Annotated in this window: 55 protein-coding genes and 1 tRNA gene (2 of these 56 cut by a window edge); 24 read left to right on the top strand and 32 right to left on the bottom strand. The window is 61.4% G+C overall.

Translation table 11 applies throughout. From position 1 onward, the window contains the following. Window positions 1–721 carry the start of a methyl-accepting chemotaxis protein gene (locus GGQ66_RS01050; protein ID WP_183788515.1) on the bottom strand. It extends 1016 nt beyond the left edge of the window, so 721 of the gene's 1737 nt are visible here — the first part of the coding sequence; it begins with the start codon at window positions 719–721; the stop codon falls past the left edge of the window. 359 nt (window positions 722–1080) lie between these two features. On the opposite strand from GGQ66_RS01050, the gene GGQ66_RS01045 reads away from it, so the two are divergent. The 9 genes from GGQ66_RS01045 to GGQ66_RS01005 all read left to right on the top strand — a co-directional run bounded on the left by GGQ66_RS01045 (window position 1081) and on the right by GGQ66_RS01005 (window position 10501). Further along, the gene (locus GGQ66_RS01045; protein WP_183788513.1) at window positions 1081–1398 is read left to right on the top strand and encodes an STAS domain-containing protein; all 318 of its coding nucleotides are present in this window, start codon (window positions 1081–1083) and stop codon (window positions 1396–1398) included. Window position 1399: 1 nt separating this feature from the next. Continuing rightward, on the top strand, window positions 1400–1768 hold the full coding sequence (locus GGQ66_RS01040; protein ID WP_183788512.1) for a response regulator: 369 nt from the start codon (window positions 1400–1402) through the stop codon (window positions 1766–1768). Further along, on the top strand, window positions 1765–3789 hold the full coding sequence (locus GGQ66_RS01035) for a chemotaxis protein CheA (protein ID WP_183788510.1): 2025 nt from the start codon (window positions 1765–1767) through the stop codon (window positions 3787–3789). The genes GGQ66_RS01040 and GGQ66_RS01035 overlap by 4 nt, the downstream gene beginning before the upstream one ends. Continuing rightward, entirely contained in the window at window positions 3786–4280 is a 495-nt protein-coding gene (locus GGQ66_RS01030; RefSeq protein WP_183788508.1) for a chemotaxis protein CheW, read from the top strand. The genes GGQ66_RS01035 and GGQ66_RS01030 overlap by 4 nt, the downstream gene beginning before the upstream one ends. Window positions 4281–4319: 39 nt before the next feature. After that, the gene (locus GGQ66_RS01025) at window positions 4320–6008 is read left to right on the top strand and encodes a methyl-accepting chemotaxis protein (RefSeq protein WP_183788506.1); all 1689 of its coding nucleotides are present in this window, start codon (window positions 4320–4322) and stop codon (window positions 6006–6008) included. Between the two features lie 215 nt (window positions 6009–6223). After that, window positions 6224–8026 carry a methyl-accepting chemotaxis protein gene (locus tag GGQ66_RS01020; protein WP_183788504.1) on the top strand — a complete coding sequence of 601 codons (1803 nt, stop codon included), beginning with the start codon at window positions 6224–6226 and terminating at the stop codon, window positions 8024–8026. Window position 8027: 1 nt separating this feature from the next. Further along, window positions 8028–8516 (top strand): chemotaxis protein CheW, encoded by a 489-nt coding sequence (locus GGQ66_RS01015; RefSeq protein ID WP_183788502.1) that lies wholly within the window; start codon window positions 8028–8030, stop codon window positions 8514–8516. Window positions 8517–8527: 11 nt separating this feature from the next. Beyond that, a complete protein-coding gene (locus tag GGQ66_RS01010; RefSeq protein ID WP_183788500.1) occupies window positions 8528–9400 on the top strand; it encodes a CheR family methyltransferase in 873 nt (290 codons plus the stop codon). A 6-nt stretch (window positions 9401–9406) separates the two neighbouring features. Beyond that, entirely contained in the window at window positions 9407–10501 is a 1095-nt protein-coding gene (locus tag GGQ66_RS01005) for a protein-glutamate methylesterase/protein-glutamine glutaminase (RefSeq protein WP_183788498.1), read from the top strand. Window positions 10502–10676: 175 nt separating this feature from the next. Here GGQ66_RS01005 and GGQ66_RS01000 read toward each other — a convergent pair. From GGQ66_RS01000 to GGQ66_RS00920, 17 genes are all read right to left on the bottom strand, one after another. Next, a tRNA-Leu gene (locus GGQ66_RS01000) sits at window positions 10677–10763 on the bottom strand. 186 nt (window positions 10764–10949) lie between these two features. After that, the gene (locus GGQ66_RS00995; RefSeq protein WP_183788496.1) at window positions 10950–11300 is read right to left on the bottom strand and encodes an ArsC family reductase; all 351 of its coding nucleotides are present in this window, start codon (window positions 11298–11300) and stop codon (window positions 10950–10952) included. Then, complete coding sequence (locus GGQ66_RS00990; RefSeq protein ID WP_183788494.1) at window positions 11297–12277, bottom strand: GGDEF domain-containing protein; 981 nt, start codon at window positions 12275–12277, stop codon at window positions 11297–11299. Before GGQ66_RS00990 ends, GGQ66_RS00995 begins: the two co-directional genes overlap by 4 nt. Window positions 12278–12416: 139 nt before the next feature. Continuing rightward, window positions 12417–15887, bottom strand: a complete 3471-nt coding sequence (locus GGQ66_RS00985; protein WP_183788492.1) for an autotransporter domain-containing protein — start codon at window positions 15885–15887, stop codon at window positions 12417–12419. Between the two features lie 97 nt (window positions 15888–15984). Next, window positions 15985–17040: a M14 family zinc carboxypeptidase gene (locus GGQ66_RS00980; RefSeq protein WP_183788883.1), complete on the bottom strand. Its 1056-nt coding sequence runs from the start codon at window positions 17038–17040 to the stop codon at window positions 15985–15987. Window positions 17041–17232: 192 nt separating this feature from the next. Beyond that, window positions 17233–17421: a hypothetical protein gene (locus tag GGQ66_RS00975; RefSeq protein ID WP_183788490.1), complete on the bottom strand. Its 189-nt coding sequence runs from the start codon at window positions 17419–17421 to the stop codon at window positions 17233–17235. Between the two features lie 445 nt (window positions 17422–17866). Continuing rightward, window positions 17867–18562: a L,D-transpeptidase gene (locus GGQ66_RS00970; protein WP_183788488.1), complete on the bottom strand. Its 696-nt coding sequence runs from the start codon at window positions 18560–18562 to the stop codon at window positions 17867–17869. Between the two features lie 36 nt (window positions 18563–18598). Continuing rightward, a complete protein-coding gene (locus GGQ66_RS00965) occupies window positions 18599–19678 on the bottom strand; it encodes a L,D-transpeptidase family protein (protein WP_237358750.1) in 1080 nt (359 codons plus the stop codon). Between the two features lie 146 nt (window positions 19679–19824). Continuing rightward, window positions 19825–21402: a glutamine-hydrolyzing GMP synthase gene (guaA, locus tag GGQ66_RS00960; RefSeq protein WP_183788486.1), complete on the bottom strand. Its 1578-nt coding sequence runs from the start codon at window positions 21400–21402 to the stop codon at window positions 19825–19827. Window positions 21403–21558: 156 nt separating this feature from the next. Next, window positions 21559–22197, bottom strand: a complete 639-nt coding sequence (locus tag GGQ66_RS00955) for a 5'-methylthioadenosine/S-adenosylhomocysteine nucleosidase (RefSeq protein WP_183788484.1) — start codon at window positions 22195–22197, stop codon at window positions 21559–21561. Beyond that, a complete protein-coding gene (locus GGQ66_RS00950) occupies window positions 22194–22643 on the bottom strand; it encodes a PaaI family thioesterase (protein ID WP_183788482.1) in 450 nt (149 codons plus the stop codon). Before GGQ66_RS00950 ends, GGQ66_RS00955 begins: the two co-directional genes overlap by 4 nt. Before the next feature lie 65 nt (window positions 22644–22708). Further along, the gene (locus tag GGQ66_RS00945) at window positions 22709–23161 is read right to left on the bottom strand and encodes a TspO/MBR family protein (protein WP_183788481.1); all 453 of its coding nucleotides are present in this window, start codon (window positions 23159–23161) and stop codon (window positions 22709–22711) included. 39 nt (window positions 23162–23200) lie between these two features. Next, entirely contained in the window at window positions 23201–24490 is a 1290-nt protein-coding gene (locus tag GGQ66_RS00940) for an RsmB/NOP family class I SAM-dependent RNA methyltransferase (protein ID WP_183788480.1), read from the bottom strand. 146 nt (window positions 24491–24636) lie between these two features. Next, entirely contained in the window at window positions 24637–24960 is a 324-nt protein-coding gene (locus GGQ66_RS00935) for a septal ring lytic transglycosylase RlpA family protein (RefSeq protein ID WP_183788879.1), read from the bottom strand. Between the two features lie 430 nt (window positions 24961–25390). Continuing rightward, a complete protein-coding gene (locus tag GGQ66_RS00930; protein ID WP_183788479.1) occupies window positions 25391–26254 on the bottom strand; it encodes an SDR family oxidoreductase in 864 nt (287 codons plus the stop codon). Next, the gene (queG, locus tag GGQ66_RS00925; RefSeq protein WP_183788877.1) at window positions 26245–27405 is read right to left on the bottom strand and encodes a tRNA epoxyqueuosine(34) reductase QueG; all 1161 of its coding nucleotides are present in this window, start codon (window positions 27403–27405) and stop codon (window positions 26245–26247) included. The genes GGQ66_RS00930 and queG overlap by 10 nt, the downstream gene beginning before the upstream one ends. 18 nt (window positions 27406–27423) lie before the next feature. Then, window positions 27424–28116: a glutathione S-transferase family protein gene (locus GGQ66_RS00920; RefSeq protein ID WP_183788478.1), complete on the bottom strand. Its 693-nt coding sequence runs from the start codon at window positions 28114–28116 to the stop codon at window positions 27424–27426. Window positions 28117–28268: 152 nt separating this feature from the next. Between GGQ66_RS00920 and GGQ66_RS00915 the strand changes: the two genes are divergently transcribed. Further along, window positions 28269–29075, top strand: a complete 807-nt coding sequence (locus GGQ66_RS00915; protein WP_183788476.1) for an undecaprenyl-diphosphate phosphatase — start codon at window positions 28269–28271, stop codon at window positions 29073–29075. A gap of 89 nt (window positions 29076–29164) precedes the next feature. Here GGQ66_RS00915 and GGQ66_RS00910 read toward each other — a convergent pair whose 3' ends face one another. The 7 genes from GGQ66_RS00910 to dnaN all read right to left on the bottom strand — a co-directional run bounded on the left by GGQ66_RS00910 (window position 29165) and on the right by dnaN (window position 34122). Continuing rightward, window positions 29165–29305: a hypothetical protein gene (locus tag GGQ66_RS00910; protein WP_183788474.1), complete on the bottom strand. Its 141-nt coding sequence runs from the start codon at window positions 29303–29305 to the stop codon at window positions 29165–29167. Between the two features lie 241 nt (window positions 29306–29546). Then, window positions 29547–30527 carry a complex I NDUFA9 subunit family protein gene (locus GGQ66_RS00905; RefSeq protein WP_183788472.1) on the bottom strand — a complete coding sequence of 327 codons (981 nt, stop codon included), beginning with the start codon at window positions 30525–30527 and terminating at the stop codon, window positions 29547–29549. Between the two features lie 160 nt (window positions 30528–30687). Further along, window positions 30688–30975, bottom strand: a complete 288-nt coding sequence (locus GGQ66_RS00900; protein WP_183788470.1) for a DUF1330 domain-containing protein — start codon at window positions 30973–30975, stop codon at window positions 30688–30690. Window positions 30976–30986: 11 nt separating this feature from the next. Continuing rightward, window positions 30987–31679: an orotidine-5'-phosphate decarboxylase gene (pyrF, locus tag GGQ66_RS00895; RefSeq protein WP_183788468.1), complete on the bottom strand. Its 693-nt coding sequence runs from the start codon at window positions 31677–31679 to the stop codon at window positions 30987–30989. Window positions 31680–31682: 3 nt separating this feature from the next. Then, the gene (locus tag GGQ66_RS00890) at window positions 31683–32267 is read right to left on the bottom strand and encodes a histidine phosphatase family protein (RefSeq protein ID WP_183788467.1); all 585 of its coding nucleotides are present in this window, start codon (window positions 32265–32267) and stop codon (window positions 31683–31685) included. An 18-nt stretch (window positions 32268–32285) separates the two neighbouring features. Next, complete coding sequence (gene pmtA / locus GGQ66_RS00885) at window positions 32286–32882, bottom strand: phospholipid N-methyltransferase PmtA (RefSeq protein ID WP_183788465.1); 597 nt, start codon at window positions 32880–32882, stop codon at window positions 32286–32288. Window positions 32883–33003: 121 nt separating this feature from the next. Continuing rightward, window positions 33004–34122: a DNA polymerase III subunit beta gene (gene dnaN / locus GGQ66_RS00880; RefSeq protein ID WP_183788463.1), complete on the bottom strand. Its 1119-nt coding sequence runs from the start codon at window positions 34120–34122 to the stop codon at window positions 33004–33006. A 239-nt stretch (window positions 34123–34361) separates the two neighbouring features. Between dnaN and rsmI the strand changes: the two genes are divergently transcribed. From rsmI to GGQ66_RS00855, 5 genes are all read left to right on the top strand, one after another. Beyond that, a complete protein-coding gene (gene rsmI, locus GGQ66_RS00875; protein ID WP_183788461.1) occupies window positions 34362–35282 on the top strand; it encodes a 16S rRNA (cytidine(1402)-2'-O)-methyltransferase in 921 nt (306 codons plus the stop codon). Continuing rightward, entirely contained in the window at window positions 35279–35641 is a 363-nt protein-coding gene (locus GGQ66_RS00870; protein ID WP_183788459.1) for a YraN family protein, read from the top strand. The genes rsmI and GGQ66_RS00870 overlap by 4 nt, the downstream gene beginning before the upstream one ends. Window positions 35642–35738: 97 nt before the next feature. After that, window positions 35739–36248, top strand: a complete 510-nt coding sequence (locus GGQ66_RS00865) for a cupin domain-containing protein (RefSeq protein ID WP_183788457.1) — start codon at window positions 35739–35741, stop codon at window positions 36246–36248. Between the two features lie 87 nt (window positions 36249–36335). After that, window positions 36336–37283 (top strand): glutathione synthase, encoded by a 948-nt coding sequence (gene gshB / locus GGQ66_RS00860; protein ID WP_183788455.1) that lies wholly within the window; start codon window positions 36336–36338, stop codon window positions 37281–37283. A 208-nt stretch (window positions 37284–37491) separates the two neighbouring features. Further along, a complete protein-coding gene (locus tag GGQ66_RS00855) occupies window positions 37492–39024 on the top strand; it encodes a YifB family Mg chelatase-like AAA ATPase (protein WP_183788453.1) in 1533 nt (510 codons plus the stop codon). A 5-nt stretch (window positions 39025–39029) separates the two neighbouring features. On the opposite strand, the gene GGQ66_RS00850 is transcribed toward GGQ66_RS00855, so the two are convergent. Beyond that, window positions 39030–40100, bottom strand: a complete 1071-nt coding sequence (locus tag GGQ66_RS00850) for a sensor histidine kinase (protein ID WP_183788451.1) — start codon at window positions 40098–40100, stop codon at window positions 39030–39032. Window positions 40101–40241: 141 nt separating this feature from the next. Further along, the gene (gene cysK / locus GGQ66_RS00845) at window positions 40242–41210 is read right to left on the bottom strand and encodes a cysteine synthase A (RefSeq protein ID WP_183788449.1); all 969 of its coding nucleotides are present in this window, start codon (window positions 41208–41210) and stop codon (window positions 40242–40244) included. Between the two features lie 429 nt (window positions 41211–41639). Between cysK and GGQ66_RS00840 the strand changes: the two genes are divergently transcribed. Then, window positions 41640–42728: a diguanylate cyclase gene (locus GGQ66_RS00840; RefSeq protein ID WP_183788447.1), complete on the top strand. Its 1089-nt coding sequence runs from the start codon at window positions 41640–41642 to the stop codon at window positions 42726–42728. Window positions 42729–42740: 12 nt separating this feature from the next. Here the strand turns inward: GGQ66_RS00840 and dut are convergent, their stop codons facing one another. Further along, complete coding sequence (gene dut, locus GGQ66_RS00835; protein WP_183788445.1) at window positions 42741–43211, bottom strand: dUTP diphosphatase; 471 nt, start codon at window positions 43209–43211, stop codon at window positions 42741–42743. 91 nt (window positions 43212–43302) lie between these two features. Between dut and GGQ66_RS00830 the strand changes: the two genes are divergently transcribed. Together GGQ66_RS00830 and GGQ66_RS00825 are read left to right on the top strand one after the other, a co-directional pair. After that, the gene (locus GGQ66_RS00830) at window positions 43303–44886 is read left to right on the top strand and encodes a peptide chain release factor 3 (protein WP_183788443.1); all 1584 of its coding nucleotides are present in this window, start codon (window positions 43303–43305) and stop codon (window positions 44884–44886) included. 253 nt (window positions 44887–45139) lie between these two features. Then, complete coding sequence (locus tag GGQ66_RS00825; protein WP_183788441.1) at window positions 45140–45949, top strand: class II glutamine amidotransferase; 810 nt, start codon at window positions 45140–45142, stop codon at window positions 45947–45949. Here the strand turns inward: GGQ66_RS00825 and coaBC are convergent. The 3 genes from coaBC to ubiE are packed head-to-tail and all read right to left on the bottom strand — an operon-like array spanning window position 45946 to window position 49609. Further along, the gene (gene coaBC, locus GGQ66_RS00820) at window positions 45946–47175 is read right to left on the bottom strand and encodes a bifunctional phosphopantothenoylcysteine decarboxylase/phosphopantothenate--cysteine ligase CoaBC (protein WP_183788439.1); all 1230 of its coding nucleotides are present in this window, start codon (window positions 47173–47175) and stop codon (window positions 45946–45948) included. The two genes, GGQ66_RS00825 and coaBC, sit on opposite strands and share 4 nt — an antisense overlap. 54 nt (window positions 47176–47229) lie before the next feature. Beyond that, on the bottom strand, window positions 47230–48804 hold the full coding sequence (gene ubiB, locus GGQ66_RS00815) for a 2-polyprenylphenol 6-hydroxylase (protein WP_183788437.1): 1575 nt from the start codon (window positions 48802–48804) through the stop codon (window positions 47230–47232). Between the two features lie 28 nt (window positions 48805–48832). Beyond that, window positions 48833–49609 (bottom strand): bifunctional demethylmenaquinone methyltransferase/2-methoxy-6-polyprenyl-1,4-benzoquinol methylase UbiE, encoded by a 777-nt coding sequence (gene ubiE / locus GGQ66_RS00810; protein WP_183788435.1) that lies wholly within the window; start codon window positions 49607–49609, stop codon window positions 48833–48835. 140 nt (window positions 49610–49749) lie between these two features. Here ubiE and mutM point away from each other — a divergent pair, with 140 nt between their 5' ends. The 5 genes from mutM (at window position 49750) to GGQ66_RS00785 (ending at window position 54834) form a co-directional block, all read left to right on the top strand. After that, window positions 49750–50628, top strand: coding sequence for a bifunctional DNA-formamidopyrimidine glycosylase/DNA-(apurinic or apyrimidinic site) lyase (gene mutM, locus GGQ66_RS00805; protein ID WP_183788433.1), 879 nt, complete (start codon window positions 49750–49752; stop codon window positions 50626–50628). Between the two features lie 27 nt (window positions 50629–50655). After that, window positions 50656–51429: an enoyl-CoA hydratase gene (locus GGQ66_RS00800; RefSeq protein WP_183788431.1), complete on the top strand. Its 774-nt coding sequence runs from the start codon at window positions 50656–50658 to the stop codon at window positions 51427–51429. 198 nt (window positions 51430–51627) lie between these two features. After that, window positions 51628–51894, top strand: a complete 267-nt coding sequence (gene rpsT / locus GGQ66_RS00795; protein WP_183788429.1) for a 30S ribosomal protein S20 — start codon at window positions 51628–51630, stop codon at window positions 51892–51894. A gap of 758 nt (window positions 51895–52652) precedes the next feature. Then, complete coding sequence (dnaA, locus tag GGQ66_RS00790) at window positions 52653–54206, top strand: chromosomal replication initiator protein DnaA (RefSeq protein WP_183788427.1); 1554 nt, start codon at window positions 52653–52655, stop codon at window positions 54204–54206. A gap of 43 nt (window positions 54207–54249) precedes the next feature. Next, window positions 54250–54834, top strand: a complete 585-nt coding sequence (locus GGQ66_RS00785) for a class I SAM-dependent methyltransferase (protein WP_183788425.1) — start codon at window positions 54250–54252, stop codon at window positions 54832–54834. On the opposite strand, the gene gcvA is transcribed toward GGQ66_RS00785, so the two are convergent. Further along, window positions 54831–55721: a transcriptional regulator GcvA gene (gene gcvA, locus GGQ66_RS00780; RefSeq protein WP_183788424.1), complete on the bottom strand. Its 891-nt coding sequence runs from the start codon at window positions 55719–55721 to the stop codon at window positions 54831–54833. The two genes, GGQ66_RS00785 and gcvA, sit on opposite strands and share 4 nt — an antisense overlap. Before the next feature lie 223 nt (window positions 55722–55944). Between gcvA and GGQ66_RS00775 the strand changes: the two genes are divergently transcribed. Beyond that, window positions 55945–55957: the start of a DMT family transporter gene (locus GGQ66_RS00775; RefSeq protein WP_183788422.1), read on the top strand. The gene runs 908 nt beyond the window's last position; the window shows 13 of its 921 coding nt (coding positions 1–13); it begins with the start codon at window positions 55945–55947; its stop codon lies off the right edge, out of view.

The following is a 55957-nucleotide window of genomic DNA, read 5'->3' as shown; positions in this document are numbered from 1 at the left end:
GGGTAATGTCGCCGATCTGCAACGCGGAAAGCACGGCGGCAATCTTCATCTGGACGCCGCGCGCGAGGTTGCCGACCTGTTTGGCCATGCTTGCCATCGACTTCTGGTGATCGCCGACATTCGCGGCATTGCGGCTCAGATCCTCAACGATTGCCGGCACCGTCTGGGCATATTCCAGCGCGGTTTCCGCCGAAAAATCCTTCGCTTCCGTCAGTTTCGCGTACATCGCTTCCAGTTGCGTGGCGAAACGCGAAACTTCCTGGGTTCCGGATTGAATACGTTCGAGAATTTCCTCGGCGAAGGCGGAAAAGCCCGGCAGGCCCGCCCCGGTGATCTTCACCGTGACGGCGAAAGTACGCAGGTAGCGCATGGTTTCCTGCATGTCGCAGACATGCTCGCGCATCGAAAAACAGACTTCGGCCAGGCGATCCAGCGACAGGCGCCGCGCTTCTTCCTTCACAGGCAGATGGGAGAGGTGCCCGACGGTTTCCAGAATGCTGGCAGTCGTGCCTTCGGTGGTCTTCTCGTCGAGCGCGCTGCTCAGAAGGTCGAGCGATCCGATCAATCGCTTGAGAACCTCCATGACGGACATCAGCACGGCGCCGCCATTGAGAAAGCGCGTTTCAAGCTGGCTATGGGCCTGATCCAGCGCCGAGAGCAGCTCAGGGTTGCGGCGACTGGGGTTTACGAGGCCATTATCCTGCTTGATCGATGTTTTCACGATTTCACCCTCTACTTGGCCTGAACTGAAAATCGACTACACTGATAAGGGAAAAAATTCGTAAACTCGTCATCATCAACAACTCAATACTATATATATTAATCGATGAGAAACTGTACCATTAGTGCCAGTTGCTTCGAAAAGCCACCAATTTTGGCCCATAGTCGTTCTAAGCCGCTGTATTTAAAATTTAATGAGTTTTTTGACGGATATCATTAATTTCTTGTCGATGAGATTTTGCGTCGCAATGGCGTCAAATCGGCTAAACTTGAGGTTTTGTATTAGTCCTTTGTTTACCAATACGCTCGACTATTTCGAGGTATACAATGTATTGTCATAATATAAATTAGGGAAATAAAATGCAGGCAGGTGTGAAAGCGCACTGTATTGGGCCGACAGCCAATATCAGGAACATCGCCGAAGTCTATAAAGAGCTTCGCGCTGCAATAGAAAACTCTGCTGCGGTTGAACTTGACCTCAGCACCTGCACCGACGCCGATCTCAGCCTTGTTCAGATGGTTGAAGCCGCGCGGCTTCAGGCCGCTTCTGCCGGCATGTCTCTCACGTTGTCGCTGCCCGTCAGCGACGCCGTTGCCGCCACGCTTCATCGCGGCGGGTTTGTGGAAGGAGCTGCGGAAGACGCGCTTCGTTTCTGGTTTAAAGAAGGAGTAGCTTGAGGTGAGCGCAAGAATTCTAACGGTTGACGACAGCGCCAGCATTCGGCTGACAACGAATGTTGCCCTATCGACCGCTGGCTATGCGGTGAGCGAAGCGGTCAACGGCGCGGACGGTCTTGCCAAGGCGCAGGCCGAGCGTTTCGACCTGATCGTGACGGACCTGAACATGCCGATCATGGACGGCCTGACGATGATCGAGGAACTTCGCAAGATTCCGAGCCAGACCGGCATCCCGATCATCTTTCTCACCACCGAGTCCGATGCAGCACTGAAGACGCGGGCCAAGAATGCCGGCGCCACCGGCTGGCTGACCAAGCCGTTCGACCCGGAAAACCTCGTCAAGATCGTTCGCAAGGTGCTCGGCAAATGAGTTTTCCCGATCCGATCACGGTATTCCGTCTTGAAGCCGGTGAACTGCTCGAGCAGATCGAAGCCGGCCTGCTCGATCTCGGTCGCAATCTCGACGACCGTGATCTGGTCGATGCCGTTTTTCGCGGCCTTCACACTCTCAAGGGCTCAGGCGCGATGTTCGGCTTCGACGCGCTGGCCGCCTTTACCCATCACTGCGAAACCGCCTTCGATCAGGTGCGCAAGGGCGAGGTTCCGGCGACACAGGAACTGGTGGCCGCGGTGCTTGAGGCCCGCGACCAGATGCGTCTTCTCGTGGAAACGCCGAACGGCGAACATGGCGCTGAAAGCGAGCGGCTTCTGGCTGTTCTGCACCAGGCCGTGAAGGCCGCCGGCGGCGGTGAGGCAGCCGCACCGGTCGACACACCGGTCAAGGCCGGCGAACAGAAGAAGCCAGCGGGCCGCAAGCGCTATACGCTGCTCTTCCGCCTTCCCGTCAACGCCATGGCCAACGGCACCAATCCGCTCGGCCTGCTCGATGAACTGCGCGAACTCGGCGACTGCAAGGTCATTGCCGACCGTGCTTCCATTCCCCCCCTCGAAAAGCTCGTGCCCACCAACCTTCATGTCGGCTGGCGTGTCGAACTGGTAACAGAACGCCCGCGTTCGGATATCGATGACGTCTTCATCTTCGTCATGGACGATATGGAGCTTTCGGTTTCCGAGGAGGATCTGGACACCGCCCCCGTTGTCGAGGTGAAGCCCCAGGTACAACCTGTGGCTCCGGCCATTGCCGCAGCGCCTGCAGCGGCCCCGGTTTCCAAAGCGGAGAAGGCGCCGGTTCAGGACGTCCGCGCCAATGCCCGCGGTCAGGAAAACGTGCGTGTTCCCGCCGAGCGTCTCGACGAGTTGATGGATCGCGTCGGTGAACTCGTGATCGCCCAGTCCCGCCTCTACCAGCTTGCCACGTCAAGCGTCGATATCGGGTTGCGCGCCGTATCGGAAGACATCGAGCGTCTCTCCGGTGAGCTGCGCGATACGATGATGGTTCTGCGCATGGTGCCGATCACCCAGCTTTTCGGCCGTTTCCGCCGCCTCATCCACGATCTCGCCCGCGAAACCGGCAAGCAGATCGAACTCGTCACGGAAGGCGAAAGCACAGAGGTCGACAAGGGTGTCATCGAACGGCTGGCCGATCCGCTGGTCCATCTCGTGCGCAATTCCTGCGATCACGGCCTGGAAACGGCGGAGGAACGTATCGCTGCCGGCAAGTCGCCCGTTGGCCGCATCACGCTCGCCGCCCGCCAGTCCGGTGGCGAAGTGACAATCACCATCGTCGATGATGGCCGCGGTATCGACCGGAGCCGGGTGCGCGCCAAGGCGGAATCCTCCGGTATCATCACGCCCAACACCCAGCTTTCCGACCAGGAGCTGCTGCAACTCATCTTCCAGCCGGGCTTTTCGACGGCGGCGCAGGTCACCAATCTTTCGGGGCGCGGCGTCGGCATGGATGTGGTGAAGAAGTCGGTCGAGGCGTTGCGCGGCACGATCAACGTCGTGAGCAATCCGGGCGCGGGTTCGGAAGTGTCGCTCGCCATTCCGCTCACGCTTGCCATCATCGATGGCCTGCTGGTGCGTGTCGGTTCCGGGCGCTACGTCATTCCGCTCGCGGCAGTCGAGGAATGCCTGGAACTGTCGATCGAAGAAGATCTGCGTTCCAGAGGCCGCTCTTTCATCTCGCTCAGGGACAGCCTCGTGCCGTTCATCCGCCTGCGCGATCTCTTCCTGACCGGCACCAAACCCGATCCCTTCCAGAAGGTCGTCGTCATCTCCACCGGCTCGGAGCGTGTCGGCCTCGTGGTGGACCAGATCATCGGCGATCACCAGACCGTCATCAAGTCCATGTCCAAGCTTCATCAGGACGTCGCCACCTTCTCGGGTGCAACCATTCTCGGCGACGGCAATGTCGCCCTCATTCTCGATGTCGCCCATCTCGTGGCGGCCGGGCAGCATCAGGAGGCGCATATGCGGGCGGCAGGATGAACAGCGCGGCTTTGAAGCACAATGAGGAATTCTGGGAAAACCGTGAGGAGATCGAGGTCCTGATCTTCGACATCGCCGGCGAGACCTTCGCACTTGGCGCCGTTATGGTCCAGGAAATTCTCGACATGGTGCCGGAAACGCCGGTGCCGGGCAGCCAGCCTTTCGTCGGCTCCGTCATCAACTTCCGCGGCAAGGTCATCCCGCTTGCCGATATCCGTCTTGCTTTCGGCATGGAACCGACCCGGATCACTATCGACAGCCGCATCATCGTCATCGCCATCGACATCGACGGCGAAGATACGCTGGTCGGCATCCGGACGGACAAGGTCAATGAAGTGACCACGCTTGCAAAGGCCAACAGCGAGCCGCCGCCCAGCGTCGGTATGCGCTGGCGCCCGGACTATATTGAGTGCCTCGTCAAGCGCGGAACCGATTTCATCATCGTTCCCAACCTGACAGCAATCTTCTCGACAAACCGCGAGCGCCGATAAACGCCGCGAACCGCCACATTATTTGAAGAAAGAACCCTAATGCGTATGACCATAAAATTCAGGCTTGGAGCCGCGTTTGCAACGGTCGTTCTGCTCCTTATCGGCGTTGCCGTTTATGCAATCATGAGCTTGTCGGGATTGAATGACACGCTTGCAAACGTCATCAACGGCCCGGCGAAGCAGTTGCAATATGCGATGCAGGTAAACGTCGAGCAGGCTGAACAGATTCGTGCGCAGCGCAATGCGTTGCTCCGGGCTACCGACCAGGAAACTGAAGCCGACTACCGGAATGCCGAACAGCGGACCAAGAATCTTCAGGCGGCTATTGCCGCAGGCCTGCCGAATGCCAGTGAAGTCGGTCGCCCAATGTGGATGGAGCTGCAGAAGTCGGCAGAAGCCCTTGGTGTTGTGACCAAGAAAATCGAAGAGATTCATGACACGCAGGGCCGCGATGCCGCGCTCGCCTATGCCACGGCAGAACTGGGCCCGATTTCGCTTCCCTTGCGCGATCTGGCTGTGAAGTTGCAAAATCAGGCCGTTGAAAACATGGATGCCGCTCAGGTTGAAGCATCGCACTTCTACGTTCAGACACGGACCTTGCTCATCGTGATCGCCGGCGTTGCCTTTGCCATTGCCGTTGTTGCAGCCATTTGGCTTTCACTGATCATCAGCCGCGGTCTCGGTCGTGCCGTAGAGGCCGTGCGCACGGTGGCTGAGGGTGACCTGACCAGCAACGCGCAGGTCACGAGCCGTGACGAAATCGGCGAACTGCTGACCTACGTCAACACCATGATCGAGCGTCTGCGTGGCATCATCGGCGATGCGGTTTCGGCTTCCGACAATGTGTCTTCCGCCTCGCAGCAGCTTTCCGCCGCCGCCGAACAGGTCAGTCAGGGCGCGACCGAACAGGCTGCCGCTGCCGAAGAAGCCTCCGCCTCGATGGAGGAAATGGCGGCCAACATCAAGCAGAACGCCGACAACGCCGCGCAGACCGAAAAGATCGCTCGTCAGTCCGCCAAGGATGCCGAAGCTTCCGGCGAGGCTGTGCGCAGTGCGGTGGACGCGATGCGCATCATTGCCGACAAGATCTCCATCGTTCAAGAAATCGCCCGTCAGACCGATCTGCTGGCTCTCAACGCCGCCGTGGAAGCCGCCCGCGCCGGTGAACATGGCAAGGGCTTTGCGGTGGTCGCCTCGGAAGTGCGCAAGCTGGCCGAACGTTCGCAGCTTGCCGCCGCGGAAATCGGCGCCATGTCCGGCAGCACGGTGAAGGCCGCGCAGGAAGCCGGCGAAATGCTCGCGCGCCTCGTGCCGGATATCCGCAAGACGGCGGAACTCGTGTCCGAGATCACCGCCGCCTGTCGCGAGCAGGATATCGGTGCCTCCCAGATCAACGAGGCGATCCAGCAGCTCGATCAGGTGACGCAGCAGAACGCCGGCGCATCGGAAGAGTCCTCCGCCACGGCGGAAGAGCTTGCCTCCCAGGCTGAGGAACTGCAGACCTCGATCGCTTACTTCAAGGTGGACAGCGGCGCCGCCTCTGCTCCGGCGCGGCATGCCCCGGCTCCGGTTGCCCATCGTCCGGCTCCGGCCAAAGGCAAGGCTCCGGTCCGTTCTGGCGCTGCCAATCCCGTCCGTGCCCAGCAGGAGCGCGTCAAGGGCTTTGCCCTCGATCTCTCCCAGGGTGGCCCGGACGCCTATGATGCCGACTTCAAGGAGAGCGCCTGAACGCGTCTCTCCGGAGGAACCGGTGTGACCATGATACGGGAGAACCGACCATAAACATATTGACCCGCGCATGAAGGCGCAGGTGTCACGAAGGCCGAATGCATCTGTGAGGGTGGGCGTGAATGCCTCACTCACCCACCTCAACAGTCGGCCGTCAACGTTACATCACGAACCGAGCGTGCTTTGGCGCTCCTTCAGGAAAGCGGGTTACGAAAATGCGATTTACGATCAAACTGAAACTGGCACTGGCCTTCGGCTTCTTGATCCTCATGCTGGTTGGCACGGCCGCCTACGGCATCGTCAGCCTCGGTGCTTCAAAGGATGCCATGGATGAAGTCGTCGATGGAACCGTTGTGCGCCTCGACAAGATGCATCAGTTGAACGCTTTGTCGCTGGCGACGGTTCGTTCCCAGAAGAACCTGATCCTGGCTTCTTCGCCGGAAGAGGTGCAGCGCCACAGGGCAGCCGGCGATGACACTCGCAAGCAGTTCGACACGCTCCTGAATGACATGGCCTCGACCGCCAGCGAAGCGACACGCGGATTCTGGAACGAGCTGAAGTCCGCCAGCAAGGCGTTTGAGGTGAGCGACGACAAGGTTCGTCAGCTTGTGACAGGAGGTAGCGTCACACAGGCTGCGGAATATTCTTCCGGTGAGGGGCGTGTTGCTGCGACCGCGCTGACGGACAAGCTGCTGGAAGGCGTGAAGATGAACCAGGATCGTCTGGAGGCCGCGCAGAGCGAAGCCGACAGCACCTACCTGCAGACGCGCACGCTTCTCATTACTCTGTCGGCCATTGCAGTTCTCGTCGCGACGGTAACCGCGACCTGGATTGCGCTCGGCATCAGCAGTGGTCTGCGCAAGATCATGACGGTTGCGGATGCGGTTTCTATCGGTGACCTCAACCAGAAAGTCGAAATCCGTACGAATGACGAAATCAAGGATCTCGTCGATCGTATCAATGTCATGACGTCCAACCTGCGTGACATGGCCACCATTGCCGAGCGTATTGCCGCTGGCGACCTGACGGCAACGCCGAAACCGCTTTCCGACAAGGATACGCTGGGCCTTGCGCTGGAAAGCATGGTCGAGCGCCTGCGCTCCATCGTCGCCGATGCGCTTTCGGCCTCCGACAATGTTTCGGCCGGCAGCCAGCAGCTCTCATCGGCTTCCGAGCAGGTAAGCCAGGGCGCAACCGAACAGGCTGCCGCTGCCGAGGAAGCGTCCGCCTCGATGGAGCAGATGGCCGCCAACATCAAGCAGAATGCCGATAACGCTGCCCAGACGGAAAAGATCGCGCGCCAGTCCGCCAAGGATGCCGAAGCATCCGGCGACGCCGTTGGCCGTGCTGTCAGCGCCATGCGGACCATTGCGGCGAAGATTTCCATCGTTCAGGAAATCGCCCGCCAGACCGACCTTCTGGCCCTCAATGCTGCGGTGGAAGCCGCCCGCGCCGGCGAACACGGCAAGGGCTTTGCCGTTGTCGCCTCGGAAGTGCGCAAGCTTGCCGAGCGTTCGCAGGCTGCGGCTGCCGAAATCAGCGGCCTTTCCGGCGAAACGGTTCAGGTTGCGACGGAAGCCGGCGATATGCTGAACCGTCTCGTGCCGGATATCCGCAAGACGGCGGAACTCGTCTCTGAAATCTCTGCCGCCTGCCGCGAGCAGGATATCGGCGCTTCGCAGATCAACGAGGCGATTCAGCAACTCGATCAGGTGACGCAGCAGAATGCGGGTGCGTCCGAGGAAATGTCCGCGACTTCCGAGGAACTGGCTGCCCAGTCCGAGGAACTTCAGACCTCTATCGCCTTCTTCAAGGTCGATACGGCGGCGCCGGCTCCGAAGAGCGTTGCCCAGTCGCAGCCGGCGCACCGCTTCGCCCCGGCCGCGAAAGCCAAGGCACCGATGCACCCTGCCGCCCATCCCGTCCGTGCCCAGCAGGAGCGTGCCAAGGGCTTTGCACTTGATCTCTCCCAGGGTGGGCCGGATGCCTACGACGCCGACTTCAAGGAGAGCGCCTGATATGTCGAACATCTCGTCAGAAGCCCAGTTCGTCACTTTCAGTCTCGGCGAGGAAGTCTTTGCCGTTCCGGTGGAAGTGGTCCGGGAAATCCTGGACCACGAGGAAGCCTTCAAGATCCCGAACGGCCCCGATTATCTGATGGGGCTGCGCGATGTGCGCGGCAGCGGCGTACCGGTCATTGATCTGCGTCTGCGGCTCGGCCTTTCCAAGACCGTACCGACCGAGCACACGCGTGTTCTCGTGCTCGACGTGCCGATCGTCGACCGGACGCTCAGCCTTGGCCTCGTTGCCGACCGGGTCTATGAGGTCACGCCCTTCCGGCGCGACCAGATCGAAACTGCGCCTGATATCGGTATTCGCTGGCGTTCGGATTATATTGCAGGCGTCGTGCGCCGCGATACCGGCTTTGTCGTCATCATCGACCTCGCCCGGCTTCTGTCGCATCAGGAGGCCACTGCCCTTGCATCCACGCCGCGTTCAGCCGCGTGAGAGGTATCGCCATGAGCAATACCGCTTTCGCCAAGGCGAATCCGCCGCCGGTTGTCTATACCAGCGACCACCTCAGCCGCCGGGACTTCGACCGTCTGGCCCGCTACATCTTCGATTACAGTGGCATCAAGATGCCGCCGACCAAGATGACCATGCTGGAAGGTCGCCTGCGTCGACGGGTCAAGGCCTGCGGGCTGTCCTCGTTCGATGAATACTGTGCCTTCCTGTTCGATCATGACGGCCTGGAGCACGAGTCGATTTATCTGATCGACGCGGTCACGACCAACAAGACCGACTTCTATCGGGAGCCGAACCACTTCCAGCATATGTTGGATCACGCCTTGCCCCACTATGCCAATGCTGGCGTCAACCGGTTGCGTATCTGGAGTTCTGCCTGCTCCACCGGTGCCGAACCCTACACCATCGCCATGGTGATGGAGACGTTCGCCAAGACAGGCAAGCGCATGGATTACCAGATCCTCGCGACGGATCTTTCCACCGAGGTTCTCGACATGGCGCGCACCGGCATCTATCCGAGCGACCAGCTTGTCCCGGTGCCGCCCGAACAACGGGCCCGTTTTGTGATGCAACCCCGCGACAAGACGCGAAATGAGGTGCGTATTCATCCAAAGCTGCGCAGCCGCGTTTCCTTCGCCCGGCTGAACCTGATGGATGCCCGTTATCCCGTCGGCGACAAGATGCACATAATCTTCTGCCGCAACGTACTGATCTATTTCGACAAGCCGACACAGGAGAAGGTGCTGTCCAGGCTTTGCGAATGCCTGCTGCCCGGCGGTTTCCTCTATATCGGCCATTCCGAATCCGCGGCCGGCATGAACTTGCCGATCACCCAGGTGGCAAACACCGTCTTTCGAAAGCTCTGAGGTTTCATGGAAAAAAAGATCCGCGTCCTTATTGTCGATGATTCCGCCAGTGTCCGTCAGGCGCTGACCCAGGTTCTCAAGGAGGACCCGGAAATCGAGATCATCGGTGTCGCGACCGATCCGTTCATGGCAGCCCGCAAGCTGCGCGACGAGGTGCCGGATGTCATCACGCTCGATGTGGAAATGCCGCAGATGGACGGCATCACCTTCCTGCGCAAGATCATGTCGCAGCATCCCATTCCCGTCGTCATGTGCTCGTCGCTGACCGAGGAAGGGTCGCAGACGCTGATGCAGGCGCTGGAGGCCGGTGCGGTGGATGTGATCCTGAAGCCGAAGATTGGCGCCGCCGATTATCTCGCCGAGTCCGGCGAGCGTATCCGCAATGCCGTCAAGGGCGCCGCCAAGGCGCGGCTTGGCAACCTGCGGCGCAACCGTGTTTCGGCGTCTGCTTCCGGGCCGCAGCAGAAGCTGACGGCGGATGCCGTACTGCCGCCACCCACTGCCGGTCGCGCCATGGCCAAGACGACGGAAATGGTGGTCTGCGTCGGCGCCTCCACCGGAGGGACCGAAGCGCTGCGCGAAATGCTGGAAGCCCTGCCGGCCAATGCGCCGGGCATGGTCATAGTCCAGCACATGCCGGAAAAGTTCACCGCCGCCTTTGCCAACCGGCTGAACGGCCTGTGCGAGGTCGAGGTGAAGGAAGCCGCAGACGGAGACCCCGTGCTGCGCGGGCATGTGCTGATTGCGCCCGGCGACCGTCACACCCTGCTGGAGCGACGCGGCGCCCGCTATCATGTCTCGGTGCGCACGGGGCCGCTGGTGTCTCGTCACCGGCCATCGGTCGACGTTCTCTTTCGCTCTGCTGCCCGCGCGGCCGGTGCGAACGCCATGGGCGTCATCATGACCGGCATGGGTGACGACGGTGCCCGCGGCATGGAGGAAATGAAGCAGGCCGGCGCATTCATGACCGTTGCGCAGGACGAGGCGACCTCCGTCGTCTTCGGCATGCCGAAGGAAGCGATCGCCCGTGGCGGCGTCGACAAGGTCGTTCCGCTGGAGCGCATTGCTCACGAGATCATGAGCGCCCAGTCGCGTTTCTGAGAGGGTCGGTCTGGCAGGCTTCCTCTGCCGGATCGGGGGCACGCAATGTGGCGTAACGATTATATCGCCAGCCGGTGAAAGCGCCCGGAGTAGACTGGACCCCCAAAAGCAAAAAAGCCCGGCGAACCGGGCTTTTTTGTTTGTTTAGAACCACTTGCGTGATCCTAAGGGAATTTGGTGCCCAGAAGAGGACTCGAACCTCCACACCCTTTCGAGTACCAGCACCTGAAGCTGGCGCGTCTACCAATTCCGCCATCTGGGCGACGAGGAGCGATGTAAAAGGCGGGGCCTTTTCTGTCAACGGGGTATTTGAAGTTTTCCGGTCGAGACCCCGAAAAAATGCTGAAAATTTGCGTTTCCGGCTATGGAATTAATTCTCAAGTTATTGATATAAAACATTTTTATTGATTTTTCGCGGGTCGTTGCGAAACTGTCAAAAAACATCGGATCACTGTGCGAAAGTCGCCTCGTAGATATCCGGACGGAAGCCGACGAGAATCACGCCGCCCTTTTCCAGCACCGGGCGCTTGATGAGCGATGGCTGCGCCAGCATGAGGCGGATCGCCTTTGCACGGTCGATGTCAGCTTTGTCTGCATCGGAGAGCTTGCGGAAGGTGGTGCCCGCGCGGTTGAGGAGGGTTTCCCACCCGGCCTTGTCGCTCCAGTCTTCCAGCGCGGCGGTGCTGATGCCCTCGACCTTGTAGTCGTGGAAGCGATGCGCAATCCCATGGCTTTCCAGCCAGGTGCGCGCCTTCTTCATCGTATCGCAGTTGCGGATGCCGTAGATGGTGACAGTCATGGATTCCGTTCCTCGGTATGCGCGAATGGTTTTGCCTCGTCATGTCCCACACCGAGAAAGAAGACTCGGTTCCGCCCGCTCTCCTTGGCGGCATAGAGTGCGAGGTCGGCCCGACGAATGAAGCCGTCCAGCGTTTCGCTTTCATGGGCATGGGTCACGCCGGCACTGATCGTGAGCCTCAACTCGATATCGCTTTCAAGGCCGAAGGCTGCATTTTCCACAGCGCGGCGAATGCGTTCGCTGACCGACGTCGCCTGATCGAGCGAGGCTGAGGGTAAAAGCACGATGAACTCCTCGCCACCCCAGCGGCCAAGCACATCATGGGCACGCAGCGACGTGCGAAGAAGGTCGGTGAATTCGCAGATCACCCGGTCGCCTGTGTGGTGGCCGTACTGGTCGTTGACGCCCTTGAAATGGTCGATATCGAACAGGATGAGCGCCGTGGGGTGGTTGCGTAGCCGCGAATTGTGGATTTCCGTCTCGGCGACATCACGGAAGGCGCGGCGGTTCAGTGCGCCGGACAGGGGATCTGTGTTGGCCAGACGCTGCAATTCACCCTGATGTTCCAACCGTTCCGTCAGGTCGCGAATAATGGCGACCATCAGCGGTTCTCCCTCATCGGCCACGTTGAGGATCGTCGCGCCAAGGGAGATTTCCTGCCCGGTGCGGGTCTGGCCGAGGATGAAACCCTTGCGATTGCCCATGTAGCGCGCGTGGGCCGTTTCGCCCCGAAAGCTTTCGACATTTCCGCGATGGGACTGATGGAACCGCTCGGGAATGAGCAGGTTCACCGGTTTGCCGATGATCTCCTCGTGCTTCCAGCCGAACAGCGTTTCGGCAGCAGGATTGCACAGGCGAATGACATGATGCCTGTCGATGCCGATCACGGCATCTGCCATGTCGGTCACGATACGGGCATAAACGTTGCCGTCAAGGTTGTGCAAATCATCGATTGCGCGGACCGCTGCGCCAGCCATTCCCACCCCTCTCCCCCTCGCCAGAAATCGCCGGCATGGAACGATGAATCGGTGTCAAAAGCAATGCCGGTTTCAGGCCAAAAAGAAGGCGGCGAACGTTTTTCAGGCAGTTTTGGTGCGCAGAGAGCGCCTAATCGTGCTACCATTTAAGGTTGAAGCCTAGTTTTCCGGTGAACTGTGTTGATTTCTGGTTCCACGCGCCGCCGAGATCGAGCGTCAGATCGGTTCTCGGCCCCAACGTATACCTCGCACCGACTGATGCGGTAACGGCACCGCCTTCGCGCGTCGCGCTCTGCAGATCGAAGTAACTGCCCGGTAGAGCAACAAAGGATGCACCCGTTCCGCCATCGCTTGCGAAGTGGTGCAGATAGGCGAGCCGCGTGTAGAGTGAAAGCACATGGTCATCGATGGCGGTCGCATAGGCTGTGTCGAGACCGACGCGAATCGTACCGGCCCATTGGTCGAGCCCGCGATAGGCAAGCGCTGGATTGCCGCTACCGGCAATGACCGTTTCCGCATATCCGGGCGCGCGACTATGGATGAGTGAAACGCCGGCAAAGGGCGTCAGCGCGAAGTCATCGAAATCAATACGCTGCCCGGCTTCCAGATCGACACCGGCCGTACGGCTGGTGAAGCTGCCTTCCACGCGGTCGCCGCCGCCCGGATTTCGTCGCGTGTCGGTGGTCACTAGGCCAGTACCAAGCGCTGCGGAAACATAGGCGCCATTGCCGAAGTGGCCGGCGACATGAAGCGCGGCCTGCACATAGCGTCCGGTGGCCGAGGCACTGGTGTCGTCGCTGTTGTAACGGCCCTGCCCGAAGGAAAGGGCAAGGCCTGCGCTCCAGACGGGATCGATCGCCAAGCGTGCGCCGCCTTCGATCCCCGCAAGGCTTGCCGTTGCCGCGCCGATGCCCGCGCTGCGATCCGCATTGAAGGTGAAGCCTTGGCCGGTCATGCGCGCCCAGAGATCAGCGCCCTTTTCGCCGTCGGCGAAGGCAGAACCCGCGTCACTCGCCGACCGCAGGAAATCCTCGAGCGTAAGCAGACCCAGGATGCGGGCGCTGGTACCGGTCTCGCCGGTCAGGGCCGTCATGGCGTTCTGGAAATCCGCGCCATCGCTCATCAGGGCCGTTGAAAGCGATCCCGAAAGGGTCGTGCCCGTGTTGAAGGCATTTCCGAGAGCCGTGTGAACCCCGTTTGCTGCCCGGCCTGAGAGTGAAGCGGAGGAACCGTCATACCGCAAATCAAGGCCGGCGGTCGTGGCGTCGTTGGCGCCGGCTGCGCTGAATCGGGATGACAGGCCGGTGAGCGAAACAGTAGCGAAATCACCCGCCAAAGAGCCAGCCTCAAGGATCGTGTAATGGTTGGCAAGGACGGCTGCCTTGTCGAAGGAAAGCGTGAGGTTCGCATCGCCTAGTGTTGCTATGCCATCGATGGTCACGCTATCCAGTCCGTCCCGCCTGATGCGCGCAGCAAGTGTTGCGCCTGAAGCAAGCGAGAGATCGCCCGCCACATGCAGGCCCTCGGCAAGGAGCGTACCACTGCCGGCAATGGTCGTGGTGCCGACCGTGCCATCGCCGCCCAGCGTCGCGCCGCCGGCAACGGAGACGGAGGAGTTCAGCGAACCGTCGACATCGAGACGGCCGTTCGCAACGGTCGTTGCGCCGCCATAGGTGCTTTGCCCGGAAAGGGTCAGCGTGCCGTCGCCGGTCTTGGTCAGCGTGCCCGTGCCGGAAATATCGCCGGAAAAGGCGATTTCACCCGACCTGTTGAAGACAAGCGCGCCATCGTTCAAAACATCGCCGGAACCGAGCGTGCCCGTTGTGCCGCCATTGCCGATGGCTAGGGTCGCGCCGGAATCGATGTGGGTTTCACCGTCATGGCTGTTATCGCCAGTCAGTATCGTCGTGCCGCGCAGCACCTTGACGGTGCCGGTGCCGGAAAGAACGGCCGATAATTCGTAATCCGTCTCGCCGTGGTTCAGAACGAGAGTGCCATTCCCTTCGCCAAAGTGGATCGAGGCCGTTTCAACCGTTCCCGCGCCGGCAGCCAGAGCGGTCTCTTCCGCGCCGATATTGAGTGTACCGGTCGAACCGGCTTCCCGCGCGATGGTGATCGACCGCGCGGCGACGGCCGCGCCGCCGGAAACGGTAAGCGTACCATTGCCGAAACGGCCAATATCGAAATCGCCGCTGACATCCAGCCGGCTGCCATCGCCATCGACATGAACCGCGCCGCTTCCGCTCTGCTCCGTGCCTGCGCGCACGAAACCGGCGCTGGCTTTCGCGCCGGCAACGACGTCGAGTGTCGCCTGTCCCAGACGGCCAATGTCGAAGGTCTGTGCAACGGACAGGCTGCTGCCGTTGCCATCGGCGCGGATTTCGCCTGTGCCGCTTGCCGTATCGCCTGCGACGAGGTTCTGGGCGGAAACATCCGCCCCCGTGAGGACGTTGAGACGGCCATCGCCGGTGTCGCCCACCGCAAGCGTTCCCGTGGTGTCCCACGTAGTGCCGCTGCCAGAAAGGGTTGCCGTTGCGGTCTCTCCGGCAAGCGTGCCGATGGTAGCTGATCCCGTGGAGAGAGCTGCCGCCGTATCGACGATCAGCGAACCGGTACCGATGTCGAGGTGGCGGGTCACGGCCAGATGCGTGCCGAGCCCGCTCAACTGGACCGTTGCGCTGGAACCTGCCGCCACGCCGATGACGGCATCGAGGCTTGCTGCGTCCGCGCCTTCCGAAACGGTCACTGCGCCCGTACCGCTTTCGCCGACGGTCAACGTACCGCCAACGGCAAGTCTGCTGCCGTCGCCGCGGATGATGGTGCTGCCATCGCTCCCTGCCTGTGCACCGAGTACGGTATTGCCGGCCACCGTGGCGGAACCGCCGGCCAGCACGTCCAGCCGGCCGGAGCCGGCATCGCCGAGGATCAGCGAGGTGCTGTCGAAGGTTGAGCCCTCGCGATCGACGGTCAAGCTGCCATCGGCGCCGGAAAGCGTCCCGAAGCGCGCGTTGCCGGCGGTAAGACGTGCGCCTGAGGAAACGGTGACGGAGCCTGTGCCCGCATAGCCCGCATCCAGCGCGGTGTCGATCGTCAGGCCGGAACCGTTGCCATTGACCAGCAGTGTGCCGCTGCCGCCTGTTGCGTTGCCGAGCCGCATCGTATCGAACGCGGCGGAAGCGCCCTGCATTACGTTCAGCGTGCCGGTGCCCCGGTCAGCGACGATGACGTCGCCCTCGCTCTTCCACGCGCCAATTGTGCCGGAAACGGTGACTGTGCCAGCAATGCCGACCTGTGCGCCGATGGTGGCGGTCTGGGTTGCAAGCGGATCGCGGACGAGGAGCGCGCCATCGGCATTGCGGCCCACGTAAAGCGTGCCGGTCTTCGCCTGGTCGTTGACAATCAGGGCTTCGAGCGCGCCGTCGATGGTTGCTGTATCTGTGGCACCGGGAACAGCCGTACCGATCCAGTTGTTCGGGTCGAACCACCAGTTGCCGGTGTCCGCATAGCGGAGATCGGCAGCGCTGGCCAAGGCCGGAAGCAGAAGGCTGAGGGCGGTCGTACAGGCGAGCAGGCGCCGCATGGCGCCGGGGTCGCGGGAAAGGCGAGGCATCATCATGATCCGGTTTGTCGACCCGCGCCGTTCATGGCGCGGGCATGTCAAACGCGAATCTAGGCCGTCACGCCTAATGCATCGTAAAGTAGAATGGTTAATCCTCGAGCGTACCTGGCGGGCGAGTGCGGGCGCTGGGGTTGGTGCAGGCGATCTTCATCAGGTTGCCGTTGCGGCGGACGTAGCGGCGGGAAGCGCGTGTCACGATCAGTCCGTCCTGCGGCGCATGGATCGGCTGGTCCCCTTCGGCAAGGCCGGGGCGGGTGATGACCGTGGCGAGGAGGTCGCCGGCCTTCACGCGATCGCCGATCGTGCGATGGAAGAACACGGCGCCCGCCTCCGGTGCGCGGATCACTTCCACCTGATCCAGTGTCGAGACTGCACCGGTAAAGCCGTGTCGTACCCCGGCCTCGCCGGCAAGAACGCCCCGCATGACCAGAAAGCGGTAGAGGCCGTCCGCATCGCGGCGGGCCGTTTCCACGCCCACGTCCGCAAGGCCGCGCAATTCGACCGTCACGGCCAGTCGGCCGGGCAGCGTTTCGGCGGCAGGGGAGGTCGCCTTGAAGGCGTGGCCGACGGCCTCCTCGAAGGCAGTGCTTTCACCATCGGACAGGAACACGGCATCCATGGCCATCGCTTCGGCCAGATCGGCTGCCTCCGGCCAGAAGACCGGATCGATATAGGCGTATTGCAGGGATTCGTCGTCGCAATGCAGATCGAGCATCAGGTCGGCGCCGAGCGCCATGTGCAGAAGCTGGCGTTTGAGCTGGTCGACGGCGTTCTGGCTTTCGAGCCCGTCCAACAGGTTTTCGCGGTTCGAAAGGGAAATGAGGGGAAATTCCCGGTTGAAATTGGTGCGCGACCCAAGATCGAAGCGCCCCTGGATCTCTCCGAAATGCTGCTGGGACAGGCCGATGGGGTTGGCGTGCGGTACGATGGTAATGTCACCGCGAATGAGGCCCTGCGTCTCTGCTTCAACCAGCTTTTGCAGAAGGATATGCAAAAGCGCCGTGCCCGGCAGCTCGCCGGCATGGAGTGCGGCCTGAATGTAAACGGATGGCGCGCCGGAAGCGCTGCCCTTGAAGCGGAAAACCGGAAAGCGCCACACCGCGCCGGGTGTGTCGCCATCAATGACGATTTCGGAAAGATTCATGGCCATGCCTGTCGTCTGGTCCGCGTGGAATGCGGACCTGCTCGGGAGAAAGCTGCGACGATGCCGGGTCCCGGCATCGCGGGCGGCCACTAAAGCATTTCCAGCAAAAGTGTGAAACGGTTTTGCGTGCGTAAAGGCGCAAAACAAACGGCGAGCTTCTTCCGTCCCGGCCACTCAAGAGGAGGGATGCCCTCAGGCGGCGAAGCGCGGAGCCTCGTTCAGATGCGAACGGATGGCGCGTTGCACCTCTGTGATCGACTGGAAACGCTGGTTGTCCAGATCGATGACGTGGTACTTGACGGCGATGAACCGGAGCTGGTTCTGATCCGGGATAACGATCCCGACGGGAACACCCGCATATTCGACGACTTGCTTCTGCATGATAAACTCCTGCCAGCAGGGGCCTGCCGGACTGTCTCTTAGTTTCGCTTTGTAAGGGGAAGATGACGGTGGCTCAGGAAGTTCGTTTTCTCTTGAGCCGGGGAACGTCACATTCGTTCAAGCAAGCAGCGACAGGTTCGTTTCTGGCAGCAGCGCATCACCGGCCAGGGCAGCGTATGGCGGGCGAACATAGATGACATCGCATACTCTCCTCTGGTTGGCAGACATGTTTGTCTGCGGAAAATCCGGTTCCATCGATTGTCTTCGATGACAACCTAAATAGAGTTTTCCACATAAAAAGTCAAATAATATGGAGAGTATGAGGCAATATTTTGCCTATTTTTCCTTTCCGTGGCCGAATGATGGCATGAAATTCCTTCGAGGTGTGGAAGGCGAAATATTTCGTGCTAACGGGCAAGCGGGCCTGCGCCCGCTTACCTCGCCGTTACTGGCGAACAACGATGCGCGCCTTGTTCGGCACGCGTTCGTAGAGGTCGATGACATCCTGATTGATCAGGCGCACGCAGCCCGACGAGACCGACTTGCCGATGGAAGACCATTCCCTGGTGCCGTGCAGGCGGTAAAGCGTATCCTGCCCATTCTGGAAGATATAGAGCGCGCGGGCACCGAGCGGATTGTCGGGGCCGGGGGCCTGACCACCGTTCTCGACGGAGTATTTCCGGAGCGAAGGCTGGCGTGCGATCATTTCTTCCGGCGGCTTCCAGCGCGGCCATTTCTGCCGCCAGTGGATCACGCCTTCACCTTCCCAGGCAAATCCGGCGCGGCCGAGGCCGACGCCATAGCGCATGGCCGTGCCGCCCGGTTCGACCACATAGAGATAATTCGACGGCGTATCGACCACCACCGTACCCGCCGGCTCACCGGTCGTGTTGCGAACGCGCTGGCGATAAAGACGCGGGTCGATCTGCTGGTAGGGAATGGCCGGCAGCGTGTGATCGCCATCCTTCAGTTCGGCGTAGCGTGCAGCGAGTTCCTCGGCGCTCGGCGGGCCCATGGGGCGCATGGCCTCGCCCGGCATCGGTGCGCGGGACGCAACGGTGGAGCAGCCGGCAAGTGCCGTCATGGAGGCCATGCCAATGAGGATGCCGCGGCGGCGGATGAGCGTTTCGTCACGTTGCATCGGTTATGTCCGTGGTTTTGAAGCTTTGGGAGGGTGTTACTGGGAGCTGACGGTGCTTGCAGGCGTGGAGGTCGCCGACTGACCATAGGGGTCGGCGAGCGCGGCTTCCGGACGACTGACGGGGTACTTGGTGCGGGAAACGATAGCGGCCATGCTCTTGGCGCCCTTCTGCTCCAGAAGCGCGCGGAAGCGTGGGTGCATGCCGCCATCCACATAGGACATTGCCGCTGGCGGTGGCGGACTGGCGAGTGCCGTATCGAGCTTCAGTCGTTCGGCATCGAGCCTTGCTGTGAGATCGGGAGCGTTGAGGTTCGCGCCCGCCGGGCAAGCCGCCAGCGGATCGGCCGGTTCGCCGCCCGCAAACTCGGCATTGAATACATAACGGCGGCCACAGGCGGAAACCTTGGGCTGGCGGCGGGTCAGCGCGAAAATGTCGTAACCCTCCTTCAGCGTGCGCCAGAATGGCATGTTCGGGTCGCCGGCATGGCGGGCCATGTTTTCGGCGCTCATGCGGAAGGGATAGGCCTGCACCTGAAACCGGTCCTGCCCGCCTTTCAGCGCGCTGTTGACGATGGCATAGATTTCGCCGACGCCCTGATCCGACATGGCATAGCAGCCGGACGAGGAGCAGGCGCCATGCACCATCAGCGCCTCGCCGGTATAGCCGAGCGCGGATTCCAGCCGGTTGGGATAGCCGAGATTGAAGGATACGTAATATTGCGACTTCGGGTTCAGCATATCCGCCGAGACATGGTAGAAACCCTCGGGCGCCTGCCGGTCGCCGCTGGCTTTCTTCGGCCCGAGCTTGCCCGACCACCGGCACATCGGATAGGTCTTGAAGCGGCTATAGGCGCCGCTCTTGTCGACCTTCCAGATTTCCAGTTCGCTTTCCTGCTTGAAGATGCGCACGAGAACCGGGCTTTCCGGCTTCATGCCCTTGCCGGCCATCTCCGCCTTTACCTTGCCGGAAAGTTCGGGTTCCGGCACGGCCAGGTCCATGGCGACGCAACCGGATAGCAGCGCGCCAGCCACCGCCAGCGCCGCCAGCCGGCGGAACGGTCGAAACGGGATGGGTGTCGTTGATGGCCTTGCGGTCGGACAGTGAAGGCCCGGCATGTGATTCCCTCATGAACGTTCGCTCACTGTAAAACCTCAAGCGGCGGGAGCTGCAAGAGACTGCGAGCCAAATCTTCGGTCGATCTTATCACGTTCCGCTGATGAACAGAAAAAAGGCGGGGCTCCATCGAAGCCCCGCCTTTTTCTCATTCCCACTCGATGGTGCCCGGAGGCTTCGAGGTGATGTCGTAGACGACGCGGTTGATGCCCTTGACCTCGTTGATGATGCGGGTTGCCGCCCGGCCAAGGAAATTCATGTCATAGGGGAAGAAGTCTGCCGTCATGCCGTCGACCGAGGTGACGGCGCGGAGCGCGCAGACGAAGTCATAGGTGCGGTAGTCGCCCATCACGCCGACGGTCTGAACCGGCAGAAGCACGGCAAAAGCCTGCCAGATCTTGTCATAGAGACCTGCCTTGCGGATTTCGTCGAGATAGACGGCATCGGCCTTGCGGAGAATGTCGAGCTTTTCGCGCGTCACGCCGCCGGGGCAGCGGATGGCAAGGCCCGGGCCCGGGAAGGGGTGGCGACCGATGAAGCGGTCCGGCAGGCCGAGTTCACGGCCAAGCGCCCGCACTTCGTCCTTGAAGAGTTCGCGCAGCGGCTCCACGAGCTTCATGTTCATGCGGTCCGGAAGGCCGCCGACATTGTGGTGGCTCTTGATGGTGACAGAGGGGCCGCCGGAGAAGGAAACGCTTTCGATCACATCCGGATAGAGCGTGCCCTGGGCGAGGAAGCTCGGTGCACCCTTGCCATCGGAGGCGATCTTCTTCGCCTCGTCCTCGAACACCTCGATGAACAGGCGGCCGATGATCTTGCGCTTGGTTTCCGGGTCGGCCACGCCTTCCAGCTCGCCGATGAACTTGTCGGACGCATCCACATGCACCAGCGGAATGTTGTAGTGGTCGCGGAACATCGACACGACTTCGTCGGCCTCGTTCATACGCATCAGGCCGTGATCGACGAAAACGCAGGTGAGCTGGTCGCCGATGGCCTCATGGATGAGGATGGCCGCCACGGAGGAATCGACCCCGCCGGACAAGGCGCAGAGAACGCGCTCCGAACCGACCTGTTCCTTGATCTTGCGCACCATTTCGGCGCGGTAGGCGGACATGGTCCAGTCGGACTTCAGCCCGACGACCTTGTGGACGAAGTTGGCGAGCAACCTGCCGCCATCGGGCGTATGCACCACTTCCGGGTGGAACATGGTGGAATAATAGTGACGGCTCTCATCCGCCGCGATGGCGAAGGGGGCATTCTCCGAGGTCGCGATGACCTTGAAGCCTTCCGGCAGCCTGGTCACCCGGTCGCCATGGCTCATCCATACGGGATAGGACTTGCCGACTTCCCAGAAGCCGTCGAACAGCGGGCTCGCCGCCTTGATCTCGATATCGGCGCGGCCGAACTCGGCGGCATGACCGCCCTCGACAACACCGCCAAGCTGGGTGCAGAGCGTCTGCTGGCCATAGCAGATGCCAAGGATCGGCACACCGCTGTCGAACACCGCCTGCGGCGCGCGGGGGCTGCCTTCCGCTGTCACCGAGGCCGGGCCGCCGGAGAAGATCACGCCCTTCGGCTTCAGGCGGGAAAAGGCTTCCGCGGCCGAGTTGAAGGGGTGAATTTCGCAGTAGACGCCGGTTTCACGCACGCGGCGCGCAATGAGTTGCGTCACCTGGCTGCCGAAGTCGATGATGAGGATGGTGTCGTGATGAGCGGTCTGGGTCATGGCGCGCTTCGGAGCAATTCCCGGAAGAGTGTGAAACGGAGGTCCGACCCGAATTGCGAGAAGACAAAACGAGGCAGCAGTTCGGCAATTCCAATTGAATTGCCGATGGCTCTAATGGCTTTTGCCGCATTTCGCAACCTTAGAAATGGTTTGGGCTCAGCCGATCAGCCGTCCATCCGCCACCAGCGCCTCCAGCCGGTCGACCACGGTGGCGAGCTTCTCGTCGATGACATGGAGATATTCCGTCCAGTCGCTGACATGCTGCAATTCCTTGCTGCCATCCGAAATGCCACGCAGGCCGATCAGCGGCACGTCGAACAGGTGGCAGGCCCGCAGCAAGGCGAAGGTTTCCATGTCCACCATCTCGGCATCGATCGCTTCATAGGCCGCGCCCGAAACGATGTTGGCGCCCGTCGACAGTCGGACGGCAGGAATGCCGGGGAGAGCGTGGGGCAGCGGCACCACGGCGGGCAGGTCGAGGAAGGGCGTGCGGCCCTTTTCGAAACCGAGCGGCGACACGTCCATGTCGCGATAGGACACCGAGCTGACCTGATAGATCTCCGTCTGTTCCAGAACTGCCGATCCGGCGGAACCGAGCGAAACGATGATGTGCGGCAGCGTTTCTCTGGTTTTCAGCCCGGCCAGCGCATGTGTCAGGACAATGGCCGCTTCAACCGGGCCGACACCGGTCATGAGTGGTGTGAAGCGGGCCTGCAGATGGGGACCGTACTCGGCCTTCGCGGCCATGACATAGAGAATCGTCTTCTCGCCAACGGTCTTCAGTTCGAAGGTCATGCGGAAATATCCTCGCGACCCCGCACGATCATCAGCGTGCTGGTCATGGATGCGATCAGCTTTGCAGGGCCGTCGGTGAGTGCATAGGCGCGGCCATCCGCGACGATAATGGTGGTGCCGGGCTTGGTGATTTCGCCCTGGAAGAGAAAGCGCGTGCCGCGCCCCGGCGAGAGAAGATTGACCTTGAATTCGATGGTGAGAACGGAGGCGTCCGGATCGATCAGCGTATAGGCGGCCAGACCGCAGGCGGAATCGAGCCCGGCGGCAATCGCACCGCCATGCAGCCAGCCATATTGTTGCGTCATCTTTTCGCTGAACGGCAATTCCAGTTCCACGATGCCGTGGCTGATGCGCGTCAGTTCGGCGCCCATGCTTTTCAGCGCCGGCTGACGTTTGAAATTGCCTTCGACGCGATTGCGGACGAATGCCGCATGTCCCTCGCTCATCGATTCCTCCCTGTTCACCGCGAGAGTGGCACGCACATGCGGCTTCGGCAAGGCAAGGCGTTCACTCAGTTGAGGAGGAAGATGCTGGCGTTCAAAACGCTGGCGAAGGCAGTCCACAGCGCATAGGGAGCGAAAAGCCACACGCTGGCCGGGTCTTTTGCGCGGCTCATGGCGATGAAGGCGAGAATGAACGCCAGAAGCGGAATGATGATCGTCAGTCCGAAGCCCGGGCTCTGCATCCCGAAAAAGGCAGGCGACCACAAAAGGTTCAGCACCATCTGCACAAACCACACCTGCATCCGGCCCGAGGCCGGGGCGCGAAGCCATGTCCGTGCGCCAGCAACGGCGATCATTACGTAAAGAACGGTCCAGACCGGGCTGAAGATCCACGGCGGCGGCTGGAAGAACGGTTTCTGCAGGCTGTCATACCACGGGCCGGGCAGATTGCTTACGCCGGTCAGAATACCGGCGGCCAGAACGGCGGCGATGAAAAGCGCGTAGATGATGAAGGTTTTCATGCTCCATCATCTAGGGCGCTTCGGTCTTCGTTCCAGTGGTCAGCTCAGCCGCTTGAGATGGCAGAAGAAGAAACCGTCCGTATCGGTGGCGGCAGGCGTCAACGTCAGGGTCTTGCCGTCGAGGCTGACAGGCCTGGGGGCGGAGGCACCGAAGAGATGGTCCCAGGTCGGCAGGGCCGATACGATCTCGAAGTCCGGGTTGGTCTTCGTGAACCATGCCATTTGCCGGTCGTTTTCTTCCGGCAGCACCGAGCAGGTGATGTAATAGAGCGCGCCGCCGGGGCGCACGAAACGGCTGGCTTCGGTCAGGGCCTGTTGCTGCTGGGAGACACGCTCCTCGAGATTGCGCTGGGTCAGCCGCCACTTCGTATCGGGGCGGCGGCGCCACGTACCCGCACCCGTGCAAGGCGCGTCGACCAGCACGCGATCCATACGGCCCTTCAGCCGTTCGAGTCCTGCTTCGCCATCATGAACCTGAACATTGCGGGTGCCGGCGCGCTTCAGGCGTTCGATGATCGGAGCGAGGCGCTTGGAATCGGTGTCGTAAGCGTGCACCTGCCCCTTGTTGTTCATGGCTGCCGCCATGGCCAGCGTCTTGCCACCGCCGCCGGCGCAGTAGTCCAGCACCTGTTCGCCCTCGTGCGGCGTGGCAAGATCGGCGACGATCTGCGAACCCTCATCCTGCACCTCGAACCAGCCTTTCTGGAACGAAAGCTCGGCTGTGACGTTGGGAAGGCGGTCGGTTTTCTCGCCGGCGGGAATGCGGACACCGAAGCGCGCGATCTCGCACGCGGTGGCGCTGGCACGCTCCAGAGCCTTGAGCACCTTGGTGCGGTCGGCCTTCAGCGTGTTGGCGCGCAGGTCGAGCGTCGGGCGCTCGGTCAGCGCCTGTGCCTGCGCCAGCCAGCCGTTACCGAAGGCGCTTTCCAGCGAAGGCTGCACCCACTCCGGAATGTCGCCCTGCACATAAAGCGGGGCATCCTCGAGGGAGCGGCTGCCGAAGGCGGAAATCGTTTCCGCCTTGAGTGGCGCGGGGGCGAAGCGATCACCCTCGAATTCGGCGCCAAGCGTTTCAAGGGTGAAACCCCATTGGCGCAGAAGAACGGCATAGCCCAGAGCCAGGGGACTGTCGTCGTCCATCATGTAGGCGTGGGAGAGGCGTTGGCGCAAAGCGTCATAGACAATGTTGCCGATGGCGGAACGATCGCCGGAGCCGGCGAAACGATGGGCAAGGCCCCAGTCCTTCAGGGCATCGGCGACCGGACGTTTGCGCGTCTCGATGTCGCCCAGCACCTCGATGGCTCCGCTCAGCCTGCCGCCCAGCCGCATATTCCGTCTCCCGCTTCCGCAAAACGCCCGGATTGCCTGTGCATCGGGGCGAAACTCAAACGGGGCTCTAGCGGTGAAACCGCGTCAGGGCAAGCCTTGTCTGCGCCTGAAGGTCGCAAAGGCCGCCCCTGACTCGCGGCATTGCCTCAGCCGACCGGCTGGAAACAGACATGCGCTGTGCCCGAGCTTACCATGCCGATGCGGTGCGCGGCGGCCTTGGACAAATCCAGCACGCGACCCTTGATGAACGGACCGCGGTCATTGATGCGCACGATCACGGCCTTGCCATTGTTGCGATTGGTTACTTTCACCTTCGTTCCGAATTTCAGGGAACGGTGCGCGGCGGTCAGAAGCGATGCATTCATCCGTTCGCCGGAGGCGGTGCGGGAGGAGAGGGCATACCAGGAAGCGCCGCCACAATTCTGGGTAGCAAGAGCTTCGACCGGGGCGACGAAGGTGGAGAGAAGAATCGCCGAAGCGGTTGCAAGTGCGAGGTGCTTTTTGAGCGTCAAACCGTAATTCCTTGGGCCGTTGAACTTCCGCCTGAGCGGCGGGGGCTTAAAGACGGTCAAAAGTGGCGAAAAACGGCCAAGGCAATTCACGAAACATTACATAATGTAACATTCGTGATGCAACCAGAATGAATCATATCGGGCTATGAAAATCGGATAGTCCAGAAAAATGCTTTGGAATCAGTAACCCTAACAAATCCTGCGGATGTCACAGGGTTCGCTCTCGGGTGATCACAAAAATGAGAGAAATAATTTTCCAACAGTGCCCAATTCGCTGCCTGAAATGGGGATTCTTTGTGGCGATGCTCGGGAGTTAACAAAGAATTAATGTTCAAAAAGCTCGCATTTCAGGAATTTTCTTCCGAAACGGGGGTTCGCGGATGCGAAATCAGCCGCGCCAGCGGTTGCGTTCCCACAGGTCCGTGAGGGCGTAGTGATAGTCTGGAAAGCGGAAGGTGAAGCCTTCGGAAACAATCTTCGCGTTCGAAACGCGCTTGTTCTCTCCATAGAAGGAGCGGGCCATCTGCGACATCGAGGCGGGATCGAAAGGGGTCTCCGGCGGCGGTTCGACACCCATCATCCGGGCCGCCTCGACCACCACATCCGGTGCCGGCGCGGGCAGACTGTCGGTAACATTGTAGAGCCCGTCCGCATGTCTTTCAGCCAGAAAAAGAGCGGCCGCGCCGATGTCTTCGACGTGGATGCGATTGAAGACCTGTCCGGGTTTGACGATGCGCCGTGCCGTACCGTTGGCCAGATTAAGGAAAGCATTGCGGCCCGGCCCGTAAATGCCGGACAGGCGCAGCGATGCCATCGGCAGGCGTCGTGCCCCGGCAAAGGCAGCCCATGCCGCCTCCGCCGCCACCCGCTCGCGGGAACGGGCCGAGACCGGCCTGCATTCAGTTTGCTCATCCACCCAGCCACCGTCATGATTGCCATAGACGCCGACGGTGGAGAGATAGCCGATCCATTCGAGCGAGGGCACGGCCACATCGGACGCCAGACGCAGGAAGGGGTCGCCCGCCACATCTGGCGCAATGGACTGGACGAGATGGGTCACCGTCGAAAGCGTCGTTCTCAGTTCTGCGGAAAGGGTCTCGCCATCGAAGACGCAAGGCGAGATGCCGGCCGCTTGCAACCGTTGCGCCTTCTCGGGCGAACGCGTCGTGCCGGAAACGGAAAAGCCCTTTGCTGCGAAAGCCTGGGCAATCGCCTGGCCGGAATAGCCAGCGCCAAGGATCATCAGATGCATGGGGTTTCTCCTGCCATTTCCCATTCCGCCGCGACCACCGGATCGGGGTCTGCGGACCGCTGTATATATAGAGAGTGAAATGCGTTCGGTGTCATCAGTCTCGACAGTGCCCAGACGGCCATGCCGCGCACATCGGTCGAGGGATCATCGAGCAGGAGCGTGCAGGCGGGAATGAAGCTTTCGCTTCCGGAATTGCCGGCGGCGATCAGCACATTGCGCACGAAGCGATCCCGGCCGATGCGCTTGACCGGCGAACCGGAGAAGAAGCTGCGGAACGTCGGATCGTCGAAAGTCAGGAAGAGGGCGATATCGGGCGCCTTGAGATCATCGCGCGCCTTCAGTTTCATCTCGGAGGCGATCGCCGCGAACTTGTTCCACGGACAAGCGGCCAGACAGTCGTCGCAGCCATAGATGCGATTGCCGAAGCGCGGGCGCAGTTCGGGGGCGATAATCCCCTTGTGCTCGATGGTGAGATAGGAAATGCAGCGCCGCGCATCGATGCGATAGGGGGCGGGAAAGGCATCCGTCGGACAGGCGTCGAGACAGGAACGGCAGGAACCGCAATGATCGCGCTCGGGCGCGTCCACCGTCAGGTCCGCGGTGGTGAACAGGCTGCCGAGAAAAAGCCAGGAGCCGAAGTCGCGGGAAACGAGATTGGTGTGCTTGCCCTGCCAGCCGAGCCCGGCTGCGGCGGCGAGCGGTTTTTCCATGACGGGGGCCGTATCCACGAACACTTTCACATCCTCGCCGGATTTCGCGGCGAAGCGGGTGGCGATCTCCTTGAGCTTGCCCTTGATGACATCGTGGTAATCGCGATGGCGGGCATAGACGGAAATGGCGGCCTTGTCCTTTCGGTCTGCCAGCGCGCGCGGATCGTCTTCCGGGCCGTAATTGAAGCCGAAGAGCACGACGGAGCGCACATCCGGCCACAGTACACGGGGATCGGCACGGCGTTCGCGCGTTTCCGCCATCCACTCCATCGTGCCGTGATGGCCGGCCTCCAGAAAGGCGTCGAGCCGTTCGGGAGCCAGCGGAATGGCATCCGGGGTGGTGACACGGCAGACATCGAAGCCAAGCGTCGCAGCTTCCTTGTGCAGGAAGGCGGTCAGCGTCTCGCGGCGCTTCAGCGCCCTGGCGTCCTCGTCGGCGATCCCGGCCTCCGTCTGTGTTTAGAAGTCGAGGTCCGCATAGTGCGAAACCGGCGTGACGCCACGAATACGCTCCGTCAGCAATGTGCGGATGGAGGGGCGCGACTTCAGCCGCTGGTACCACTCCTTCGCCTCCGGATTTTCCTGCCAGTTGATCTCGCCGAGATAGTCGAGCACGGAAATTGCCGCTGCTGCCGCAAGATCGGCGTAGGAAAGCCGGTCACCGGCCAGCCAGGGGCGGGAGGCCGAAAGCCATCCGAGATACTTCATGTGCTGGCGCACATTGTTGCGCGCCGTGCGCAGGATTTTCGAATCCGGCGCACCGCCGCCCATCGTCGGCGGCATCTGCAGCTTGAATACCCGCTCGCGCACCAGCGGCATAGTCACGTCCTGCTCCATTTTTTCCAGGAACCACTCCGTCAGGCGGCGGATTTCTGCGCGCTGGAACGGGTCTTCCGCCAGAAGCCGGCGGTCGCGCTTCAGCACACCGTGGGTTTCGTCAAGAAACTCCGAAATCACCGTTGCGCCGCTCAACACCCTCATATTGTCATCGACATAGACGGGCAGGGTGCCGGCCGGATTCAGCGTCAGGAATTCCCGCCGCTTTTCCCAGGGTTGTTCTTCGGCAAGATCGTATTGATAGCCGTATTCCTGAAGAATAAGGCGAACAAAACGGGAGGCGGCGGACATCGGGTGGTGATAAAGGGTTGTCATATGGAAATGCGCGCTTGCGGTTAAGTTTGGCTGGAAATTGCTCGTGTTTCGTCTATCACTCACATGCCGGCAGACTCGCTGAGCTATATAAGCAGCGCTCCATCGACACAAGCGAAAGGCTGGCCCTTCTAAGGCTGCAAAAAGGATAAATCATGGCTGACCAATCCATTATCAGCGCTCTCGTTCTGGGCCTGATCGAGGGGCTGACAGAGTTCATTCCGGTTTCCTCTACTGCTCACGTTCTACTCGCCGGTCACTTTCTTGGTTTCGAATCGCCGGGTAATACATTCGCTGTCTTGATCCAGCTCGGTGCAATTCTTGCTATCCTTCTGGTTTATTTCACGAAACTGGTTCAGATCGCTGTCGCGATGCCGACCAGCGCCAAGGCCCGCCATTTCGTTCTCGCCGTTCTCGTCGGCTTCCTCCCGGCTGCTGTCATCGGCGCTCTGGCGCACGACTTCATCAAGAGTGTTCTCTTTGAAACGCCGAAGCTCATCTGTACGGTTCTGATCCTCGGCGGCATCGTCCTGCTCGTGGTCGATAAGCTGAAATTGAAGCCGCGTTACCACGATGTCTCCGATTATCCGTTGTCGCTGGCGCTCAAGATCGGCTTCTGCCAGTGCCTTGCCATGGTGCCCGGCACCTCCCGCTCGGGCGCTACCATTGTCGGCGCCCTGCTCATGGGGGCGGACAAGCGCTCGGCGGCGGAGTTTTCATTCTTCCTCGCCATGCCCACCATGCTCGGCGCTTTCACACTGGATCTCTACAAGAACCGTGATGCCCTGAATTTCGGGGATAGCGCCATCATTGCCATCGGCTTCGTGGCGGCTTTTGTCTCCGCGCTTCTGGTCGTGCGCTCGCTGCTCGATTTCGTATCGCGTCGCGGCTATGCGCCCTTCGCCTGGTGGCGCATCGCCGTCGGCATTGCCGGTCTCGTCGGCCTTTATCTGGCAGGCTGACCGGCTGTGAAAATCGCCTGACCGTTTCGGCGGCAGGCTTTGCCTCAAACGAAAAGGGCCGGTTTCAAACCGGCCCTTTTCGTTATCTCTCATTCTGCGTTGCAGGGGTCCACGCCGTAAGCGGGGCTGCATTCGGCTCGGCCGGCGGCAACTGTGCCGGGCGAGAGGAAGGAACCGGTCAGGATGATGAGAGCCGCGCACGCAAAGAAGAGCGCGATGGACTTGCCCATGGAGGAGTGCCTTTCGAAAATCGGTGATGCACGTATGTTCCGCCGCGAAACAGTCCGCTACGTGCTGCGAGGCTGTCTAAGTCTACAAACGCTCAATATCAATAGAGGTTCATACTGAACCGCAAGTTAACGTCTATTATTTTTAGCTGCTGCATTTATGCAACGCAAAGGAAAACCCGGAGGGGCGAATGCCCGTCCGGGTTTGCACAAACAACAGAGCCGGCATGCGCCTGCTGAAAAATCAGGCGGCCTTGGCCGGGCGCGTGAACTGGCCCTGCGGACGGAAGTGCACGGTGTAATTGGCCAGAACCGAGCTGATGAGAACCGGCGCGATACCAAGACCCTTGAGCGTCAGGCCGGCCTGTTCCGCAGCAGCGGAAACGACATTGTCCTTGTGCAGCAGTTCCACCTGATCGCCCGTCAGCGGCGGGGTGATGAGCGGAACCTTCTCGGCAATCTTGCCGATGACCGAGGCCAGACCGAAAGGCAGGGTGATGAGCAGGCGCTTGCGGCTGATCGTCTTGAGAACGAGCTTCAGACAGTCCTCGAAGGACAGCACGTCCTCGCCGCCGAGTTCATAGGTCGCGCCGGGCTTCAGCTTGCCATCCACCGAGCGGGCGATGACTTCGGCCACGTCACCGGCATAAACCGGCTGGAACTTCGTCTGGCCGCCGCCGATGAGCGGCAGAACTGGCGAGGTCTTCGCCATTGCAGCGAACTTGTTGAAGAAATTGTCTTCCGGGCCGAATACCACGGAGGGGCGGATGATCACGGCATCCGGAACGGCTTCCAGGACGGCCTTTTCGGCGCGGCCCTTGGTCGAGGCGTAAAACGATGCGGATGACGCATCTGCGCCGATGGCGGAAACGTGGGTCAGCTTTGCGCCGATAGCCTTGGCGGCGGCGGCGATCACGGCTGCACCCTTGTCCTGCACGGCGGCGAAGGTGTTCTTGCCGCTCTCAGCCAGCAAGCCGACGCAGTTGACGATGTGGTCGGAGCCTTCGGCGGCCTTGGTCACCGAGTCCGGGTAGCGCAGGTTCGCCTGCACGAAAGAGATCTGGCCGACATTGCCGAGCGGCTGCAGGAACAGCGCCAGATCGGGCCGGCGACAGGCGACGCGGATGCGGTAGCCACGCTTGGCGAGCGCACCGACGACATAACGTCCGACGAAGCCAGACCCTCCGAAAACGGTGACGAGCGGAGGAAGGTTTGCCAGGGTCATGAGGAACTCCTCGAATGGGAAGGGATCAATGCGCTGCTTATAGCGCTTCTTAGCCTAAACAGGTGTGAAGGTGAAGAGACAAGCGTGACCGCATAAGGTCTGAAAGCAAGTCCGGCACAAGCATTTTCAAGGGCCCGGCGCCGGATTTCTGTTTCGTCGCTCAGATACCTTCGACCACAATCATTTCCGCATCGGCAATCTGCTGGCGGATTTTCGCAGCGATCTGGTATTCCGGCGAATTGTAGCAATCGACGGCGGCCTGAACGGACGGAAATTCGATCACCACGTTGCGGGCGCGCGCCTGACCTTCGAGCGGTGTGATGGCGCCGCCCCGGGCGAGGAACACCGCGCCGTATTTTTCGAAGGCAGGTTTTGCAGCGGCGACATAATCCTTGTAACGCTCCGCATCGCGCGAATCGACGCGGGCGATCCAGTATCCCTTGGGCATGGAAGCCTCCCTTAAAGTACGGTGTTCATTTCATCGAGAATGGCGCGGGCCGCCGTCAGCGGATCCTCCGCCTTGACGATAGGCCGACCGACGACCAGATGGGTCGAACCCGCCTTGAGGGCATCCGCCGGCGTCATCACCCGCTTCTGGTCGCCATGATCTGCGCCAGCAGGGCGAATGCCCGGCGTGACGATCGCCATATCGGGTCCGACGATGCCGCGCACACGGCTCGATTCCTCCGCCGAGCAGACGATGCCGCCCATGCCGGCTGCACGGGCCTGCGCCGCGCGCTTGGCAACAAGCGTCTCCGCATTGTCAGAGTAGCCGGCTTCCTTGAGGTCTTCGTCGTCCATCGAGGTCAGCACTGTCACGCCCAGCAGGGTGAGTTTCGACCCGGCAGCCGCCTTTACAGCGGCGCGCATGGCCTTGGGATAGGCGTGCAGCGTCAGCATGGAAACGCCCATACGCACAATGTTTTCGACGCCGGAAGCAACGGTGTTGTCGATGTCGAGCAGCTTCATGTCGAGGAAGACCTGCTTTTCGCTCTCGATCAATTCGCGGGCAAAGCCCATGCCGCCGGCAAACAGCAACTGGTAGCCGATCTTGTAGAAGGATACATCGTCACCAAGCGTCGAAACGATGGCTTCGGCTTCTTTCAGGGTCGGCACATCAAGGCCGACGATGAGACGATCGCGTGCATTCATTCTTCAATCTCCCTGCCAGTGTTCCATGGGCGTCCAGTCGCATGAGACGGCGCGGTCCGCAAGAGAAAAGCGGTAGAGATTGCCGCCGCCGCCGGGCTGGTCGTGGCTGCGGGCAATCTGCGCGCCCAGCAGGTGACATTTCAGCAGCGTACCGACGCCGCCGTGGCCGATAAAGGCAATGGGAAGACGGGGATCGTGTTGATCGAGAATGCCGGTCACGGCCGCAACGATCCGCGCCTGCGCATCGGCGGCGCGCTCCCAGCCACGAAAGCTTTCGAAGGGGTCTGCAAAGAACTGGTCCGCCGCCGCCTCAAAAGCATCGGGCGGCAGAAAGCCGGTGGTCGAGCGATCGTTCTCGTGAAGGTTCTCAGCAATTTCAAAGTAAATACCGGCGGCTTCCGCCAGAATGGCCGCCGTTTCCATTGCCTTTGTCTCGTCGCTTGAGACGAGGCGCCCGAGTTGCCGCGCCCAGGGCCGTCTTGCGGCTTCAAGGCTGCGGGCCTTTCCCACATCCGAAAGGCCCCAGCGGGGGACGGGAATGTCCGGGTCGATCTTCACCTGCGGGTGCGTGATATAGAGCCCGAACATTCTGGTTCAGCTTTCGGATCAGGGCTTGCGGTAGATCCAGAGCTGTGCCGGTGGAATGTTGCGCACGACGAACTCGAAATGCTCGATGTGGTAGCGGTCAGGCCAGGCGATGACCGGCGAAACCGGACCATAGGTGATCTGGATGACCGGACGGCCGTGCGGCAGCCGCTCCAGAAGCTTTTCCATCAACTGCACACGGCGGTACATCGGGAAGGAAAGCAGCGGAATGGCCGAGACCACACAGTCGAATTGCTGGTCCTTCAGATCTTCGCCAAGGGTTGCATCCAGATCGAAGGCATCGCCATTGATGAAGTTCACACCCGGAAAGTGGTCCACCAGATGCTGGTAGAAGTCGGTCGAGAATTCGATGGCGTAGAGCTTTTCCGGGGTAATGCCGCGCTCGAGGATCGCCTTGGTGATGATGCCCGTGCCGGGGCCGAGTTCCAGAACCGGAAGGCCGGACTGCGGATTGATGACGCTTGCCATGCGCCGCGCGGTGATCGCCGAAGTCGGCAGGATTGCACCGACCCGCTTCGGCTTGTCGATCCATCCCTTGAAGAAACGAATTTCCTCATCGAACTTCTGCTCGATCTTTTCCTTGAGGCGCAAAGCCATCCTCGTTCTCTCCACTGAGTTCAAACAACGTCATGTCTTGAACCGACCGGCGTCACCACTTGCCTTAACACAAATGCGCGACGCCCGCCACGGTTCCGCCAGGAACCGCTCCCAGTGCGTTTTAGACGCGCATGGGCATAAGAACGTAGAGCGCCTCTTCGCTGGTCGTATCGCGAATGAGGGTCGGTGACCCGGCGTCGGCGAGCAGGAAGATCGCCTGGTCGCCCGAAAGCTGGTTGGTGATGTCGAGGAGATACTTGGCGTTGAAGCCGATCTCCATGGCATCGGCACGGTAATCGGCGGCAATCTCTTCGGTTGCCGACCCGGAATCCGGGTTGTTGACCGTCAGCGTCATCAGCCCGTCGGACAGCGCAAGCTTCACCGCGCGGCCACGCTCGGAAGAAATGGTGGAGACGCGGTCGACAGCCTGGGCGAAGGCGCCACAGTCGATGCGCAGCTCCTTGTCGTTGCCCGCGGGAATGACGCGCTGATAATCCGGGAAAGTGCCGTCGATCAGCTTTGAGGTCAGCACGATGGAGCCGACCGTCAGGCGGATCTTGGCGTCGGACACTTCGACCTTGGCAATGGCGTCCGCATTGTCCGAAAGCTTCTGGATTTCGCCCACCGTCTTGCGCGGAATGATGATGCCCGGCATGCCTTCGGAACCGGAGGGCGCTTGTACTTCGGCGCGGGCCAGACGGTGACCGTCGGTCGCCACCGCGCGCAGCTTCAGGTCGCCGCCGCTTTCGATGGTGTGGAAATAGATGCCGTTCAGATAATAGCGCGTTTCTTCCGTTGAGATGGCGAACTGCGTGCGATCGATCAGCATCTTCAGGTCGGTCGCCTTCAGGCTGAAGGAATGGCTGAAGCTGCCGGCCGTCAGATCCGGGAAATCCTGTTCCGGCAAGCATTGCAGCGAAAACTTGGAGCGGCCGGAAGCGACCGTCATCGCCGCGCCGTCAGGCGTCGTGGCGAGAAGCACTTCCGAACCATCGGGCAGCTTGCGGACGATTTCGTAAAGCAGATGTGCCGGAACGGTGGTGGCGCCGGCCTGTTCCACGGCGGCGGGCGTCGCCTCGGTGATTTCGAGATCGAGGTCGGTCGCCTTCATGGAAAGGCTTTCACCCTCGGCGCGCAGCAGCACGTTGGAGAGAATCGGGATGGTGTTGCGCCGCTCGACCACACGGTGAACGTGGTTCAGGGACTTGAGGAGATTCGAGCGCTCGAGAGTAATACGCATGGGATACGACCGTTTTCCGACCATTTCAGGCGGCTTGCGCCGGCCCGCATGAATATGTCCCGCTCTAAAACATCGCGGGGTGGAGAGCCAAATTGCAAAAGCTTGAGGTCTTTGGCAAGGGCTGTCAGGGCCTGCTGTGCGCTTTGCCGTTTTTTCACGGTGGCTATCCCCTTAAAAACATGACTTGCGGCGCATCGCCTGCTTGACCCATAAGAGAAAAAACAGCGAGGCGAGGCACGATGGCAGCGGTGACGGACAGCGAAAAGCCGGCGGGCGCAGTGGATAAGACCTTCCGCGTGCACGACCACGTCATTGCCGCCCGGCCCTTGAGCGCCGGCCTCTATCTCGTGGCCACGCCCATCGGCAATCTCGGTGACATCACGCTGCGCGGGCTGGAAACGTTGGCCGCGGCCGATGTGCTGGCCTGTGAGGATACCCGCGTCACCCGCGTCCTGCTTGATCGTTACGGCATCCGAAACCGCCCCTTCTCCTATCACGAGCACAATGCCGATGAGGCCGGAACCCGGCTTCTTGCCTTTCTGGAAGAGGGAAAGTCGGTGGCGCTGGTGTCGGATGCCGGGACGCCGCTCGTGTCCGATCCCGGCTACCGGCTGGCGCAGCGGGCCATTGAGGCCGGCCATCCCGTCGTGCCGCTGCCGGGGGCTTCTGCGCCGCTGGCGGCTCTGCTCGGTTCCGGTTTGCCCAATGATGCCTTTCTCTTCGCGGGTTTCCTGCCAACCAGGGACAAGGCCCGCCATGAACGGCTGCGGGCTCTGATCGATGTCCCTGCGACACTGATCTTTTTCGAATCGCCTCACCGCATCGGCGCGACCCTTGCCGCGGCGGCCGAGGAATACGGTCCTGACCGGCCTGCCGCCGTCTGCCGCGAACTGACCAAGACCTATGAGGAGTTCCGGCGCGGCCCACTTGGCGAACTCGCAGCCGAATTCGCCGAGCGGCAGGTCAAGGGCGAGATCGTTTTCGTCATTGGCCCGCCCGGCGAAAAGGCCGGAGCAGATCCGGCCGATGTGGACCGGATATTGCGCGACCTGGCCGCAACGCGCTCTGCCGGCCAGGCCGCGACGGAGGCTGCGAAACTGACAGGTCTGCCGCGAAAACGACTTTACCAGCGGCTTCTGGAGCTGAAGGACGGCGCATGAGGGACACCCGGCAGGCGCGGCAGAAGGCTGAATGGCGGGGCCGTTTTTCCGAACGTGTCGCTGCCTTTTGGCTGATGCTCAAGGGCTATCGCGTCGTCGCCTTGCGTTATCGCACCTTTGCCGGGGAAATCGACATCATCGCGATGCGGGGCGATCTGGCGGTATTCGTGGAGGTGAAGGCCCGGCGCCAGGAAGGGCTTGCCATCGATGCCGTCGGGTTCTCGGCACAGACCCGCATCCGGGCGGCCAGCGATATCTGGCTGTCAGGCCGGAAGGATGCGGCCCGCCTTTCCCAGCGCTACGATATCGTGGCCGTGCTTCCCTTTCGTCTGCCGCGACATTTCCCGGACGCCTTCTGAAAAGCCGGATCGTTAAAATGCGAGCGTTCCCCTGAACCCGTCCGTTACCTTCCCCTGCTACCTCTTGGCGAAGAACGGACAAGACAGGGGTGGGATCATGCCGTTGAAACTCTTGATGGCGGCAGCGCTGGCCATTACGGCAAAGCGACATATGGACGAACAGGAACGCGCCGAACCGGCACCGGTTTTCGTGGCGGATGGCGTTTCGCAGATGATGATGAAGGACGCGCCGATCGAACCCGGCTGGGTAATCGAAGGCGCGCCGCATGCGCGTCTTTCCGAACACTCCAAGAGCCACGACAAGGCCTCCGCAACGGCGGTTTGGGACTGCACCGCCGGCACCTTCCGCTGGTTTTTCGGCTGGGACGAGACGGTGGTGATTCTCGAGGGCTCGGTGCACATCACCGCTGAAGACGGTACGCAACGCCTGCTTTGCGCCGGCGACATCGCCTATTTCAAGGCAGGCACCTGGGCCACCTGGCATATCGACCATTATGTGCGCAAGGTTGCCTTCGTGCGCCGGCCTTTCCCCAGCCTGATGGTTGCGGCGATGAAGCTGAAGCGGGCGTTGAAGGGTGGCGATCCGGCTTCAGGCCTTGCGGCCTGAGGCATCGCGCCAATCTTTCCGTGATTGCGTTGCGCTTGCCCGATCCGCGTCCTAAATAGACGCAACCGTATCAGGAGAGGGCCAGCCATGGCGAAGATCAGGAATGTCGCGGTCCAGATGGACCATGTTTCGACCATCAATATCGCGGGCGATTCCACCTTCGCCATGAGCCTTGAGGCGCAGGCTCGCGGCTACAAGCTGTTCCACTACACGCCCGATCGCCTGAGCCTGCGTGACGGTAAGGTTTTCGCCACCGTGGAGCCCATGGAACTGCGCGACGTCAAGGGCGATCACTACACGCTGGGCGAACCCGAGCGCGTTGATCTTGCGACGATGGATGTCGTTCTGTTGCGGCAGGACCCGCCCTTTGACATGGCCTATATCACGGCGACCCACCTTCTGGAGCGCATCCATCCGAAGACGCTCGTCGTCAACGATCCGGCCTGGGTGCGCAATTCGCCGGAAAAGATTTTCGTCACCGAGTATGCGGACCTCATGCCGCCGACGCTGATCACCCGCGACGTTGCGGAAATCGCGGCCTTCCGCGCTGAAATGGGCGACATCATTTTGAAGCCGCTCTATGGCAATGGGGGTGCGGGTGTGTTCCACACCTCGCGTGACGATCGCAATTTCGCCTCGCTGCTGGAAATGTTCGGTCAGATGTTCCGTGAGCCCTTCATCGCGCAGGCCTATCTGCCGGCGGTTCGCAAGGGCGACAAGCGCATTCTTCTCGTCGATGGCGAGCCTGTCGGCGCCATCAACCGCGTTCCCGCCGAACACGACAGCCGATCGAACATGCATGTCGGTGGCCGCCCGGAAAAGACGGAGTTGACGGCACGCGAAAAGGAAATCTGCGAGCGCATCGGCCCGGCGCTGAAGGCACGCGGCTTCCTGCTCGTCGGCATCGATGTGATCGGCGATTACATGACGGAAATCAATGTAACGTCGCCCACCGGCATTCGCGAAGTGCGCCGTTTCGACGGTACCGACATTGCTGCCCTGCTTTGGGATGCCATCGAGCGCAAGCGCGCCTGACCGGGGCCGCCGGACACGTTAAGCGCGTGTCCGGTTGCCACACTTTGTTCCGGGCGCACAACCGGATGCAACCTCTATGCATCGTGATGCGCGAAATTGTTCTTAAAACGTTCTTGTTGTATTCCTTTTTTCGTGCCAGATTGCAACCCGTAACCCGATACTACCCACGGGGTATTCAGGGTAAAGGGGATCGGCAGGGGAATTCGGCATGGTGGCGCGCGTCTCGACGGTTGCATTTCAGGGGATAGAAGGCGTGCCTGTCGAGGTGCAGGTCATGGTCGCGCCGGGCAAGGTCGGCATGCAGATCGTCGGCCTGCCGGACAAGGCGGTGGCCGAAAGCCGCGAACGGGTTCAGGCGGCCCTTCATGCCACCGGACTGGCCCTTCCTCCGAAGCGCATCACCGTCAATCTCGCCCCCGCCGATCTTCCCAAGGAGGGGTCGCATTTCGACTTGCCGATCGCGCTCGGGCTGATGGCTGCCCTGGGGGCCGTGCCCGCAGACGCGCTGGACGGTTATGTGGTGGCGGGTGAACTGAACCTTGACGGCACGATTGCCGCGATTTCCGGCGCGCTGCCTGCCGCGATCGCCGCCAATGCTGCCGGCAAGGGCCTGATCTGCCCGGCCGCCAGCGGCCCGGAGGCGGCCTGGGCGGGTGAGGGGATGGAGATCCTCGCACCACGCAGCCTGATCGCCATCGCCAATCACTTCAAGGGCGAACAGAAGCTGGCCCGTCCGCAGCCCGCCATTCGCGGGGCCGCCGCCGCTTTGCCGGATCTTGCCGATATCAAGGGGCAGGAAAGTGCGCGCCGCGCGCTGGAGGTCGCCGCCGCCGGCGGCCATAACCTTTTGATGGTCGGGCCGCCCGGTGCGGGGAAATCCATGCTCGCCGCGCGCCTGCCGTCGATCCTGCCGCCGCTTTCGCCGGCGGAACTGCTGGAAGTCTCTATGATCCATTCCATCGCCGGCGAACTGGCGGATGGTCGTTTGACGGATCGGCGGCCCTTCCGCACGCCGCATCACTCCGCCACCATGGCGGCGCTGACGGGTGGCGGCGCGCGTGCCCGTCCGGGCGAGGCGTCTTTGGCCCATCACGGCGTTCTCTTTCTCGATGAGTTGCCGGAGTTTTCCCCGCAGGCGCTTGATGCCTTGCGCCAGCCGCTGGAAACGGGCGAATGCGTGGTGGCCCGCGCCAATCATCGTGTGTCCTACCCGTCCCATATCCAGCTCGTTGCCGCCATGAACCCGTGCCGGTGCGGCATGGCAGGCGAGCCTGGCCATGTCTGTGCGCGGGGTCCGCGCTGCCAGTCCGATTATCAGGGGCGGGTTTCCGGTCCACTGCTTGACCGCATCGACATCCGTATCGACGTTCCGGCGGTAACGGCGCTGGACCTCATCAAACCGGCGGCTTCCGAGCCCAGCGAGATCGTGGCGCAGCGTGTCGCCACAGCCCGGATGCGCCAGCGCCAGCGGTTCATCGAGGCCGGCCTTCCGGCGGTGACGACCAATGCCCGCTGCCCGGCGGCGCTTATCGAGGCGCTGGTGAATGCGGATGCGGGGGGCTTGCAATTGCTGCGCGATGCCGCGGAGAAGCTGAAGTTTTCCGCGCGCGGTTATCACCGCATCCTGAAGGTAGCCCGCACGCTGGCCGATCTCGATGGCAGCGAGACCGTCGGAAGGCTGCATCTGGCTGAGGCGATTTCCTACCGCATTGCCGGCGAGCGTCTTTCGGCGGCGGCCTGACCGGCTCAGAAGTCGGCAGGCTCGGTATCATTCACGGATTTGGCGATGCTGCGCATCGGGATCGTCATGATGACGATGGCGCCGGTGGCGGGAAACGCGACCTGTGCCTCGCCGTTCAGCATGCCGATGACGCGTGAAATCAGGGTTGAGCCGAAGCCCTTGCGCTCGGAATCGGTTTCCGGTTGCGGTCCCCCCCTTTCGCACCAGACGATCTCAAGGTCGGGCTCGTCGGGTGTTTCCGCACGAAATATTTCTTTCCAGGTAACATCGATATGACCCCGGCCGGTTGAAAGTGCGCCATATTTGGCGGCATTCGTGCCGAGTTCGTGCAGAATAAGGCTGAGAACAACGGAGGTTTGCCCTGCCGCAGAAACGACGGGACCGGCGAGGGTGAAGCGATTGGTATCACCGGCGCCAAAGGGGGAGAGCGCCTGTTCAACCACGGAGCGCAGTGTCGTCGGTCCAGCGGGTCCCGCGTTGCGCAGCAGCAGGCTCGAGCGCGCCATGGCGTTCAGCCGTTCCTTCAGCTTTTGGGCCAGTTCCTCGGAAGTGGCGGCGTGGCGCTGCGACAGGGTGATGACCGCATTCATCGTCGCAAAGACATTCTTCAGCCGGTGGTCCAGCTCATTGGTCAGCATCTCCCGTTCCTCGCCCATGCGCTCCAGGTCTCGGCGGGCGATCAACTCGGCACGATAGGCGCTCATCATCAGGCTCAGCAGGAAGAGGTCGGTCGATACCACGATGACATAGAGCAGCAGGGCCGTCAGCGTGCCACTGTTCACGCCGCCATCCTGCGGTGAGATGAAGAAGTACCACGACGCAAAGCCGGCCAGAACGGCGACCATCGCGCCTTGCCGGACGCCGAACAGGAAACCGGCGATCACGACTGCGGGAAAAAAGGTGAGAAACGGAAAACCCTGCGGCAAGGTGGGCTCGAGCCAGAAGCGAAGGGCAAGCGCCACGGCAAATACGACGAGTGCCAACGCGTAGCTGGCGGCTTTTTTTGTCGGTGTAAGCTCACCGCGAACGGCTTTGAAAGCAGGCAGTTTCCGGAAGAAACCGATTTTCTTGGGCATGAAGGGTCCCGTGCACACGCGTTCGCTACACCAAACGCCAGACCACGCTACTTCAGATGACGCCAAATCACAATCGGGCCAAGACAGGCCGGAACGCATCATGAAAAGCCCCGGAGCGACGGGCTCCGGGGTCTTGTGGTGTTAGTCGCCGAGACCGTCGAACAGTGCCGTCGACAGGTAGCGTTCGGCAAAGGAGGGGATGATGACCACGATGGTCTTGCCCTCGTTTTCTGGACGTTGGCCGGCCTCGATGGCGGCCGTCAACGCCGCACCGGAAGAAATGCCGACCGGAATGCCTTCGAGGCGGGCGATCAGGCGGGCATTTTCGAACGCATCCTCGTTGGAAACGGTGATGATCTCGTCATACACCTTGGTGTCGAGAACCGGCGGCACGAAGCCGGCGCCGATGCCCTGGATCTTGTGCGGTGAAGGCTGGCCGCCCGACAGAACCGGGCTTGCACTCGGCTCGACGGCGATGACCCGCACAGAAGGCTTTTTCGCCTTCAGTACCTGGCCTGTGCCGGTGATGGTGCCGCCGGTGCCGACGCCCGAAACGAGAATATCGACAGCGCCGTCCGTATCGTTCCAGATTTCCAGCGCCGTCGTGTTGCGATGGATTTCCGGGTTGGCGGCATTCTCGAACTGCTGCGGAATGACTGCGTCGGGCAGGGAGGCGGCCAGTTCCTCGGCTTTGGCGATTGCACCCTTCATGCCCTTGGTGCCCTCGGTCAGCACGAGTTCCGCGCCGAGAAGCGCCACCATCTTGCGACGCTCGATGGACATGGTTTCCGGCATGGTGAGGATCAGGCGATAACCCTTGGCGGCGGCGGCAAAGGCCAGCGCGATACCGGTATTGCCCGACGTCGGCTCGATCAGCACGGTCTTGCCGGGGGTGATCTTACCGGCGGCTTCCAGCGCTTCGATCATCGCCACGCCGATACGATCCTTGACGGAGGCGATCGGGTTGAAGAATTCAAGCTTGGCGAGGATCGTGGCTTTGACACCTTTTTCCTTGGCCAGCTTGTCGAGACGCACGAGGGGCGTATTGCCGACCGTCTCGGTGATGGATGCGTAAATGCGCCCGCGACCAGGCTCTTGAATACCGGACATGACGTCCCTCCTTGTGAAAGCATATGGCGGGACAATAGGGCGGGTACGCGGGGAGGGCGAGAAATATTTATTTCGAAACAAAGAAGTATATGGAATTGACGTCCGATTATTGAGAAAATGGAGTTAAATATTCCAAACGCGGCGCTTGTTGCCCGTAGGTTCCGATCTGGCGGCGATCAAGGCACGGCTGGGTAGTAAAAGCGGTGCAATCGCGCTAGATTGTCAGACAGTCGTGCTGCCATGGTGCGGTGTCGGTTGCAGCGGGTGGCCGCTCGCCCGGCGATCGACAGAACCGGAGGTTCATCGCATGGGACGATTGCAGCGGAATGTGGCTGATGCCAGGCCGAAAAGAACGCGATCCGCGTCAGTCTATCCTTGCGCCGGGAAATCATTCTTTTGCGATTGCACTTCAATCCGACGGATAAGTATTTGATTCTGCAGCACACGCACCCAGCCCTTGCAATGTTTCCCCGTATCTCGATCCGCCAGTCTTTTCGTAATGCCTTCTTCAAGGGCGCCGTCGTGTCCGTTCCCGCTCTGGCGTTGCAGGCTTTGCTTCTGGTCTGGGTCGGGCAGGCGGCCTGGGCGCTTCTGCCGGTTGCGGTCATCCTGCTAGTTTCCACAGCCTACACGGTGATTGCGCATGCCGCCGACCGCCGTCCGCTTGCAGCCACAGCGATAACGATCGGCTTCGCGGTTGCTTACAGCCTCGTCATGGCGCTCGGTTTCGGCGGGCCGTTCGGCTTTCATTTTCTTCTCATCGCCTTCCTGCCGGTTGCGCTCGCTTCGGAGCGGGCAGGCGACGTCGGGAAATGGGCGGCCGCTGCGGCATTGTGCTTCTTCACCTTGTGGATCGAATTTCGCGATGGCGGCGCCTTCCTTCTGCATTCGGAAGCCATGGTCACGCAGGCCAGCCTGTTCCGCTTCGTCAACATGGCGCTGGCTTTCCTTCTGCTGGCCGCTTTCATTCGCATTGCGCTCGATTTCAAGAGGGAGGACATGCGCCGGGATGCGCCAGCCATCGCATCGCCGCGCCTTGGGGGTGTACAGCCGGATCGCCGGCGCCTGACGGATGCGGTGAGCAAGCCACACCTGCATTTCATGGAGCCGGATCGTGTTTTCTCGGTCATCGTGCTCGAGGTCGACCACCATGCCGCTATCGCCGAGATTTTCGGCCGCTTCATCGCCGAGCAGGTCGCACGGCAGGCGTCGGCGATGATCCTCGGCAAGGTTCGGGAAACGGACATGATCAGCCGGCGGGGACGCCGGACCTTCCTTATCTTCCTGCCTGAAACGGTGGAGGAGGAGGCGTGTGTTGTGGCGGAGCGTATCCGCACTGCCATTGCGGAACTGCCGCTGCGTGTCGGCGATCTGTCACTGCGGGTGTCGGTAACGCTTGGCATCGCCCAGTCCCGGGCAAGCGATGACATTGCCATCGCCATCGCCGATGCAGAAAGGGCAATGGCATCGGGCCATGCCGCCGGCCGCAATCGCACGATGCTGGCCGGTCTTCTCTGAGAAACGATCTTGTCAGACGCCGGTGGAGCCGAAACCGCCGGCCCCGCGTGTGGTGTCGGATGTTTCCGTCACTTCTGCCACAGCCACCTGTGTCACCGGTGCAATGACCATCTGGGCGATACGCATGCCGCGCTCGATGGTGAACGCCTCATCGCCGAGATTGACGAGCAGAACCTTCACTTCGCCGCGATAGTCGCTATCGATGGTGCCGGGCGTGTTGAGGCAGGTGATGCCGTTCTTGAAGGCCAGCCCCGAACGCGGACGGATCTGTGCTTCGAACCCTTGCGGTATTTCCATGATGAAACCGGTTGGCACCAGTGCGCGTTTGCCGGGGGCGAGCGTGAGAGGCTGGTCCGGAGGCACGGCGGCACGAAGATCCATGCCGGCGGCCCCCGCCGTCTCATAGGCGGGAAGATCGATGGCATCGGCGTGCGGCAGGCGCTTGAGGCCCAGGGTGGGGCGAACATTGTTTTGAAGGGTCATGACCCGACAGTTTGCCTTTTACGCGGCAAGGTCAATTGCAATGGGGGGTGAGACCCGCTAGATACGCGGCAATTCCACAGGATTTCAAAGAATGGCCGAAACCCTTGCAGAGGCGGTCTCCCGCCGCCGCACCTTCGCGATCATCGCCCACCCGGACGCCGGCAAGACCACGCTGACCGAAAAACTGCTGCTGTTCGGCGGCGCGATCCAGCTCGCCGGTGAAGTGAAGGCCAAGAAGGACCGTATCCAGACCCGTTCGGACTGGATGAAGATCGAGCGTGAACGCGGCATTTCGGTCGTGACCTCGGTGATGACTTTCGAATATGACGGCAATGTCTTCAACATTCTCGACACGCCCGGTCACGAAGATTTCGCGGATGATACCTACCGCACGCTGACGGCGGTGGATGCCGCCATCATGGTCATCGACGCCGCCAAGGGCATCGAGCCGCGCACGCTGAAACTTTTCGAAGTCTGCCGCATGCGCGATATTCCGATCATCACCTTCATCAACAAGATGGACCGCGAAAGCCGCGATCCCTTCGAGATTCTGGATGAGGTCGAGGAAAAGCTGGCGCTGGACACCGCGCCCGTTACCTGGCCGGTCGGGCGTTCCAAAACCTTCTGCGGCGCCTACAATCTGGCAAACAGCACGTTCCGCGGTTCTGACACGCAGGTCGAACCGGAAAAGGTCAATGGTGCGCAGAGCGTCGCCAGCCATTTACCGGAAAACGAACGTCAGGCCTTTATCGATGAACTGGAGCTGGCCATCGAGGCCTGTCGTCCGTTTGATCGCGAGGCTTTCCTCGAAGGCCACATGACACCGGTCTTCTTCGGTTCGGCACTGCGCAATTTCGGCGTTCGCGATCTCATCAACGCGCTCGGTGCCTATGCGCCGCCGCCGCGCGACCAGGTCGCCGATACCCGCACGGTGCATGCGGCGGAAGATGCGATGACGGCCTTCGTCTTCAAGATTCAGGCCAACATGGACCCGAACCACCGCGACCGCATCGCGTTTGCGCGAATCTGCTCCGGCAAGCTGCAGCGTGGCATGAAGGCGAGGCTTGCCCGCACCGGCAAGCAGATCGGCCTCACCGCACCGCAATTCTTCTTTGCCTCGCAGCGCCAGCTCGCCGATACTGCCTTTGCCGGCGATGTCGTCGGCATTCCGAACCATGGTACGCTGCGCATCGGCGATACGCTGACCGAAGGCGAATCGCTCGTCTTCCAGGGCGTGCCGAACTTTGCCCCGGAAATCCTGCGCCGCGTGCGGCTTGAGGACGCCATGAAGGCAAAGAAGCTCAAGGAAGCGCTGCAGCAGATGGCGGAAGAGGGCGTCGTGCAGCTCTTTTCGCCGGAAGACGGTTCGCCCGCCATCGTCGGCGTCGTCGGTGCGCTTCAGCTCGACGTGCTCAAGGAGCGCCTGATGGCTGAATATGGCCTGCCGGTGTCGTTCGAAATGTCGCGCTTTTCCATCTGCCGCTGGATTTCGGCGGATCAGGCCGCCGACCTCGACAAGTTCACCAACAGCCATCGCGGCGATATCGCCCGCGACCTCGACGGTGATCCGGTCTATCTGGCGCAGGATAGCTTCTCGCTGCGTTACGAGTCGGAACGCTATCCGGCCATCAAGATGGTTGCCATTAAGGAGTATCACGCCGTCAAGGCGGCATGATCTGAAGCCTCGTTAACGAAATGGGCGCGCGGTCTTGCAAGGACCGCGCAATTTCCCGATTTCCACCCTCCTCCCACCGCATTCTCCGGTCAGAACGACAGGCAGTCATTGAGGTCGTTCACAGGCGGATACCAGCGTTGCAAAAATGTGAACAGTCCGCCGCGCGGATCTGTGTCAGATTTTTGAACGTTCAGCTTGTATTAACTCAGTCGGGCTGAAACTTGTTTCAACGGTAGAAATCGGAGTGGATTGCATGTGTCGCTGGGCTGCTTATCGCGGCGCACCTGTCTTTATCGAGGAACTGGTGTCCTCGCCTGCCCATTCGCTGGTGGCGCAATCCCACTGCGCGACCATGGCCCGCACGACAACGAATGCCGATGGTTTCGGCATTGCCTGGTATGGGGATCGGCCCGATCCCGGCCGTTACCGCGATATCCTGCCCGCCTGGGCAGACTGCAATCTCATGAGCCTTGCCCGCCAGATCCGTTCCGGTCTGTTTCTCGCCCATGTGCGCGCCGCCACCCATGGGTCGACGCGTCGCGACAATTGCCACCCCTTCGTGGTTGGCAACTGGTCCTTCATGCATAACGGTCAGATCGACGGTTTCGAGCATCTGCGCCGCCGTATGGAATCGGAACTGTCCGACGACCTGTTCCGCTACCGTACCGGCACCACCGATTCCGAGCTTCTGTTCCTTCTGGCCCTGCAATTCGGCCTGAACGACAAGCCGCTGGAGGCCATGGCCAAGGCGGCGGGTTTTGTCGAAGACCTGTCGAACGACATGCTCGGTTACGCGCTTCTCCGCTTCACCGCGGCCTTCTCCGATGGCAAGACGTTGTTTGCCGTTCGTTATGCCACCGATGCGAAGGCGCCGACGCTTTATGCTGCACCCGTTTGCGGCGGCAACGGCCACTGTCTGGTGTCCGAACCGCTGAACGACGAGGCCGACACCTGGGTCGAAATTCCCGATGGGTCGACGGTTATCCTCAACGAGCGCGGCATGGATGTCGCCCTGTTCGAGCCGGCGGTGAACTGGGCCGCGCGGATGCGTAAAGCGGGTTAGGAACGGGAAGCGCCGAGCTTTTCCGCCGCAAATCCCGCGAGCTTCTCCGCAACCGCGTCCTTGTCCATTTCCGGCCAATGATCGATGCCCGTGCGGGATACGATCTTCACGCTGTTGCGCGTACCGCCCATGATGCCGGTTTCCGGCGAGACATCGTTGGCGACGATGAAATCCGCGCCCTTCCTGTCCAGCTTCACCTGTGCATTGGCGAGTACGTCGTTGGTTTCGGCGGCAAAGCCGATCACAAGTTTCGGACGCTCGGCATGGTGGCCCACCGTTTTCAGAATGTCCGGATTTTCCGCCATGGTCAGCGTTGGCGCCGCATCGCCCGGTTGCTTCTTGATCTTCTGGCTCGATTCCGTCGCCACGCGCCAGTCGGCCACTGCGGCCACCATCACGGCGAGATCGGCGGGAAGGGCGTTCAGCACGGCTTCAAGCATTTCCGAGGCGCGTTCCACATGGATGACCTTCACACCCTCAGGATCGGGAATCGAGACGGGGCCGGAAACGAGCGTCACATCCGCGCCGAGACGCGCGAGCGCTGCCGCAATGGCATGACCCTGCCGGCCGGATGAGCGGTTGGCGATATAGCGCACAGGGTCGATCGGCTCATGGGTCGGGCCGGAGGTGACGATGGCGCGCTTGCCGGCGAGCGGCTTCGGCGCATCGTCCAGCAGCGTCTCGATGGCGGCGACAATCTCCAGCGGTTCGGCCATGCGGCCAAGGCCCGCCTCGCCGCCTTCGGCCATTTCACCGGCCATCGGGCCGATGAAGCGGATACCGTCGCCGGCAAGGGTCGTCACATTGCGCCGGGTTGCCGGGTTCGCCCACATGGCCGGGTTCATCGCCGGAGCGAGAAGAAGTGGAATGCGCCGTGCGAGCAGAACGGCGGAGGCAAGGTCATCGGCAAGCCCGTTGGCGATCTTCGCCATGATGTCGGCGGTGGCTGGCGCCACCACGATCAGGTCGTGATCGCGGGCAAGGCGGATGTGGCCGACATCCTGTTCGTCGGTGCGGGAAAACAGATCCGTGAACACATGGCTGGCCGCAAGCGCGCCGACGGCGAGGGGTGTCACGAATTCCTGTGCGGCCTTCGTCATCACCGGCGTGACCGTAGCACCGCGCTCGCGCAGTCGGCGAATGAGGTCGAGGCTCTTATAGGCCGCGATGCCGCCGGAGATGACGAGAAGGATGCGCTTGCCCGAAAGTGTTTTCGAAAGTGCCATGGTCCCCTCCCGGCGTCCGGCGTTGGAGCTTTTTCAGCAAAAGCGCGAAATGCTCTAGCTGAACTGGAATGCGATATAGACGAGGGTCGCGGCAATCACCCACAGCGCCACGCGGCCCGAACGATTGTGCCGCGCTTCCGAGCGGCCGATGGCTTCCGCCGTCTCGGGATCGAAGCGCAGGCCGGTATCGACCATGCCGGCAATGTCCTGATTGAGCTTTTCGGCCTTTGCAGCGATTTCCGGCGCAGCCTCCGCCAGACGTCGCACGGCCTTCAGGCCCTCGCGCACGTCGTTGACGATACGGCCGGGGCCGAGATTCTGGCGTATCCAGCTTCCGACGACGGGTTCGGATGCCTTCCACATATTGAACTGCGGATTGAGGATGCGCGCGACACCCTCGACCACCACCATGGTCTTTTGCAGGTTCACCAGTTCGGGGCGGGTTTCCATGTCGAAAAGCTCGGTCACTTCGAAGAGAAGCGTCAGAAGCTTGCCCATGGAAATGGTTTCCGCTGGCTGGCCATGGATCGGCTCGCCGATGGCGCGGATCGCCTGTGCGAAGCTGGCTATATCGTGGCGGGCAGGCACGTAACCGGCCTCGAAATGCACCTCCGCCACCCGCATGTAGTCGCGGGTTATGAAGCCATAAAGGATTTCGGCCAGGAACCGGCGCTGCTTGGGATTCAGCCGCCCGACAATGCCCATGTCCACGGCCACGATGGTGCCCGAGGCATCGACGAAGAGATTGCCGGGGTGCATGTCGGCATGGAAAAAGCCATCGCGCAGCGTGTGCCGCAGGAAGGACTGGATCAGCGTATCCGCAAGCTTGTTCAGGTCGTGTCCGGCGGTTTTCAATGCCTCGACATCCGACATTTTCACGCCGTCGATCCATTCCATGGTCACGACATCGCGGCCGGTGCGTTCCCAATCCACCTTCGGCACGCGGAAACCCGGATCGTCCTTGGTGTTCTCGGCAATCTCCGAAAGGGCGGCGGCCTCGAGTCTCAGGTCCATTTCGATGCGGGTCGTCTGCTCCAGCGTCCGCGTCACTTCCACGGGTCGGAGGCGCCGGTGCGAGGGCAGGAAACGCTCCTGCATGTGCGCCACGAGATACATGGCCTCCAGATCCTGTGTGAAGCGCTGGCGCACGCCGGGACGGATGACCTTGACGGCGACCTTGCGGGGACCATCCGCCGTCTTCACCTCAGCCGGATGCACCTGCGCGATGGAGGCGGCGGCTATCGGGGCCTCGAAGCGCAGATAGAGATCGGCCACGGGCCGCCCGAGCGAACCTTCGATCGCCTTTTCCGCAGCACCCTGCGGGAAAAAGGCCATGCGGTCCTGAAGCTTGGAAAGGTCGTCGGCGAAATCCTTGCCCACCACATCGGGACGGGTGGCGAGGAACTGGCCCATCTTCACATAGGAAGGGCCAAGCCGCTCCACGGCGCTCGCCAGCCGGTCGCTGCGCTCGGTGTCCCTGGCGCGGTTGCGCGCCATGAGCGAGGCGATTTTCTGGCCGAGCAGGGCAAGCGGGGGCAGACCCTCGGCGGGCAGCGCCGAAATCACGCCTTCGCGCGTCAGAACCCAGCCCACGCGCACGAGCTGGTAATAGGCATTGAGAAGGCTCATTGGCAGGACTCCGGGCAGCAGGAACCCATCAGAGCTTCCAGCCGGAATGGAGTGCGGCAATGCCGCCGGTATAATTGGTGAAGCCCACGCGTGCAAACCCGGCCTGACGGATCATCGTCGCGAAGTCTTCCTGATTGGGGAACTTGCGGATCGATTCCACCAGATACTGGTAGGGCTCGGCCTCGCCGGTAATCATCTTGCCGAATTGCGGGATCGCGTTGAACGACCAGGCGTCGTAGAACCGATCAAGCAATGGCAGTTCCACCTCGGAGAATTCCAGCACCAGCAGGCGCCCGCCGCGCTTCAGCACGCGATAGGCTTCCGAAAGCGCCACATCGATATGCGGCACGTTGCGAATGCCGAAGGCAATCGTATAGGCGTCGAACGTATTGGTCTCGAACGGCAGGGATTCCGCATTGGCCTCCACGAAGGTCAGGTTCTCGGAAAGCCCCTTCTTTCTCGCGCGTTCCTCGCCCACACCCAGCATCGAGCCGTTGATGTCGAGCACGGTCGCATGGGCCTTGCGGTTGGAGGCCTCGATGATGCGGAACGCGATGTCGCCGGTGCCGCCGGCCACGTCCAGCACCTTGTAATCCGCATCCTTGCGCGGGTTGAGGGCCGCGACCATTGCATCCTTCCACAGACGATGCAGGCCCGCCGACATCACGTCGTTCATGATGTCGTAGCGCTTGGCCACCTTGTGGAACACGTCGTTCACGAGGGTCTGCTTCTCGCCCTCGTTCACCTCGCGGAACCCATAGGAGGTGGACATGCCGCCATCGGCGGTGGTGCGGCTGTCAGCCATCGTGAAACTCCCTCATTTCAACTCGAACCCGGCCGCACCATATAACAGGCGAAGAACCGGCGCCATGCTGTGGGTTGCGACCTTTTCAGCCCCGTTCTATAGCCCAAGCGCCTGACCGTTGAAACAGGAAGATGAAGCCGATGCCGGAATTGCCAGAGGTGGAAACCGTGCGCCGGGGCCTTGCCCCCAGCATGGAGGGAGCCGTCATCGAGCGGCTGCAACTGAACCGCCCGGACCTCAGATTTCCCTTCCCCGCCGGGCTTCAGGCCCGTGTCGAGGGGAAAACCATCGCCTCGCTCGGGCGGCGCGCCAAATATCTCCTGATCGAACTGGATGATGGTGCGGTCATCGTGTCGCATCTCGGCATGTCCGGTTCGTTCCGCATCGAGGACGATGTGCCCGGTATCTTCCACCATCCGCGCGGCAAGGACGAGAAGCACGATCACGTCGTCTTTCATCTGAGGACGCCGGAGGGCGCGCGCCGCGTTCTTTATAATGATCCGCGCCGTTTCGGCTTTCTCGATTTCATCGCCCCCGGCGACCGCGACGCTTATCCAGCCTTTGCCGGTCTCGGCCCGGAGCCCACCGGCAACAGCCTGCGTGCCGATTATCTGGCAGAACGTTTCGCCGGCAAGGCGCAGCCCTTGAAGAGCGCGTTGCTCGATCAGAAGGTCATCGCCGGTCTTGGCAATATCTATGTCTGCGAGGCATTGTGGCGTTCCCACCTTTCACCGGAGCGCAAAGCGGGAACGCTGGTGACGCCGGAGGGGCGACCGCGGACCGAACTGGAGCTTCTGACGCAATCGATCCGCGAGGTCATCGCCGATGCCATTGCCGCCGGCGGCTCGTCGCTGAAGGACTACCGGCAGGCGGATGGATCGCTCGGCTATTTCCAGCACTCGTTTTCCGTCTATGGTCGGGAAGGCGAGATGTGCCGCACGCAGGACTGCGGCTGCACGATCGGCCGCATCGTCCAGGCCGGCCGCTCGACTTTCTATTGTGCTGCATGCCAGCGATAGTCTCAACGCGTTCGGAAGGAGAACAACATGGCCTATGAAACCATTCTCGTGGAGACGCACGGCGCGGTCGGTCTCGTCACGCTCAATCGCCCGCAGGCGCTGAACGCACTGAATTCGACCGTTCTTAAGGAGTTGCTTGCGGCCTTCGCCGCCTTCGAGGCGGATGAAGCGGTGGGTGCCATCGTGCTGACCGGTTCCGAAAAGGCATTTGCCGCCGGCGCCGACATCAAGGAAATGCAGCCGCTGTCTTTCCCCGATGTGGTGACGGGCGATTTTCTGGGCGGCTGGGATGAGGTGGCCGGTATCCGCAAACCGGTGATCGCAGCCGTTTCCGGCTATGCGCTCGGCGGCGGTTGTGAGCTCGCCATGCTCTGCGACTTCATCATCGCCTCGGAAACGGCGAAGTTCGGCCAGCCGGAAATCACGCTCGGCATCATCCCCGGCATGGGCGGTACCCAGCGGCTGACGCGGGCCGTCGGCAAGGCCAAGGCCATGGACCTCGTTCTGACAGGCCGCATGATGGACGCGGCCGAAGCCGAACGTTCCGGCCTGGTGGCCCGGATTGTCCCTGCGGACAAGCTCGTGGAGGAGGCGCTGACCGCCGCTGCCAAAATTGCGGCCTTCTCGCGGGCTTCCGTGCTTCTCGCCAAGGAAAGTGTCGGGCGTGCCTTCGAAGTAACGCTGGCCGAAGGGCTTCGTTACGAGCGCCGCCAGTTCCAGTCGCTCTTTGCCACGGAAGATCAGAAAGAGGGCATGGCGGCCTTCGTGGAAAAGCGGAAACCCGCTTTCCGCAACCGCTAAGGTACGGACGGGAATCGGGAATGTTGCAGCAGCATGAAATTGCGCGTTGACGCCTGTCCGCTTTCCCGTTATATGACCGCCCACGGTTCAGGAAAGCCCGAGGGGTTTTCCGGTTACTCCCGTTTGCTGTCATGACAGGCTCCTAGAAGGCTGGCGCGGTGATCGCGGAGAATAGGTTCGATTTCGAGAGAGGCATAAATGGCCAATACTACTTCTGCGAAAAAGGCGACCCGCAAGATCGCCCGCCTCACAGCAATCAACAAGGCACGCCGCTCCCGCGTTCGTGGCTTCATCCGCAAGGTCGAAGAAGCGATCGCTTCCGGTGATCTCGCCGTCGCAACGGCAGCTCTCAAGGCAGCGCAGCCGGAAATCCAGCGCGCAGCCACGAAGGGCGTTCTGCACGGCAACACGGCGTCCCGCAAGGTGTCGCGTCTTGCTCAGCGCGTTAAGGCACTCGCTGCCTAATTGATTAATTATGACAATTTATAGCCCGGCCGTATGACGGCCGGGCTTTTTGATTCATGCTCCATTTTGACGCTCGCAATTGCGTTCGCGCCTTGTTCCAGCTTTTGGTGGGAACATAAAAAATCAAAACAAATCAAATACTTACAAGAGAATGCCAAGAGGGCTACGCCGTCCGGGCAGGGGGGCGGACCCCAATCTTGAGTCAAGCTGTTTTTTATTTTTTTATCGTTTGTGTCGTGCTTCTGCCGGCCTTTTTTGAATCCCATTGATTCAAAAGCGATTCTCGATTGCGGCAAATGTGACGCCCAAATGACACCGGATGAGTCAATGGCTTTCCGATGCGCCGCGGCAAAAAAGGCCGTTGATCTCCCGGTTTGATCCTGCGTAAATGGCTTCCAGGCAAGGGCCGGGGGCGAAGAAAGTTTACCTTAAACCCAGTCGCGACAAACGCGGCGGGACAAGCCTCAACCCTTCCTCGAAGCCATTCAGCTTCGCTTTTTCAATCACTGGCTGTTCCAAGCCTGCGCTGTTTCTCTTGGCAGAACGATGTTCTGCGTCCATGGATCAGAAGCGGGGATGGACGGCGACATTCAGCGGCCACATCCGTTACGAGGACGTGTGGGGCCGGACGGATCCTTGTGGTCCAAACGGGGGCGCGGAGATCGGTTCATGATTGAGCCGTATATCCGCATATAAATGCAAGTCCCGGCGGGTGGCTACGAGGTCCCTGCCGGTAATGAATTCCGGAAGGCGGCAATATGCATATGAACCTGGTGACGAAGAACGCTTCCCTCGGTGAGACCGAGGGATGCGAGCGGGAAGAACTATCCTCCGGAACCACAGCGGGAGATGCTGCTCCGATGAAGCAGGACGCGTTGTTTGAGCGCGTGAGCATCCGGCTGAAAGCGCAGGTCGGGCCTGACGTCTATGCAAGCTGGTTTGGCAGACTGAAGCTGCACTCCATTTCCAAGAGCGTCGCACGCTTGACCGTGCCGACCACATTCCTCAAATCCTGGATCAACAACCGTTATCTCGAGCAGATCACCGGCCTGTTCCAGGCGGAAGATCCGGCGATCCTGAAGGTCGAGATCCTCGTTCGCACGGCAACCCGCAGCACGCGGATGCCGTCCGGTGAGGAACGTCCCGTCAGTGAAATCGCCGTCAATCAGGGCCGCATGCGCGGCGCCCAGCAGATTGGCCAGATCTCGGTGCCGCAGCCGGAAGCGCCTTCGACGGCTCCGCGCGCTGCCTCTGGTCCCCTTTTCGGTTCGCCGCTCGACAGCCGCTTCACCTTCGACAATTTTGTCGAGGGTTCATCGAACCGCGTGGCGCTTGCCGCCGCCCGCACCATTGCTGAGGCCGGTGCCAGCGCCGTACGTTTCAATCCACTGTTCATCCACTCGAATGTCGGCCTCGGCAAGACGCATCTGCTGCAGGCCATCGCCAATGCCGCAGTGCGTTCGCCGCGCCAGCCGCGTGTTGTCTACCTGACGGCGGAATATTTCATGTGGCGTTTCGCCACCGCGATCCGTGACAATGATGCCCTGACGCTGAAAGACTCGCTGCGCAATATCGATCTCCTGATCATCGATGACATGCAGTTCCTGCAGGGCAAAATGATTCAGCACGAGTTCTGCCACCTGCTGAACATGCTGCTCGACAGCGCCAAGCAGGTCGTGGTCGCCGCCGACCGGGCCCCGTGGGAACTGGAATCGCTCGATCCGCGCGTCCGTTCGCGCCTTCAGGGTGGTGTTGCCATCGAAATGGAAGCGCCCGACTACGATATGCGCCTGTCGATGCTGCGCACCCGGCTGGATGCTGCCAAGGCCGATGACCACACGCTGGAGATCCCTGAGGAAATCCTGACCCATGTGGCGCGCAACATCACCGCCAGCGGTCGCGAACTGGAAGGGGCCTTCAACCAGCTTATCTTCCGCCGTTCCTTCGAACCGGATATTTCCATCGACCGTGTGGATGAGCTGCTCGCCCATCTGGTCGGCACCGGGGAGGCCCGTCGCGTTCGCATCGAGGATATTCAGCGCATCGTTGCCCGGCACTATAACGTGTCGCGTCAGGAGCTGGTGTCCAACCGCCGCACCCGTGTCATCGTCAAGCCGCGTCAGATCGCCATGTATCTGTCGAAGACGCTGACGCCGCGTTCCTTCCCGGAAATCGGCCGTCGCTTCGGCGGGCGTGACCATACGACCGTGCTGCACGCCGTGCGCAAGATCGAGGAACTGATTTCGGCGGATGCCAAGCTCAGCCACGAGATCGAGCTGCTCAAGCGGCTGATCAACGAGAACAACGCCTGACAAGAGGCCGCCTTCGGGCGGCCTTTTCGTTGAAGGGGCAGGAATGTCCGACAAGACCGCCACTTTCTATGCTGTCAATGCCGCCGATTACGTCGCGGCGGGCAGCCATCGTGACAATCTCTGGCGCGACCGGTTTCTGGCGGCACTTCGACCGGGCGCGGAGATCCTCGAACTCGGTTGCGGTGGTGGCTACGACACGCAGGCGATGATGGCGCACGGGTTTCAGGTGACGCCGACCGATGGTGTTCCGGAAATGGCAGCCGAGGCGCAGAAGCGGCTCGGGGTTCCGGTCCGGGTTCTGGAGTTCCGTGACATTGCCTTCGAGGCGGCCTTCGACGGTGTTTTTGCCAGTGCCTGCCTGCTGCATGCGCCGCGGGGCGATCTCGCCGACATTCTCACCCGCATCCGCCGGGCGTTGCGCCCTGCCGGTACCTTCTATGCCAGCTTCAAGGCCGGCGATGGGGAGGGGATGGATGGCCTTGGCCGCTACTATAATTATCCCGATCCGGACTGGTTGCGGCAGACCTACGCCATGGCGGGTTGGCCTGTCGTGACGATGGAAGAGGTGGATGGCAGCGGCTATGATCGCAAGCAAACCCGCTGGCTCCATGTCTTTGCCGGAATTTAGGCCTTGCCCGCTTCCGCCAGCAGCCAGTCGCGCACCTGCCGGACGGAAGGACGATCGAGCGCGGTCGGCGGGTAGACCATGTAATAGGCGAAGCGGCTTCGGATCGGCCTGCCGTAGGGTGCTGCGAGCCGGCCGTCCACCAGATCGTTGGCAACAAAACTCTCGCGCATCAGGGCAAAGCCGAGACCGGCCCGCGCCGCTTCCAGCGCACCATTGCTGTCCGGGGCGATGACCGGCCCCTTGCGCCAGTCGACTTCCAGAGCGCCGGCGGCTTCAAGCCAGAAACGCCAGTCGTTGCGGCCGGCATCATGGATCAGGGTTTCGCCGGCCAGCGCGTGCGCCGATGGCGCCGGCCCCAGTCGACAGGCCAGGGCAGGGTGTGCCACGACGATCAGTTCATCATCGATAAGCTTTTCCGAGGCAAGGCCCGGATAGGCGCCGAGCCCATGACGAACGGCCAGCGCAACGCCGTCCTTTTGGAAATCCACGAGCCGTGCTGTCGTGCCGATCCTGAGATCGATGGTGGGGTGGTCGGACTGGAACGCTTCCAGCCGGGGCATCAGCCACTGGATGGCAAAGCCTGTGGTGCAACTCAGTGTCACGATATCGGGCCGGGCCAGCGAGCGGGCGATTTCGGTCGCCTCGCGGATCAACCGAAAGGCCGAGCCGAGCGAAGCCGCATAATCGGCACCCGCTGCGGTCAAAGCCAACTGGCGAGGTTTTCGCTCGAACAACAGTGATCCGATGGCTGCTTCCAGATCGCGAACCTGCAGGCTGACAGCTCCGGCCGTGACATGCAGTTCCTCCGCCGCTCGAGTCATGCTCAGATGGCGGGCGGTTGCCTCGAAGGCGCGTAGGGCGGAAAGCGAAGGCAGCGATTGGTTCATGATTTAGAAAAACTCGATCATTGTACGAGGATTCCTCGTTTGTTTGAACGGTGTATCCAAGGTTATTGGTAATTATATCAATCCGTATCGACGGATGCCAGATCTTGGTGTTCTTCCGGATCGAAAAGAGACGACGAGCTGAGCTTCATCGTTATTATGCAGAAAACGGGTGGCGGGCACCCTGTCCTGCGATCAGAGTGATGTTGGTTAAAGGGAGACGATGATGGCAACGAAGG

It is taken from the genome of Allorhizobium borbori, from assembly GCF_014196535.1.
Lineage (GTDB): Bacteria > Pseudomonadota > Alphaproteobacteria > Rhizobiales > Rhizobiaceae > Ectorhizobium > Ectorhizobium borbori.
This window is presented reverse-complemented; position numbering and strand designations above follow the sequence as displayed.

Excerpts from the sequence above, each read along its gene's own strand:
- GGQ66_RS01045 (WP_183788513.1), top strand. The coding sequence starts at position 1,081 with ATGCAGGCAGGTGTGAAAGCGCACTGTATTGGGCCGACAGCCAATATC.
- GGQ66_RS01035 (WP_183788510.1), top strand. The coding sequence starts at position 1,765 with ATGAGTTTTCCCGATCCGATCACGGTATTCCGTCTTGAAGCCGGTGAA.
- GGQ66_RS01030 (WP_183788508.1), top strand. The coding sequence starts at position 3,786 with ATGAACAGCGCGGCTTTGAAGCACAATGAGGAATTCTGGGAAAACCGT.
- GGQ66_RS01025 (WP_183788506.1), top strand. The coding sequence starts at position 4,320 with ATGCGTATGACCATAAAATTCAGGCTTGGAGCCGCGTTTGCAACGGTC.
- GGQ66_RS01020 (WP_183788504.1), top strand. The coding sequence starts at position 6,224 with ATGCGATTTACGATCAAACTGAAACTGGCACTGGCCTTCGGCTTCTTG.
- GGQ66_RS01015 (WP_183788502.1), top strand. The coding sequence starts at position 8,028 with ATGTCGAACATCTCGTCAGAAGCCCAGTTCGTCACTTTCAGTCTCGGC.
- GGQ66_RS01010 (WP_183788500.1), top strand. The coding sequence starts at position 8,528 with ATGAGCAATACCGCTTTCGCCAAGGCGAATCCGCCGCCGGTTGTCTAT.
- GGQ66_RS01005 (WP_183788498.1), top strand. The coding sequence starts at position 9,407 with ATGGAAAAAAAGATCCGCGTCCTTATTGTCGATGATTCCGCCAGTGTC.
- GGQ66_RS00995 (WP_183788496.1), bottom strand. The coding sequence starts at position 11,300 with ATGACTGTCACCATCTACGGCATCCGCAACTGCGATACGATGAAGAAG.
- GGQ66_RS00990 (WP_183788494.1), bottom strand. The coding sequence starts at position 12,277 with ATGGCTGGCGCAGCGGTCCGCGCAATCGATGATTTGCACAACCTTGAC.
- GGQ66_RS00985 (WP_183788492.1), bottom strand. The coding sequence starts at position 15,887 with ATGCCTCGCCTTTCCCGCGACCCCGGCGCCATGCGGCGCCTGCTCGCC.
- GGQ66_RS00980 (WP_183788883.1), bottom strand. The coding sequence starts at position 17,040 with ATGAATCTTTCCGAAATCGTCATTGATGGCGACACACCCGGCGCGGTG.
- GGQ66_RS00975 (WP_183788490.1), bottom strand. The coding sequence starts at position 17,421 with ATGCAGAAGCAAGTCGTCGAATATGCGGGTGTTCCCGTCGGGATCGTT.
- GGQ66_RS00970 (WP_183788488.1), bottom strand. The coding sequence starts at position 18,562 with ATGCAACGTGACGAAACGCTCATCCGCCGCCGCGGCATCCTCATTGGC.
- GGQ66_RS00965 (WP_237358750.1), bottom strand. The coding sequence starts at position 19,678 with ATGCCGGGCCTTCACTGTCCGACCGCAAGGCCATCAACGACACCCATC.
- guaA (WP_183788486.1), bottom strand. The coding sequence starts at position 21,402 with ATGACCCAGACCGCTCATCACGACACCATCCTCATCATCGACTTCGGC.
- GGQ66_RS00955 (WP_183788484.1), bottom strand. The coding sequence starts at position 22,197 with ATGACCTTCGAACTGAAGACCGTTGGCGAGAAGACGATTCTCTATGTC.
- GGQ66_RS00950 (WP_183788482.1), bottom strand. The coding sequence starts at position 22,643 with ATGAGCGAGGGACATGCGGCATTCGTCCGCAATCGCGTCGAAGGCAAT.
- GGQ66_RS00945 (WP_183788481.1), bottom strand. The coding sequence starts at position 23,161 with ATGAAAACCTTCATCATCTACGCGCTTTTCATCGCCGCCGTTCTGGCC.
- GGQ66_RS00940 (WP_183788480.1), bottom strand. The coding sequence starts at position 24,490 with ATGCGGCTGGGCGGCAGGCTGAGCGGAGCCATCGAGGTGCTGGGCGAC.
- GGQ66_RS00930 (WP_183788479.1), bottom strand. The coding sequence starts at position 26,254 with ATGCATCTGATGATCCTTGGCGCTGGCTATTCCGGCCAGGCGATTGCC.
- GGQ66_RS00920 (WP_183788478.1), bottom strand. The coding sequence starts at position 28,116 with ATGACAACCCTTTATCACCACCCGATGTCCGCCGCCTCCCGTTTTGTT.
- GGQ66_RS00915 (WP_183788476.1), top strand. The coding sequence starts at position 28,269 with ATGGCTGACCAATCCATTATCAGCGCTCTCGTTCTGGGCCTGATCGAG.
- GGQ66_RS00910 (WP_183788474.1), bottom strand. The coding sequence starts at position 29,305 with ATGGGCAAGTCCATCGCGCTCTTCTTTGCGTGCGCGGCTCTCATCATC.
- GGQ66_RS00905 (WP_183788472.1), bottom strand. The coding sequence starts at position 30,527 with ATGACCCTGGCAAACCTTCCTCCGCTCGTCACCGTTTTCGGAGGGTCT.
- GGQ66_RS00900 (WP_183788470.1), bottom strand. The coding sequence starts at position 30,975 with ATGCCCAAGGGATACTGGATCGCCCGCGTCGATTCGCGCGATGCGGAG.
- pyrF (WP_183788468.1), bottom strand. The coding sequence starts at position 31,679 with ATGAATGCACGCGATCGTCTCATCGTCGGCCTTGATGTGCCGACCCTG.
- GGQ66_RS00890 (WP_183788467.1), bottom strand. The coding sequence starts at position 32,267 with ATGTTCGGGCTCTATATCACGCACCCGCAGGTGAAGATCGACCCGGAC.
- pmtA (WP_183788465.1), bottom strand. The coding sequence starts at position 32,882 with ATGGCTTTGCGCCTCAAGGAAAAGATCGAGCAGAAGTTCGATGAGGAA.
- dnaN (WP_183788463.1), bottom strand. The coding sequence starts at position 34,122 with ATGCGTATTACTCTCGAGCGCTCGAATCTCCTCAAGTCCCTGAACCAC.
- rsmI (WP_183788461.1), top strand. The coding sequence starts at position 34,362 with ATGGCAGCGGTGACGGACAGCGAAAAGCCGGCGGGCGCAGTGGATAAG.
- GGQ66_RS00870 (WP_183788459.1), top strand. The coding sequence starts at position 35,279 with ATGAGGGACACCCGGCAGGCGCGGCAGAAGGCTGAATGGCGGGGCCGT.
- GGQ66_RS00865 (WP_183788457.1), top strand. The coding sequence starts at position 35,739 with ATGCCGTTGAAACTCTTGATGGCGGCAGCGCTGGCCATTACGGCAAAG.
- gshB (WP_183788455.1), top strand. The coding sequence starts at position 36,336 with ATGGCGAAGATCAGGAATGTCGCGGTCCAGATGGACCATGTTTCGACC.
- GGQ66_RS00855 (WP_183788453.1), top strand. The coding sequence starts at position 37,492 with ATGGTGGCGCGCGTCTCGACGGTTGCATTTCAGGGGATAGAAGGCGTG.
- GGQ66_RS00850 (WP_183788451.1), bottom strand. The coding sequence starts at position 40,100 with ATGCCCAAGAAAATCGGTTTCTTCCGGAAACTGCCTGCTTTCAAAGCC.
- cysK (WP_183788449.1), bottom strand. The coding sequence starts at position 41,210 with ATGTCCGGTATTCAAGAGCCTGGTCGCGGGCGCATTTACGCATCCATC.
- dut (WP_183788445.1), bottom strand. The coding sequence starts at position 43,211 with ATGACCCTTCAAAACAATGTTCGCCCCACCCTGGGCCTCAAGCGCCTG.
- GGQ66_RS00830 (WP_183788443.1), top strand. The coding sequence starts at position 43,303 with ATGGCCGAAACCCTTGCAGAGGCGGTCTCCCGCCGCCGCACCTTCGCG.
- GGQ66_RS00825 (WP_183788441.1), top strand. The coding sequence starts at position 45,140 with ATGTGTCGCTGGGCTGCTTATCGCGGCGCACCTGTCTTTATCGAGGAA.
- coaBC (WP_183788439.1), bottom strand. The coding sequence starts at position 47,175 with ATGGCACTTTCGAAAACACTTTCGGGCAAGCGCATCCTTCTCGTCATC.
- ubiB (WP_183788437.1), bottom strand. The coding sequence starts at position 48,804 with ATGAGCCTTCTCAATGCCTATTACCAGCTCGTGCGCGTGGGCTGGGTT.
- ubiE (WP_183788435.1), bottom strand. The coding sequence starts at position 49,609 with ATGGCTGACAGCCGCACCACCGCCGATGGCGGCATGTCCACCTCCTAT.
- mutM (WP_183788433.1), top strand. The coding sequence starts at position 49,750 with ATGCCGGAATTGCCAGAGGTGGAAACCGTGCGCCGGGGCCTTGCCCCC.
- GGQ66_RS00800 (WP_183788431.1), top strand. The coding sequence starts at position 50,656 with ATGGCCTATGAAACCATTCTCGTGGAGACGCACGGCGCGGTCGGTCTC.
- rpsT (WP_183788429.1), top strand. The coding sequence starts at position 51,628 with ATGGCCAATACTACTTCTGCGAAAAAGGCGACCCGCAAGATCGCCCGC.
- dnaA (WP_183788427.1), top strand. The coding sequence starts at position 52,653 with ATGCATATGAACCTGGTGACGAAGAACGCTTCCCTCGGTGAGACCGAG.
- GGQ66_RS00785 (WP_183788425.1), top strand. The coding sequence starts at position 54,250 with ATGTCCGACAAGACCGCCACTTTCTATGCTGTCAATGCCGCCGATTAC.
- gcvA (WP_183788424.1), bottom strand. The coding sequence starts at position 55,721 with ATGAACCAATCGCTGCCTTCGCTTTCCGCCCTACGCGCCTTCGAGGCA.